The organism is Hominisplanchenecus murintestinalis (assembly GCF_943193015.1).
GTDB lineage: Bacteria > Bacillota > Clostridia > Lachnospirales > Lachnospiraceae > Hominisplanchenecus_A > Hominisplanchenecus_A murintestinalis.
Window position 1 is genome coordinate 57,672 of the sequence record NZ_CALPCM010000004.1, and the last position, 57,671, is coordinate 115,342.

The following is a 57,671-nucleotide window of genomic DNA, read 5'->3' on the forward strand; positions in this document are numbered from 1 at the left end:
CCGCCAAGTGATGACAGTTCATCGCTCTGTAATCCCTCTGGCAGAAACGTCAAAGCTTTGGCCTTTTGATATACCGTGGCATCTTGTATCCCCGTAATATCCCGCAATTCATCTGTTAAGCCAAAATCTGTTAATTCCGTGTCCTTTAAAGTTATCATGATATCCCACACATCCTGATATCGTTCAAAATAAGTATATCTGGTACTGATATCTGCAAGGGTAGTAAAGCAGAGCATGATAGAAAAACCCAGAAAAGACAGCAATAATGACAATGTGGATATCCGTAAATGTTTCTTCTGAGCTTTTAATGCGTTTCCTGCAAGTTCCCCTTTCATGCCAAAAATGCAAGATAAAAACCGAGAATGTTTCTTTTTCTTTAACAATAAACCGCTTGTATTTCTGATTGCTTCCAGAGGCGTCATCCTGCTCAGTTTTCTTGCAGGAATCCACGCAGAAAAAATTACGGTTAAGAACGAAATGAGAACCGTAAGCGCAAATATGGACGGATGATACTGAAAAACAGCTTCGTGGCGTCCAGATACATCCGAAGCAAAAAAATTGACTGCTTTTATAATCCCATAGCTTATTAAAATCCCAGACATACTTCCAATTAGCATTGGCAGTATGCTTAAAACCATCGCTTCCTGCAACAGACAGGTTCTAATTTGCCTTGGTGTAGCCCCAATACTCGAAAATATACCAAATTGATGGATTCTGGCATTCATGGATAATTCAAAAGAGCCTCGGATAATTAAGATTAACGACACTGCCATAATAATCAGTATCACCACATACAGTGTCAAAAGCATTGGCGGCGCCTCATCCTCTGGGTCGTGTATAAAATAGCGGGACAGGAGCAATGAGTTATATTGGATGGAATCTTCATTTAGCCCAAGCTGTGCTGAAATTAACGGCATATCACGATAAATCGTTCTGGCATTCTTAAAATAAACATCCGCCACTATTTTTCCTTTTTGGGATAATTCCTCGTTGACGACTGCTTTTTCTACATTCGCAAATTGACATACCATAGATAAATCATCGGAACCTAATGCTTCACAAACAATGCGCCCCTGCCAGTCGCCCTCCTCCAATATGATTTGTTCCACATCATATGCCCAAAAATTGTAAGCTATGCTGCATAACAGCGACAAAAACATGGTGGCAACAAGAGCAGCCGCCATAATTGATATACTGGATGCACGGTTATTTTTAATATAGCTTTTCGAGTAGTCTTTCCACATGCTGCTCACCTCCGTTTCTCCACAGGGATACCTCTATGCCTCTCGGCAGTATCAATGAAATGGTCGCTGACAATTTGCCCGTCTTCGATGGTCACAATTCGGTCGGTTTCCAATGCAATTTTTTCATCATGGGTAATAAGGAGTATTGTCTGTTTTAAATTTCGGTTTGACAGCTTTAAGAGGTCAATTATTTCCTTTGAATTTTTTTGGTCAAGGTTTCCTGTCGGTTCATCAGCAAAAAGGATGGCAGGGCGGTAAATCAAAGACCTTGCGATTGCAACCCGTTGCTGCTGTCCTCCAGATAGCTGGCTTGGCAGGCTTTCCAGTTTGTCCTCTATCCCCAATATCTTTACAATCATTTTAAAGTAATCCAAATCTGGCTTTCTTTTGTCAAGCAGCATAGGCATAAGGATATTTTTTTCTGCTGTAAGAGTGGGAATCAGATTGTAAAACTGGTAAACCAATCCAACCTTTCTCCTTCTGAAGATAGCGGCATCTGTAGCATTTAGTCCGCTAAGGTCAACACCGTCTATTGTTACAGTGCCTTTTGTCGGCTTGTCCACGCTGCCCAAAATATGCAGGAGCGTTGATTTTCCAGAGCCAGATGCCCCAATAATTGCGACAAATTCGCCTTTTTCAATAGATAGGCTGATTCCATTTAAAGCAGTAACTTGATTATCGCCTTTCCCAAATACTTTTTCGATACCATTACATCTTAGTATTTCCATGTTGTCAAATCCTCCTGTTTGTTATTTCCTTATTACTGGCGTGTTCCTCACGCCATAAAGGTATACCCTTGCGGTATTTCCTCATTGTTGGCGCAGCCCTTACGCCATAGAGGTATACCCTTGCGGTATTTCCTCATTGTTGGCGTGTTCCTCACGCCATAAAGGTATACCCTTGCGGTATTTTTTATACCTTGATATAAATCTTTCTATTATTCCCGTGAGCAATGAGGAAAATAGCCATGTTTACATGGTTATTTGACGAATGCCGCGAGGGTCAAAAACCCTGTTGCTTGCAACATGGTTTTTGATTTGAGATTTCTCAAAGTATTTTTATTATAACAAATGAAAGTGACATCTCAGTGACTAGGCCCCAAACATACCATATTTTATGTGCTTCGCATTATTTTCACGAAATATAAAAACGAACTTCATAACAAGCCCCGCCATTCGGAAGATTGAATGCACGGATAATTCCGTTCTGCATTTCTATAATTGCTTTTGAAAGGGAAAGACCTATCCCGATTCCAGTATTTTTTGTGTTTTCACCACGATAGAACCGCTCAAACAGATGGGGTAAATCCTCTCTTGCAAATCCCTCCCCCTCGTCCCATATCCGTATCTGCACATAAAGCGGATTCTTTTCATAGGAACAATGGACAGCAGTGCCTGTTCCTGTTGCTTCCATACAGTTTTTCATCAAATTCATGACCGCTTCCATCGTCCAGTTTAAATCCACATTGATATTCATCTCATCCATTTCTGGAATATCAATCAGAACGCCCTTCTGCATGAACAATTCATATAAATTGTCCGATGCCAGAGAAAGGATTGTAAAAACATCTGTCGGTTTCCTGTCAAATGCAAGCGTTCCCGCATCAATGCGGGACAATAGCAATAACGCCTCTTCTAAATGCATGAGCCTGTTTATCTGCCGTTCTATATCCTTGATATTGGCGTGCATTTTACACGCCATAGAGGTATGCCCTTGTGGCGTTTCTGCGGTACGAATATCGCCCAAATGTTCTTTCGCCATCTGGACAGTTAAGGAAATAGACGTAATCGGCGTTTTAAGCTGATGGGCAATATTAGAAAGATTTTCTGCAAAATTGTTTCGTGCTGTTAAGGCTTCTTCCTTTGTCTGGTAAAGTTCCGTTACCGTTTTATATATTTCATCTTGCAGTTTTGAAAACTCATCATCTGAAGATTCAAAAACCAATCCTTGAACGCCTGTATTTATTTTTTCCAAATATTCCGTCAATGCTTGGATGCGGGCGTCCGATTTCCTATGCCAATACCAGAAAGAGAAAAGGAACAGTATGCCGCCTGCCAAAAAACCGAAAACGGCAATCCAAAGGACTGTCGTGCCCGTAATCCCTAAATTCGCTGGATAATAACCAAAGTTTGATATTACATGATTATCAAACTTGTTTGATAATATATTTTCGCCTGTCATATGAAAATCCTGTGTTTTCAATAATTCCAAAACAGCCTGTCGGGAATCTGGATTATTTTCAATCATGCTGTCACAAAATCCTCCCAATATATGAAAACACACATGGCGATAGTAAAGAGTAAGAAGGTATGTAGTCATTGCCGCTACAATCAGACTGATTGACAACACGAACAGAACCGTTATTTTTATATTTGATTTTTTGCTCATACCTCATCCTCCATACGGTAGCCAAAGCTCCGTATTGTTTTTAAACAGGGCGGATGATGGAGTTTTTCCCTAAGCCGTTTCATTGTTACGGTCAACGTATTGTCATTGACATAATTCCCATTATTGTCCCAGATTTGAGTCAGCAGCCGTTCTCTTGTGACGGTTTTCCCCTTATTTTCCATTAAAAGCTGCAAAAGCTGGTATTCTGCTTGGCTGACGGTAATTTCTTTTTCGCCACAAAATACTGCCGTTTTGTTTTTGTCAATCGAAATAGAACCGCAGGAAAGATACTGGCTCTGCACATTTCCTGCCCTGCGCAGCAATGCGTGGATGCGGGAATACAGAATTTCCAGTTCAAAAGGTTTTGTTACATAATCATCTGCCCCATATTCAAAACCAGAAATAATATCACAAGTGTCATCTCGGACAGTCAGAAAAATGACTGGGAGTTCTTTCCATCTTGAGCGTATCCATCTGCAAAAGCTGTTTCCCTCGCCGTCTGGCATATTCCAGTCAATCAGCGCAATGCTTGGAATATGGTGTTCCAATGCTTTCTTTCCACTTTCCAATGTTCCAAATATAGAAACGGCATACCCTTTCTGGCTCAAATATTCTTTTACAGCCATCGCAATACATTCATCATCTTCAATATAATAGATTTCTATCATTTTCCCATCTCCTAGTAATTTTTCCGGCGCATATCCGCTGGTTTTTCTGTGTACCGTGGGATAAGCCATACGCGGGTTAGGTGGATAACACCCTCAATACGGTTTGCCTTGCACAATTTCTGAACTTGCCGTTCGGATATCCCCCATAATTTTGCGGTTTCCTGCACTGTCATGTAATCGAACATAAGATACCTCCCAAAATCAACTAAAAGTATTCTTTATTATAGTCGGTTAAACGAACTAAAGCAAGCTCTCGCTGTTCCGTTATGCCCTGAACCTGTTCATGACCTCTATAAGTCGTTCAAAGCATTCCTATGCCTGTCTGTCAATATCGGCAAGGTAAGTGTTTAACTTGTTGCTTGTGAGAAGATTTATATATGTAACCCTGCGGTACTGCTTCAGATAATCCAGATGCCGCTGTCCCCATATACCTATTGGCTGTCCCTCTTCAATGGATACAGTTAAGCATGGAATTAGACAGTTACTTTGTCTTACATATTTGCCGCCTAACTTCTCAAAAATTGTCTTTGACATTTTATAGTTCCGCCGTATGATTTGAATTTGCCTACAATATGAGCTGAAACTCTATCTGGGGGATGAACTGACAGAATGCATACGGAACATCTGTTGGGGAAAACTCTGTTTCTGCATATAAAACAGTGCTGCATTCGGATCAGGGATCAGTATATGCATCAAAAAATTACAATGACCTGCTTGGAACATGCGGGATCATACACTCTATGTCACGCGCCGGAACGCCGACAGACAATGCAGCAATGGAATCCATCAACGGATGGATAAAATCAGAACTGTTTACGGATTTTCATCTACAGGGAGAAAATGTCAAAGAAGAAATGGCAGCGTATATAAAATTTTTCAACGAGGAACGGCCCGCATACTCGCTGGGGTATCTAACGCCCAAACAGTACAGAGAAGCATATGCAGCTGTAAAATACTTATAGATTGTATGTCAAAAAATACAATTTAAGTGTCCGATTTTTGTTGAGCAGTGCACGGGGATGCCAGGTATGCCCGAAGCCGCCTCAGTGATTTTAAGAGCGGCGGCACGCAGGCGCAGGGGCTGCTTTTTGTACATGTGCGTATATATCCAGAGCCACCATAAGGTGAATTCCAATCAGTAAAGCTGCAGGAGGCCACTCTGTATGGAGCGGCCTTCTTTGCCGTATACTTAAAATATGTACTTCACATGTGGGACGTGGTATAATCAGACAAATGATTTGGCAAATAGATGGATAAAAATGCAGCTTGTACTGAATAGTAGATAAAATGTTGAAAATTGTGGCGTAATTTGAAGACCAGAAATGGGAGGTGGGCAGAATACGAGATACTATTTTAGTTGTAGATGATGAGGAGGATATCGTTTCCACTCTTGCGGACTACTTTATGTACAACAACTATGACGTAATGACGGCAACAAATGGGATGGAAGCGATTGAAAAGGCAGGAAAACAGCCGGATCTCATTTTGTTGGATATTAATATGCCCGATGTGGACGGTCTGGAGGTTTGTGCCCGGATACGGGATTTTGTCAGCTGCCCGATTCTGTTCCTGACTGCCAGAGTGGAGGACAGTGATAAGGTCAAAGGCTTCGGTATGGGCGGGGATGATTACATTGTAAAGCCCTTTTCATTGGACGAGCTTGGTGCAAGGGTTGCCGCACACATCAGACGGGAACGCCGCAGAGGGGGGACTCCCAAGGTGCAGCTTGCCGATAAGCTGGCGATTGATTACACAGAAAGACGATTGTTCTATGACGGCGAGGAAATTCCTTTTGCAAAGAAGGAGTTTGATATTATAGAGCTTCTGTCCGGTCATCCGGGGCAGATTTTTAGCAAAGAGCGGATCTATGAACTTGTCTGGGGTTATGACAGCGAAGGAGAATCTTCCGTGGTAGCCGAACATATCCGCAGAATTCGTGCGAAACTTGCGGCCGTGGGTATAAAACCGTATGTGGAAACGGTTTGGGGAGTGGGGTACAAATGGGCAAGATAAAGGAATTTTTCAAAAGAAAGTCGATCAAAACGGCTCTTACTACATCCATGCTCGTCTGTATCATCTCTGCCCTGCTGCTGTCTCTGTCCCTATCAAGCATTTGTCAGTGGGGGCAGTCCAGATACTATAAGAAATATCAGATTCAATTTGGCGTATCCGATCCTGAAATAGTGATTGGATTTGATAAGAAAGATGATGAGCAGAAAGGAAGCATATCCTATCAGACGCTGCTGAATTTAATGGACCATTTTACGCCAACAGACTGGACCGTATATAATATTCTTGGCTTTTCGAGTATCGGCGTATATCCCATTTGCTTCATTTTCTGTATTGTCGCCACCAGTATTTTATTCTACAAACGACATATGCAGAAACCTCTAGCCATACTGGATCATGCCGCCAGCCAGATTGCCGATAACAACTTAGATTTCAAAATTGCTTACGATAAAGAGGATGAGCTGGGAAAGCTGTGCGTTTCCTTTGAGAAGATGCGGCAGGCATTACAGGAAAGCAATGAGGAGATGTGGCGGCAGATGGAGGAACGCAAACGACTGAATGCAGCGTTCTCTCATGATTTGCGGACACCGCTGACGGTTCTGAAGGGACAAAGTGAACTTTTGAGGCAATATGCGCCCAAAATGACCGCTGAAAAAGTGAGTGATGCCTCAGAGATGATGCATCGGCATATCGTAAGGCTGGAAGAGTATGTGCAGACGATGGGAGAACTGCAGCGGCTGGAGGATATTGAAATTGTCCGGCAGCCTGTAACTATGGATGCACTTTGCAGGCAATTAGAGGAAACGGGAGAGGCTGTATGGGATGAGAAAAGATTTTCCTATGAAGTTATAGGTAATAGGAATTCTGATTTGGATATAGACATGGCTATTGTAATGCGGGTATATGAAAATCTCCTTGCCAATGCAGTACGGTTTGCAAAGGAAAAGATTAAGGTATCGGCAGAGTCACAGGATGGGTATTTGTACCTGACTGTTTCCGATGATGGAACCGGGTTTGCGGAAAAAGATTTGGAGAATGCCACAAAGCCGTTTTATAAAACGGTGCGGGAAACAGATAACGAGCATTTCGGTATGGGGCTGAATATCTGCAAGATCCTTTGTGAGAAACATGGAGGATATATCCGGCTGAGCAACCGGAACGGGGCGGTTGTTACTGTGGCGTTCAGGCAGTGATAGGATATGTTTAAATAATTTATCAGTATTTTAGCAGGCAGTCATCCGCTATTGGGGCTGCCTGTTTTGCATATAATACGGCAATTTATTCCACAAAATATTTTTGGCGAGTAGACAAAAAGTTGAAAGTTTCCTTTTACCCTATACCTGTCAGATGGGAAACCCATCGGAAGAAAGGAGCTTTTTCAGATGAATAATTCTATAGAAATCAAAGGGCTGAATAAATTTTATGGAAAGAAGCAGGCGCTTTTTGATGTGAATCTTTCTATCCAACAGGGCATGTTCGGTCTGCTAGGACGCAACGGGGCGGGCAAGACCACCCTGATGAAGACACTGGCAACACTGCTGCAAAAGAAAAATGGAGTAATTACCGTGTGCGGCGTTCCCATAGAAAACGCCAAAGAGATCCGCAGGATTATCGGGTATCTGCCACAGGAGTTTTCCATGTACCCATCCATGAAGGTGGGGGAAGCCATGAAATACCTGGCAATCCTGTCAGGACTCAGTGGCTCTCAACGAAAAGAACGGATTGACGCACTCCTTAAAAAAGTGAATCTGACAGAGCACCGGGATAAAAAGGTGAAGGCGCTTTCCGGAGGCATGAAGCGGCGTCTTGGGATTGCCCAGGCGCTGCTCAACAACCCCAAGGTACTGATTGTTGACGAACCCACCGCCGGGCTGGATCCGGAGGAGCGTGTCCGATTTAGAAACCTGCTGTCTGAGATTGCAGAGGATAAAATTGTGATTTTGTCCACCCACATTGTAGGGGATATTGAGGCCACCTGCGAGGATATCGCCATCATCAATGAGGGCCGGGTCATCTACAATGGCACGGTGGATGCGCTTTTGCAGGAAGCAGAAGGCAGAGTGTTTACCATGACCGCTTCTAAGCGGGAGCTTCCAGAGCTTAAAAGGCAGCTTTCCATCACCAGTATGCACACCCAGGGAAACAAGGTTCATATCCGCTTTATTGCAGACAACTTGATGCAGGGCGCCAAGACGTGCGAGCCGAATATTGAGGACGCGTATATGCTGTATCTGCATACCAGCGGCGTTCGTGAGATTTTGGGTGAAATTGGGGGTGAGTGGTAATGCTGTTGTTGCAGGAAATCAAAAAGATTGTAAAATCCATTCCCTACATGATTTTTGTTGCAGCTGTTGTGATTGGTCTGTTCTCTCAGGGGGTATTCCGCTTTCAAGACGATCTCCTTGAGGAGCCACAGCCGGGCGGCAGCTACGGATATAAACATGAGGAAATAGCGGAACAGATTATGCCGGCCGCACTGAGAGATTTGTTGACGGAGTTTAGCAATAATAACTATACCACCTATCCCATCGGATTTATCAAGCATGTAAAGCTTAGCGAAAGCAAGCAGGAAAAAATGGCCGAAATCCTTTCTGGGATTACAGGGAACGATAAGGATAGAATCTTACAGGAAGCAGCTGGGATTACACCCGGTGCTTCCGGCAATTATACCTTCCAGATCGGCGGGGATGGGATGCAGCAGGACGGGAATGGTGGCTTTACCATCGGATCAGATGAGAAACAGCAGAACAGCCCGGAAAAAATGGCATTCGCAGTCCGTGATGACATGGACTATGCCCGATTCAAGGAACTGATGGGACAGGCGGATGATCTTCTGGGCGGAGGTTCCAATTACGCGGTGGATTCTCTGATTGGGTACGGAACGGTTCCGCTGACCTATGAAGAGGCAAAAGAACGGTACGACCTTGCGATCAGTTCTGATAAAGTGACCGGCGGTTATGCCCGCCTGTTCTCGGACTATGCAGGTGTTATGGTGCTGTCAATCCTGCCGGTATTTCTGGCAGTCATTCTGAGCATGAAGGACCGGCGGGTCAAAATGGAGGCGCTGATTTATACCAAGAAAACCTCCGCTGCAAAACTGACCTTTATCCGGTATCTGGCGCTTGTGATAGCAGCCATGCTCCCGGTCATACTCATCTCCTATATATCAAACATGATGGTCTGGAGCAGTTATCCCGGGATACAGCTGGATTACCTGGCTCCCCTCAAGTATGATTTCGGCTGGCTGCTGCCAAGCGTGATGATTTCCATAGCTATCGGAATGTTCTTGACGGAGCTGACCGGCACGCCCATTGCCGTTGCGGTACAGGGACTTTGGTGGATGTTCGATGTGAATCTGGGAATCAAAAGTGTTTCTTCGGGATATGCCCTGCTTCGTCTGGCGCCCCGCCACAACGCAGGCGCAGATTCCCTGTTCCGTACCCAGGATTATCTGGATCATTTCGGGGACCTTGTGCAGAACAGGCTGCTGATGGCGGGAATCGCCCTGGCGCTCATCCTGCTCACAATTTTAATCTATGAATCAAAAAGAAAGGGGAAATTCGGTGGAAATGCAATTTTCAAAAAAGCGGTTTCCAGTATTAGAGATCGCAAAAATAAATCTCAGGCATAATGCGCTTTTGTCCATTGCGGTGGCTGTTCTTTTATGCCTTGTCACTCCGCTGCTTATCGGTACAGCCAATCTGGATCGTAATTCCGCAGCCATGCCGCTGGAAATGTTTGTTTCCCTGGTTGGCGTCGTGCTGCTGACGCCGATATTCCAGCCGGAGCAGAACGAGGAAATTGACGACCTGGTATCTTCCAAGTATTGCAGCACAGCAAAGGTCCACCTGATACGAACGGTGTATTCTGCGGGGATTGCCGCCCTGCTGATCTGCGTATTTACCGTATCTATGAAACTGCAAAGCTGCGATGTCACTCCGGTGCTGGCGCTTGGAGCGATAGCAGACGCCCTGTTCTTAGGTTCCATGGGTATGCTGACCTCGGCGCTGACAGGAAACACAGTCATCGGATACATGCCGCCGCTGCTGTACTATGCGCTCAACATCGGTATGGGACCAAAGCTGGGAAGCTTATATCTGTTCTCTATGGTCACAGGCAGCTATACAGCAAAGCTGTGGCTGTTCCTTGCAGGACTACTGATGATGGCAGCAGCTTTATTCTATCAAAGGCTCCGCAAGCGGATGGCGTAAATTATTCGCAGTGAGAATTAAATTACCACTGTCCGTTCAGAAAGCATGAATAATCAAAAGCCCTGATACTCCACAATTTGATGTGGATATCAGGGCTTTACATATTTTCCATTCCGTAATTTTTCCAACTAATACAAACCTGGTATTCAAACTCATAGTGGCAGGCAGAAAGCGTTACGAGTCGATTTGTGGCTGCTGGAGTAATTTCATTTCCAAAACCAGAGCGTTCTTTTGTTTCCTTTTTCCTTACATAGTCATCGGCAAGCTTAGCTCGACCTCAAATCCGCCATAGTCGCTATGCTTTATCAGCATTTTTCCGCTGTGTGCAAATATGATTTGCTTAACAATAAGTAACCCTAAACCGTGGCGCTGTTCGGTTGTTTTTTCATCGCACACCATATAATGCGGCGTGTTGTTCAATTTTCCAATCTGTTCATCTGTCGCACCCACACCATCATCGGAAACAATCACAGTATAAACATTATTTTCAGCTATAACACGAACGAAGATTTGACATCCCTGCTCGTTATGATTCATGCTATTTTGAATCAGATTACTTACTGCCCGCCTTATTAAGTCTTTGTCAACATTTGCGGTACAAGAAGTTAATGTTTCGTCTGTTTGCCATTCAATCGTGTACTTTTCATCAATATTCATATTGATGAAATCAACTACGACCTGACGGACAACGGCAATCAGATTTTGCCTTTCAGGGTTGATCGGCTGCATATTATATTCCAGCTTAGACGCAAGATTCAAGTCGTTAATTAGGTTTCGCATTCGTTTGCTTTGCCGTACGATAACCGCCGCTTTTTGACGGTTATTTTCTGATAACTGCACATCGTTTTCTAACTGTCCGGCATAGCCCATTACCATTGACAGAGGGGTTCGTATGTCGTGGGACACTCCTGCGATCCAATTTGCTCTTGCAGTTTCTCTTTTGCGAAGCTGCCTGCTTTGCGTTTGTAAAATATTTGAGGTCTTGTTAATGTTTACTGCAAGCTCGGATAAAAGCCCCTTTTCCCTGATATAGACTTCTTCGTTCGTTGATAAAGCCTGTATTCCGCTGACAATCGGTTTCACGGATTTTAACAGCTTGGAATTAGCAATCACATAGATAATAAAAATTAAGGCTATATTGATTACTAAAACTGAAAGAACCGTTTTGGGCAAGTTGGCGATTAAATTATAGTCCCAACTCGGCCACATATGTTTCCAAAAGCTTTCTTTCGGATAGCCGAGTACCACAAGTCCGTTTTCAGCTTCTCCTGTAAATGTAGGATACCCGTCAATATAGCCACGGGTTAGGCTCGCTATATCCGAAATAGTGTATGACATAGGTACGGTTTCGGGAAGATTATCCGTCTGCCATACTACTTTCATTGCCATGTTGTCAATAAATATCGCCCATACATTTGCATTTTGAAGTTCAAGCGCCGTATCTTCGCTTAAAACATACTCGTTTTCATTTTTGGATAAATGATCGGCAACTTCCTGCGCCGTAATCCAAGGAGAACTATTTGGCGCCTGATTCAGCGTATATATCCCCAATAAAGCAAAATTCAGAATAATGAGCAGCATCGAGGACAAGAGCATAATACCGACAAAACGCCGTATTAGTTTCGGTACGCTCTTCATGTTACTTGCCCTCCACAACGAGTTTATATCCAAGCCCTTTCATCGTTATCAGTGAAACAGGCTGGGACGGATTCTCTTCAATTTTTTCTCTGATACGGCGGATGTGCGCCATCAGCGAATTTTCATAGCCGAAAGGATTATCACCCCAAGCCGCTTCACACAGAGCGTCAATCGTAACAATTCTTCCTGCGTTCCGATATAAAGCAGCGAGGATGTCGTGTTCTTTTGCCGTAAGAGAAATGTGCTCGCCGTTCTTTAAGACTTCTGCACGCTCAAAGTCAATTTTGCTGCCATGCAGCTTCACAAGGGGATTTTCGGCTTTGTAACTTCTGCGGAGAATGGCATTTACACGGAATAAAAGCTCCTTTGGCAAAAACGGCTTTACCATGTAATCGTCCGCACCAAGTCCGAAACCACGGAACTTATCATCATCCTCGCCACGGGCAGTTAAGAACAGCACAGGATAGTCAGCCGTTTTTTTAAGCCGTTCCATTAAATCAAACCCATTCCCGTCAGGAAGCATTACATCAAGAATCGCAAACTCAGGCTGGTAGGTGTCAGAAACCGTAACCGCTTCACTTACTGTTTTTGCCGTTTTGATATCTTGAAATCCGTCCTCGTTTAAGATGGATACGACCATATCTAAAAGCTCCTGCTCATCATCAACAAGCAAAATGCGTTTTTGTTTCAAGTAATCAAAGTCCATACGGATACCTCCTTTGTGTTTCTTATTATACCATAGAAATGTGTCATTTTCTAATGTGCGATGAAATGTAAGGTAAATGTAAGGACACGAGAAGGTTAGCACAAGGTTCGCAAGTTACAATGTATTTGCAATGATAAGAAAGGAGCAAAACGCAATGAACATCATTGAAACTAAAAATTTGACGAAATCATATGCTGATTTTACTGCGGTTTCGGGTATCAATCTGCATATCCCGAAAGGCGCTGTCTATGGTTTTCTCGGCCCGAACGGGGCTGGAAAATCCACTACCATGAAAATGTTTTTGGGGCTTACCAAACCCACCGGCGGTTCATTTACGATTGATGGGAAGATGTACTCCGAAAACAGAGTGCAAATTCTAAAAGAAATCGGCTCGTTTATTGAAGCCCCCGCTTTTTATGGAAATTTAAGCGGTGAAGAAAATCTCGAAATTATCCGCAAAATATTGGGACTGCCCAAATCCTCCGTAGCGGAAGCTCTTGAAATCGTGGGACTGACACAGTTTAAGAAGCGGCTTGCAAAAAAATATTCTCTTGGAATGAAACAGAGGTTAGGTCTTGCAAGCGCCTTAATCGGAAAGCCGCCAATCCTGATTTTAGACGAGCCGACAAACGGACTTGATCCTGTCGGTATCCACGAAATCCGAACGTTGATCCGTTCTTTACCGGAAAAGTTTGATTGTACCGTTTTGGTATCGTCACACTTGCTGTCAGAAATAGAACTAATGGCTGATACCATCGGTATCTTGAATCACGGTCACTTGCTGTTTGAGGGAACGCTCGACCAGTTTAAATTCGGCGCAGCATCAAAAGGCTACCCTGCGGACAATCTGGAGGATACATTCCTTGCTTTGATTGATGCTGACAACAGGCAAAGAGGGACGGTGCGATGAGTATTTCTTTGGAATGTAAAAAGGTAAAGCGAACAGGTTTTTTACCGGCATTTTTCGTTGGCAGTATTTTAGCTGCGGCAGTTCCTGTTATCAATATGGCAGTCCGTTCAGAAATATATCTTAACCAGTCGGGCAGTCCGATACAAATTTTGCTTGGTGCAAATTGGCAGATGATGACAATGCTGAATGTGCTGCTTGTAGTAGCCGGAAGCTGCCTTTTATATCATACAGAATATGCAGACAACGCTATGCAGAAAATGAAATCTTTACCCATTCGGGAAAGTTCTATTTTCTTTAGCAAAGCGGTTTTGACAAGTTTTATGAGCCTTTTTGTGCTTGTCATTGAGGCGGGAGCAATTACATTTTGTTCCTATCGCTGGTTTGAACTAGGAAGCGGCTTTTTCAGTGAACTGTGCAAATGCTCCGGGTATTCGTTTTTGTTGATGTTACCCTGCATTATCCTGTCGCTTCTTATTTCGGAAGCCTGTAAGAATATGTGGGTATCACTTGGAATCGGCGTAGTATGCGTGTTTACCGCAACGATGCTGCCGACAACGAATTTTGCCCTTTCACTTTTCCCATTTGCAATGCCTTTTCAGATATTTGCGGGTACAGATATAACGCAGTCAACGCACTATATTTGCGGAGCAATCACAGAGCTTGCTGTTTGTGGTTTGGCGCAGCTCATACTCGTAAAGGTAAGGAGGTCGTTTGAATGAGCTTTTTAACACTTGTCGGCGTAGAATTCAAAAAGATACGCCGATCTAAAATTCTTTTCATTTTGGCTGTGGCTGCCGTCATTCTTTGGATACCGTCTATCCTGAATGCTAAAATGAATTTTGGTATGCAGGCAGAGGGAATTTCGCCAGAAAACAATTTCTTTATTCAAGGCTTTATGGGAATGGCATGGTTTATGTTTCCTGCAAGTATGGTAGTTGGGACAGTTCTTTTAAGTCAGACTGAAAGAGCAAACAAGGGCATTTTGAAAATGCTTGCCCTGCCGATCAGTACAGCAAAACTCTGTATAGCCAAGTTTGCTGTATTGCTAACACTGGCGGCAATACAAATCTTAATGATGACAGGTGTGTACTATATCAGCGCCGTCATCAGTTCGGGGACACAGGATTATAATTTTATCCTGCCACCGCTATTTGTTCTAAAAGAGATTAGCTTGATATTTCTATCCGCAATACCGATGATTGCATTTTTTTGGATGTTATCGGTTTGCATTCAGACACCGATTTTTTCAATCGGTATTGGCCTGGCGTCAATAGTACCATCGGTGCTAATAATCAATACAAAAGCGTGGTTTGCTTATCCAATGTCGTATCCGTTTTTTGTCATCACATCGGAATACGGAAAACTTGCAGCAAATCTTGATATGGCGCAGGTCGAACTCATACCGTGGATACCCGTTGCCGCCCTTATTACACTCTTATGTTTAGGCATTTCCTGCCTTTGTTTCGGGCAGGCTGAAAGGAGATAATTATGAAAAACAAAATTTTAACCACTGTCAGCGCTATTATGCTTTTTATCCCGTGGACGATACTCCCGCTTAGAACTTATGACTGGGCATTGGAATCTCCTGTCGCTGAAATTATGATTTCCTGCTATGCGGCGTTTATGATTTTCAGCGGAGTATTCACCATTATTTCGTATGTCAAAGAAAAAGCTCAAAACAATTTGATGAAAGTTTGTTTGATTGTAAATGGTATTTATGCAGTTGGTGGGGGTGCTGTTTTTTGTATGATGGTTTTACCCAAAGTTATATAACGAGGCGAACTGTTATGAAAAGAATCAAAATAACTGTTCTGTACGCGATATGCTGGGGTAGCGTGGCATCAAGCCAGAAAACCTGCCTCATCAAATTACATATATTTTAATTCGGTAATGTTGTATAATTTTAAACGCCACCTAATAAGAGGGGGATGTAACTTTACTCGACCAGGGCCTTTCAATGTGATTTTGAGGAATACCAGGATGATTGTATGGAAAATGGTTAAAGATGATTTTAAAGAAAGTATCCGGTTTATTTGGACATAAAGTTTCCTTTGCTTATTTTGAGCCAAGGGGGGAGATATGCGGGTGGTTTTAGCTTTTAAGTCTCTCAGGTGACCTCGTCACTGAATAAAAGAATCTCTTCCTGTATAGTAATGTAAAACAGGAGGGGATTTTTTATGGCAAAACGAAGAGCAGTTATCAGTAAGAAAGAGTGCGTTGCGTGCGGGTGTTGTATAAAAGTTTGTCCGAGAGCGGCGATTACCGTGCCTTTTGGCATTTGCGCAGAGGTTGATTATGGATTGTGTATCGGATGCGGGAAGTGTGCGAAGGAATGTCCTGCAAGTGTTATTACGTTGGAGGTGAATGATGAAGCAAAGTAAGAAATGGTATGATTATCTTTGGATTTTTTCTCTTACATATCTAATTTTGGGATTTTTTAATATCCTGTTTGCCTGGCTGGGGCTTCTCTGCTTTTTTATACCGCTGCTTATAGCAATTGTAAAAGGCAATAAAGCGTATTGTAATAAGTATTGCGGCAGAGGGCAGTTGTTTTCCCTTGCGGGAGGCAGATTTGGGTTTTCTCGGAACAGGGATATTCCGAAGTGGATGAAATCAAAATATTTCAGGTACGGGTTTTTGATTTTCTTTTTTGTGATGTTTTTCTTTATGCTGTGGAACACTTGGTTAGTGTTTGCGGGAAGCAGGGAGTTGAGCAAGGCAGTAACGCTATTGTGGACCTTTAAAGTTCCGTGGCATTGGGCATATCATGGCACGTTGTTTTCCGCGGGGACAGCACAGTTTGCATTTGGTTTTTACAGCGTAATGCTGACCTCTACGATTCTTGGCTTTCTTACAATGCTGTTGTTTAAACCCCGCTCCTGGTGTGTGTACTGCCCGATGGGGACAATGACGCAGTTGATATGTAAAGCAAGAAATGTGACGTCATCACAGAAATCATAAAAAATCTGGGTTATACTAAACATACAAACCAAAGAAAGGAAGTAAATGATTATGTCAGTACTTAGTGTAAATAAAAACAATTTCGATTCCGTAAAAAATAGTGAGAAGCCGGTTCTTTTAGATTTTTATGCTGACTGGTGCGGCCCATGCCGTATGGTGTCTCCGGTAGTAGATGAAATCGCAGAGGAAAATCCGCAGTACCTTGTAGGAAAAGTCAATGTGGACAATGAAATGGAGCTGGCACAGGCATTTGGCGTTGCAAGTATTCCGACCCTGGTTGTGATAAAGGGCGGGAAAATTGTGAATCAGTCGGCAGGCGCAAAACGGAAAGCGCAGATTCTTGCCATGTTAGAGGGCTAATTTGCGCAGGCGTTTCTTGTCAAGGATTTTAATGCCTCCGCGGGAAACTTCTACAATTTTTTCATTTGTAAAATATTTCAGCATACGGGATACAGCTTCACGGGCAGAGCCGATATATTTGGCAATCTGCCCGTGAGTTAATGTAATAGTATTGGAACCTGTTCGTGCAGATTCATCCGAAAGAAAAATAGCGAGGCGTTTATCCAGGCTCATAAATAAAATCTGCTGCATCACCCACATGACGTCGGAGAAACGGCTGACGGCGGTTTCAAGGGCAAATATTTTAATAGATGGATTACGCTCGGAGACCGCTGCAAAAGCGGGACCGCTGATTACGTAGCATTCGCTGTCCTCTTCGGCATTGATGAACACGTCAAATGTGATTGTTTGAAGTACGCAGGAAGCAGACAGCATACACATGTCTCTCTGGTGCAGGCGGTATAGAGTGATGTCCTTGCCTTCATCAGACATGATTGAGAGCCGGAGGCTGCCTGAGCGGACAAATATTACGCCGGAGCATTCATTGCCGTCATGAATATTTGTATCTTTGGGATAAGTAATGGTATAAGAATTCTGACAGATATAGTCCTTATCAGTTTCAGATATTTTATCCCAAAAAGGGAATATTTCTTTGTATATAGGGTCAAACATTGTGCGTGACATAGTTTTGCGGCTCCTTTCAGAAAAGGTAAAGATATTTTTTGGAATGTTTCGTTTACTATATTATAATGGCGGTACTGTCAAAAAGCAAGGTTTGCGGACAGCGTGGTTTCGCCTGGAGGAGCTGCGGAAGAGCATTTAGAAAAGATGGAAAGTTTCATAGTGGTATCTTGATATAAGGCAGCCGTTAAGAAAGTGGTTGCCTTATTTTGGGTTAATATTTATAATGGGACATACACTATATAAGAGAAAACAGAAAGGGAATGGCTGCCATGCCCATATCGCGGGACGCAGCCAGGAAACAGAAATGGATCAAAGTACAGAACACTTAGAGTATGTCCTTGGATGCCTGCGGGAGCGGCTTGCGAAAATAGAAGAAAACATTGCCCAGGGTGAAAAAGAGATAGAGGGGATGCATGAGTATTACTGGGAAAACTATACAGAGATGGATCAGTATGGGTATGAAGATTTTGATAACCAGCAGGCGCTGCTTGGGCAGATAAATGCAAACCAGGAGCAGCTTCTTCTGCGGCAGAGGTTTCTCAGGATGATGGATTCTCCATATTTTGGAAGGGTTGATTTTGTATATGAGGGAGAGGAAGAGCCTGAGACGTTTTATATAGGGATTGGGAATTTTTCCCGGGAGGCAGGGAAAGTCCCTATGGTTTACGACTGGAGAGCGCCGGTGTCAGGGCTTTTCTATGATTATGATAAAGGGCAGGCTTATTATGACGCGCCGGGGGGCAGGATGGCAGGAGAAATTCTGTCCAAATGGCAGTACAAGATACGGGGCGGAAAACTGGTATATGCATTTGAGAACGATGTAAAAATAGATGATGACGTGCTCGGAAGGGAGCTGGGAAATTGCAGTGATGTAAAGCTTAAAAATATCATAAGCACCATCCAGAAGGAGCAGAATGCAATTATCCGTAACACGAAGGATCGGATACTGGTGATTCAGGGGGCGGCGGGCAGCGGAAAGACGTCTATTGCCCTGCACAGGATTGCCTATCTGCTGTATCATGACAGGAAATATCTGAAATCTTCGAATGTGCTGGTACTTTCTCCCAATAGTGTATTTTCAGACTATATTTCCCATATACTGCCGGAGCTGGGAGAGGAAAATATCAGGGAAATGAGCTTTGATATATTTGCTTATCATCAGCTAAAGGATGTGGTGCACGATTGTGAGGAGCGGTGTGACCAGATTGAGAAGGAGCTGAAATTCCCGGAAGATGTGGGGCTTTTTGCAGAGAAGCAGTCGAAAGAATTTGCAGTAAAGCTCAATAAATATGCTCTGGAGCTTGAATATGGGCTGATGGAGTTTTCAGATTTCAAATTTAAGAAAATGGAAAAGACGGAAGAAGAGATTGCGGGATTGTTTTACAGCCGCTTTCCAGATATTCCTCTGCTGTCCCGGATGGATGCGGTGATGGAATATGTGACGGATGAATATGAAACGCTTGCCGGACGTGATTTTGAAGAGGATGAGAAACTATGTGTCCGGGAAAAATTTATGGAGATGTATGAAAACAGGGATTTGTATGTCTTGTACAGCCGTTTCCTGGAAGAGAGCGGATATCCGTCTCTGCCGCGGGTGCCGAGAGAGGAGAGGAGGCTGGCGTATGAAGATGTATATCCGATGCTTTATCTGAAATACATGCTGTGTACCTGTGCGGAAAACAGGAATATTAAGCATCTGGTCATTGACGAAATGCAGGACTATTCTTATATTCAGTATGAAATCCTGGCCAAATTGTTTTCCTGCCGTATGACGGTGCTGGGGGATCGGGCGCAGACCATGGAAGGGGCGCAGCGGGATGTGATGGACTTTTTGCCGCAGGTTTTGGGAAAGGATATCAGAAGCCTGAGTTTAAGAAAGAGCTACCGCAATACGATAGAGATTGCAGAGTATGCGGAGCGGATAGTTGGGGGTACGGATGCAGAATTGTTTGAACGGCATGGCGCCCCGGTGAGGGAAGTTATATTTTCTACTGTAGAGGAGGCGCTGCAAGAGGTACTTGTGCAGCTGGATCTTGAAAAGTTTGAGACGGCGGCGGTATTGGTGATGACGCAGGACGCGGCGGATTTTGCGGCAGGTTATCTGAAATGCCGGCTGGAAGAGAATGGTTTCGATACGGAAAAGCGGTTTGCCTGCATGGATAGGAATAGTACCATATTTTGCAAAGGATTGACAGTCACCACTTTTTATCATGCAAAAGGGCTGGAATTCGACCAGGTATTTACTGTTTATAATAATACCGACAGGACGCCGCTCCACAGGCAGGCGAAATATATTTGTGCGACACGGGCGCTCCACGAGCTTTGTATGTTTGAGGTGGATTTTGGAGGATAGGAAAGAAGATTGTCGAAAAATGTAGAAAATGGCGGCAGGATTGCGCAGGAAGGCCGGAAATAGAGAAAATTTTGTCGAATTACAGCAATAACTTTCCCTTGCCAATAAATGGAAGCATTTATATAATACAAGAGGGTTTTGCCGACGGCATGTTTATGTGGCGAAAAATATTGTAAAAAGGGGAGGATTCTTTGATGGACAAAATAAGTATTGCGATTGCCGACGACAATGTGAGGGTGGCGCAGCTGCTGGAGAATATCGTGAACAGTGATGAGGAGCTGGAGGTAGTAGGCAAGGCGGAAAATGGAGAAGTGCTGATGGACGTTATCCATGAAAAACAGCCGGATGTGGTGCTGATGGATATTATCATGCCAAAACTGGACGGGCTGACCGTGATGGAGCGGGTGAAAGAGGACAGAGAGCTGAAAAAGCATCCGGCGTTTATTGTGATTACTGCAGTAAGCCAGGAAAAAATCATGGAAGATGCCTTTGCGCTGGGAGCGGACTACCTGATTTTGAAGCCCTTTGATAATGATATGGTGATTAGCCGGATTAAGCATATCCGGTCGGGACGGGAAAAGAATTTTGCAGAGGTGCGAAAAGTAAATGCATACGAAAGCAAAAACGAATATATGGAGCGCAACCTGGAAACGGATGTTACAAATATTATTCATGAGATTGGCGTTCCGGCACATATCAAAGGCTATCAGTACCTGAGAGATTCCATCATCATGTCTGTAAGTGATATGGATATGCTGAATTCCATTACAAAAATTTTGTATCCAACAATTGCCAAGAAGCACCAGACCACGCCTAGCCGTGTAGAACGTGCCATAAGGCATGCGATTGAAGTAGCATGGAGCCGCGGAAAGATGGATACGATTGACGAACTGTTTGGATATACGGTTCATAATGGAAAGGGTAAGCCCACGAATTCCGAATTTATAGCGCTGATTGCAGATAAAATTCGTTTAGAATATAAAAATATATAAGGATTGCTTTTCATTGGAGGCAAAATGCGGTATAATAGAAAAAATGGCTTTTAATGCTAATTAGGAGGGTTTTTCTATGAAGAAGATACTATTTGTTGCTTCTGAATGCGTTCCGTTTATCAAGACAGGAGGACTTGCGGATGTTGTAGGTTCGCTTCCGAAATGTTTCGATAAGGAATATTTCGACGTACGTGTAATTGTTCCAAAATACATGTGCATGAAAGAGGAATTTAAGAACCAGATGCAGTACCGGGCTCACTTTTATATGGAAATGAATTGGCGCAGCCAGTATGTGGGAATCCTGGAGATGCAGTATGACGGAATTACCTATTATTTTATTGACAATGAGTATTACTTTGCGGGGCCAAAGCCTTACGGAAATATCTATGAGGATATTGAGAAATTTGCATTTTTCTCAAGAGCGGCGCTTTCCGCCCTTCCGGTGCTGGATTTCCGGCCGGATATCATCCATTGCCATGATTGGCAGACCGGCCTGATTCCGGTGTATCTGAAAGATACATTCCAGCAGGGCGAGTTTTTCCGCGGAATCAAGACGGTTATGACTATACATAACCTGAAGTTCCAGGGCGTATGGGATATGAAAACAGTCAAAGATATTACAGGTCTGCCGAGCTATTTCTTCACGCCGGATAAGCTGGAGGCATATGGGGATGCGAATTATCTGAAAGGCGGACTGGTATACGCAGACGCGATTACTACGGTGAGCAATACGTATGCAGAAGAAATTAAGACGGCGTTCTACGGTGAAAATCTGGATGGGCTTTTAAATGCCCGCGCCAACAGTCTCCGTGGAATTTTGAATGGTATTGATTACGATGAGTACAATCCTGAGACGGATAAGTATATTGCAAAGAATTACAATGCGAAGAATTTCCGTAAAGAAAAAGCGAAAAATAAACGTGCGCTCCAGGAAGAGCTAGGACTGGAAGTAAATGACAAGAAGTTTCTGATAGGTATTGTATCACGTTTGACAGACCAGAAAGGCTTCGACCTGATTAATTACATGATGGACGAAATCTGCCAGCAGGATCTGCAGATTGCAGTTCTGGGAACGGGTGAAGAGAAGTATGAGAATGCGTTCCGTTACTTTGCATGGAAATATCCAGGAAAGGTATCGGCGAATATTTACTATTCCGAGGCGCTTTCCCACAAAATCTATGCGGGCTGCGACGCGTTCCTGATGCCATCTTTGTTTGAACCGTGCGGGCTGAGCCAGCTCATGAGTCTCCGTTACGGAACCGTGCCGATTGTCCGGGAGACAGGCGGTCTGAAAGATACGGTATGGCCGTACAATGAGTTCGAGGGAACCGGAACGGGATTCAGCTTTGCGAACTATAATGCCCACGAAATGTTCAATACCATCAGATATGCCCATTCTGTTTATATTGAGAAAAAGCGCGAGTGGAATAAGATTATTGACAGAGCTATGGCGGCAGATTTCTCCTGGAAAGCATCTGCGATGAAATATCAGGAGCTTTATGACTGGCTGGCAGGTTTCTAGGAATATGTAAGAATAAAAAACGGCTCCCATATCCAGTATCTGGTATGGGAGCATTTGTTATATTCTGATTACCGTGTGTTGTATACCTGCCTGGAAGCAATATCGTCAATGATGCGGAGTTCTTCATCAGTAAAATAGTAGATGTCTTCGACAGCTTTCAGATTCTCAAGAATTTGTGAAGGTTTGGAAGCGCCAATCAGGACGCTGGTAATTTCGCTGCTGTTAAGAACCCAGGACAGCGCCATCTGCGACAGGGTCTGTCCGCGTTCGGCGGCCAGCGCATTCAGTTCCCGGATAAGGGCAAGGCGCTCCGGGGTAAGGGCAGATTCTTTTAAATAGCGTGCGTCAGCTTTGGCGCGGCTGTCTTCCGGGATGCCGTCCAGATAGCGGTCTGTCAGCATTCCCTGAGCGAGAGGGCTGAAAGCGATGATGCCCTTTCCAAGCTCATCGGCGGCTTGCTTTAAGCCGTTGTTTTCAATGGTGCGGTCGAAAATAGAATAGCGGTTTTGGCAGATGACGAAAGGGCAGCGCAGTTCTTGCAGAATCGCGGAGGCTTTCTTTAAGCGTTTGCCATCATAATTGGACAGACCCACATAAAGTGCTTTTCCGCTTTGTACCGCCTGGGCGAGCGCCCCCATAGTTTCCTCAAGCGGAGTTGAAAAGTCCATTCGGTGGTGGTAAAAAATATCTACATATTCCAGCCCCATACGCTTCAGGCTCTGATCCAGGCTGGCTAGGAGAGATTTGCGGCTGCCCCAGTTTCCATAAGGACCTGCCCACATTTCATATCCGGCCTTCGTGCTGATGACGAGTTCATCCCGGTAAGCCTGGAAGTTTTCTTTCAGGATAAGCCCCAGGTTCTTTTCAGCGCTGCCTGGTTCCGGGCCGTAATTGTTTGCTAAATCAAAGTGGATGATGCCGTGGTCAAAAGCAGTAAAACAAAGCTGCTTCATGTTTTCATAAGATGAGTTGTCGCCAAAATTATGCCAGAGTCCTAAAGACATGTGAGGCAGGCGCAGGCCGCTTTCGCCTGACTGGCAGTATATCATGTTTTCATAGCGTGTTTCAGATGCCTGATACATTTGGAATCCTCCTGGTTTTGCTGTCATTTTGTGATAGTTTATTGATTATGATAACATGGAAGATATTCAAAGTCCAGGTGATTTTGTGAGGTGTTTTAGATATGGTGATTGCAATGCCATTGACAAGAAGAATAGAAGCAGAGAATTTTATAGTATTTGGCTTGGATTATATGAATTATAATGGTTTAAACACTGGAAAATACCTGCTTTTTTTAGTATAATTAATGAAAAACAATCTCAAGGAGGATAAGCATGGAACAAGCAAAGGTTTATTTTACGACATTTAAAGCTACGGCGCATGAGAATTTGCTGCAGAAGCTTCACCGTTTGATGAAAACGGCAGGATTTGAGAATATTGATTTTACGGATAAATATGCTGCAATTAAGATTCATTTTGGAGAGTATGGAAATCTGGCGTTCCTGCGCCCGAATTATGCAAAGGTTGTGGCGGATTATGTGAAGGAGCTTGGGGGAAAACCATATCTTACAGACTGTAACACACTATATGTAGGCAGCCGTAAGAATGCGCTGGATCATCTGGATACGGCTTATGTGAATGGATTTTCACCGCTGCAGACAGGATGCCATGTGCTGATTGGGGATGGTCTGAAGGGAACGGATGAAACTCTTGTGCCGATTGATGGGGAATACGTTAAAGAAGCGAAGATTGGACATGCCATTATGGATGCGGATGTTTTCATTTCCCTAACTCATTTTAAGGGACATGAGATGGCTGGGTTTGGCGGTGCGTTGAAGAATATTGGTATGGGATGCGGCTCGCGGGCAGGAAAGATGGAGCAGCACTGTGACGGAAAGCCCAGCGTAGACCGGGATTTATGTGTGGGATGTGGGGCGTGCAGCAGAATCTGCGCCCACGATGCACCGCAGATATCTGATAGGAAGGCAGAGATTGACCATGAGAAATGCGTGGGATGCGGACGCTGTCTGGCAGTCTGCCCGAAAGATGCCATTGCGGCAGATTTTAGTGATTCTATCGCTGTGCTGAATTACAAGATGGCAGAGTATAGCCTGGCTGTGTGCCGGAACCGCCCATGTTTCCATGTATCTCTGATATGCGATGTGTCTCCGAATTGTGACTGCCATGCAGAGAACGATATTCCGATTATTCCGAATGTGGGTATGCTGGCGTCTTTTGACCCGGTGGCGCTGGATCAGGCATGTGCGGATCTGTGCAATCAGATGACTCCGGTAAAAGAGAGTATCCTGGGAGAGAATTTAGAAAAACATGGCGTTGATGAGGGGCATGATCATTTCCATATGACGCATCCGGATACGGAGTGGAAATCCTGCATTGCCCACGCAGTTAAGATTGGTCTGGGAACGGATCAGTACGAGCTGGTGAAGATATGATGGGATTTAAGTCTGCAGAAAAATGAAAAATATTTCAAGACAGATGTGAGAGAATGTTAAGAAGGATGGTTGAGTTTTGCCGGGACAGCCGTGAGTGGAAATGTCCCGGCTATATTGCAGTAACAGAGAGCAGGCATAAGAGGTGACTAAGTGATTGATATTCCAATGAAGATAAAATCTCCGGAAAGTCTGGGGAATATGGCGGCAGATGTGGAAAGAAGAATTCGTCAGCCACAGCCGCTTTGCCAACTGATGGGAAGTATTATGCAGCCATTGCCGCAGGCTTCGCCGGGGCAGTTCAGGCAGGCCGCTCAGTCCAATCGGACAGTCCGACCCCAGCCAGGGCAGACAGTCCCCGGACGTGTATCGCAGTCCCAGCCGTGGCAGACTGTATCGAGGCGCGAGGTATCCGCGGGAGATTCCGTGAGCCCGGGCGAGATACTGAAAAAGGGACAGAAACTGTCACTGATGCGGGAAAATCCGAATCTTACGGCAGTAGAGGTGAGCCTGGGCTGGAGAGTTCAAAATCCGGCATGTGATATGGATGCTTCGGCATTTCTTTTGGGGAGTAATGGAAAAGTGGTGGGGGATGAGTGGTTTGTATTTTACGGACAGACTTCAAGCCCGGACGGAAGCGTCGTACATCACGGAGAACGCGGAGGCACGGGAGAGGAGACTCTCAGCATAGATTTGAAAAAATTGCACCCCAGTGTGAAAAGAATTGTTTTTATCCTTACAATTCATGAGGCATTGCGGCAGAGGCTGAATTTCGGGATGGTATCTGATGCGTATATTCAGGTGAGAGACGGGAGCATGGGAAAAGGAATCCTGCGTTTCCGGCTGGATGAGTATTACAGCAACGTGATATCTATGGTTGTAGGAGAACTTTACGAGAAAAACGGCGAGTGGAGATTTAATGCGGTGGGAAACGGTGTAGACAGGGATTTGGAAGGTTTGTGTGGGTTATACGGAGTTCAGGTAGAGTAAAAGGCGGAGGTACAAATGTTAAGATTAGAGGTAGTGAATGAACTGACATTAAAGGTGGAGTCGGACGGATATGGGCAGGATGTCCTGTTTACAAAAACAGGCGCTTTTATCGGAGGTGAGTGTCCGGGGAACAAAAACTTTAAGTTTGAAAAATGCCTGCTTGGACCGGAGGGAAACCCAATGCAGGCGCTGATGGGACAGATTGGACGGCGGTTTACCGGAGAAAACCTTCCGCTTACAAAGGTTACGATGAGCGGGCAGAGTATTACCTATTATGCGAATGAGGAACAGCATGTGATAGTGGTTCCTCTGCGCCAGGGGGAGACGCTTTCCGTGGAATCTGAGAACCTGCTGGCGTTTACGGAGGATTGTAAGTACGGCATTCGTTTTCTTGCGCAGGGCGTTATTTCTCAGAAAGGATGGGCCACATCTACCCTTACAGGGAGAGGGCCGAATGCGTACGCCGTAGTGCTTTCCGAGGGAAATCCCATTATTCTCAGCAACGAGCAGAGCGGTACGACTCTGGAAGCAGACCCGGATGCGGTGGTATGCTGGACAGGGGCAGATCCGAGTTTTGAACTGGCTATGTCCTGGAAAAATCTTCTCGGTTCCAGGGGAGCGTCCGGTGAGAGTTATATGTTCCAGTGGACGGGGAATCAGAGGGCGTCTGTCCTGATTCAGCCGAAAGAGAGAAATTCAGGGATTAACCTTGGAATGGATGGGGGAGATTCCGGGCGGCGTCCGTCAAGGCAGACTTGGGGGAGATAGTTTGTGAGCAAAGGCTGTTAGACTTTTAGTGCGCAGTTATCGGATGAAATAGCGGGATATAAGACGAAAATGCAGAAAGGAAATGAGACGGGCATATCCGGTCTCATTTCCTTCCGTGTGGGGCGGCTCTGAGAAGGAGCCGCTATTTTAAAAGTTTCATCATCGTGCGGATTTTTTCCATTTTTGCAATTTCTTCAGGGGATTTTCCCATTTTCAGTACTTCTATAATAGTATCTGTCTCATCCGGAGAGAAAGTCATTCCGTTTGAGCGTGACTGTGAAGCGGCTGCCATCAGGAATGGAAGCAGTTCGTTCTGTTTTTTATCTGCTGTCTGCTCAGACATGGACATGAGCATCTGCAGCTTTGCGGGGTCGATATTTTTCAGGTTCGGATTGTTCATCCAACTGGTATCACTCATAAAAGTCTCCTTTCAGGCATTGGGGATATCGTTTTCGAACATGGACTGGCACGTCTCAAACATAACCTGCTGTTCCGGCGTCAGGAGGTTTTTCAGCATGTCGGGATTTTCATTGGCATTCTGCATGACGCCAAACAGTTCCATCATCTGCATCAGGCCGGAAAGCTGGTCGAGGGTATTTAGCGCTTCCTGGCTGCAGAAACAGCGAATGTCCTGAAGCATGTCGGAAAGCGGGACATGTCCGGTATCTGTGGAACAGACGCTCATATCAGGTGAGGATTGGTAAAACCCAAGGATGTTCGTAAGCTCTGACGCTTTGGCGTAGAGAGCCATAATCTGCTGCGCAGGCTGGGGCAGATAGGGGATTACCGCTTTCATCATCAGCAAATGGTTTCCGTTTGCTATCTGGTCTATGGCCGGAAGTACCTTTAATGTATCTTCAAGCATGGAAACACTCCTTTGGCCGTCATTGGTTTTTCCTTAATCTATATGTATACGCTGGTGAAATCATACCATCTTTTCGGTGATATACATATATTAATAAAGGAAATACCATGAAAGGAGAATGTTGATGAAACTTAAATTGATTAAAGAAGGGAATGCTTTTTATGAGGTAGATGAGGAGTGTATAGAGAGGAAACGGCAGGAAAAGAAGCCGGAAGAAGAATACGTCTATGGAGAACAGAAAGAAGATACAGATTAGAGCGGAGTCTCCCGCACATAAGGAAAGCCCCTTTCGGGGCTTTCTTTTCAAAATTAGCATCCGCAGAAGCCGTTGCCGCATCCGCCGCAAAGCAGCAGGAGTACGATGATGATGCAGCAGTTGTCGCCGCCGAATCCGCATCCGCTGTTTCCGCAGCCATTGCCGCATCCGCAGCAGGAGAGCAGGATAATCAGCCAGATGATGGAGTTGTTGTTTCCAAGGCCGAAACCACATCCATTACCACAGCCATTGCTACATCCGCTGTTGCATCCGCTCTGTGCTCCTTCACATCCACATCCACAGTTTGTTGCTGCTAAATCACTCATGTTTTGTTCCTCCATGTTTGTTGAGTACACTTTATATTATGTGAAGGGGCTTGTTTGGGTTACCGATTCATGAGATTCAAAAAAATTTGATAAACATTCAGTGTGCCATAACCCCATTCACGGTTTGGAAAGAGGTATTGAGGATTACGGTCAGCGCCCCGTATCAAGAGGCTTTGTATCTCCTGGTTTGTGAAAATACGGTCGGGCTGATGCTCAGCGCCCCAGTTTACAAGCAAGGCCACGGCGCCTGCCGTAATGGCGGCAGCAGCGCTGGAACCCGTATAGGCGCCATAGCTGCCGCCGATTTCAGGAGAAAATACATTAACTCCCGGGGCAGCAATATTAGGCTTTATTTTTCCGTCCCGCGTATATCCACGGCTGGAATTAATATATAGGCTGCCGTTATAAGCGTTGTAGGTGCTTACGGTAATAACGTCTATATTGTCAGAAGGAGTAGTCAGCGTTGTGTCCGGATTGGGAGACAGAAATGTAGTGTTATCAGAAATCAAACCCTTGACGGGGAGCCACATATGGAAGGCTCCGTTGATAGCCACGTCACTGTATGTCTGGACAGTCCAGATTCCGGGTGTGGGATCCTTGAAACGGAGAAGGATTAATTCATTTCCTGTAGCCGCCTCTACAATCTCGTAATACAATTCAATAACAGTTTTCTCGAGAGTAAAGCGGATCGTGGTGCTCTGGCTTAGCCGGGCAGGAATCCGCGCGATGGTTTCACCGAGGGGAGATATGATTCCGACAGAATAGAGATCCGGGGGATTTCCCCAAAGTTCTATAGAAAATCCCTTGTCGGAAGCGTCTACCAGGATTTCTACATTCTGCGGCGTTTGGGAGGGTTGGGAGGGTTCGAATTTTCCATAGTAATGGTGTCCGGTTCCGGCCTCATTCCCGCCAGCGGCGACGATATAACATCCGGTAAAGCCGGAGTAGTATGTCAGAACCTGAGCCAGCGGGGAGCTTCCGGTGTGGCTTCCCTGGGTAGAACCCAGCCCCAGACAGATGACGACAGGCTTTTTTAATTCATTGCCCACAGCGAGCAGGTAGCGTATGGCCATCATGATATCTGTCTCCTGAAAAGCAGGGGCTTCTTCTTTTATTAAGTAAAAATCCCGCAGGTTCTGCTTGGCAGGTTTTAATTTTACGACAGCTATATCAGCTTCAGGGGCGGCGCCTGTAAAATCACGGGTGGCATCCGGGCTTCCGGCAGCAATGCCTGCGCTTACCGTACCATGACCATTCTCGTCGCGGCTGGGAACTACGGAGAAAGGGTCGTTTAAGGAGAGCGCTTCGTTGAGCTGCAGTTCCGTATATTCAGAACCATAAAATATATTTTTTGGTGCAGTACCGGTCTGAATAGTCTGATCCCAGATACGTACGATACGGGTGCGCCCGTCGGAATGGCGGAAAGCGGGCAGAGTGTAATCTATTCCCGTATCAATAATGCCGATGATAACGTCCCTGCCTTTATAGTTCAGGAGGGGCTGCGTCTGCATCTGAAGAATGCCGGATACCTCCAGGCTGGTGGTGTCTAGCGTTGTGAAAAGCTTGGGGATAGAATAGTATCCGGTAACTTCCATAGGGTTCTGGGGAAAAAGATTTCTGCGCACATGTACCATGCCGAATCCGCCGCCGAAAGCCTGCGCCCCGAACTGCTGAAATTGGACAGTCCATTGTTCCGGGCTTGAGCGGAAGGTCTGGATAATATCCAGATATTCATTTGATAAAATTAGTTCTCTTAATTCATTCTCGTCCATAAAATCTCCTCGTCTGCAATATACAGTACATCATATGCCGGAACGGCTTTGGCATTTCAGCATATACTATTAAAAAAACCGGAAATGAGTATATGAATCGAGTGCGTACCGCAGTAGGTGCGGATATGGCGTACCGGAGGGGAATCCGCGGACGGGGAATCGGAGTGGCTGTGCTGGATACAGGCATCAGTTTTCATCCGGACTTTAACCGCCGGATTGTGGGCTTCCGGGACTTTTTGGCGGGACGGAGAGAATGCTATGATGACTGTTCTCACGGCACACATGTGTGCGGGATTTTAGGCGGGAACGGCGCTGCTTCGTTAGGAAAATACCGGGGAATCGCCCCTGAGTGCCATTTTGTAGGGGTTAAAGTGCTGGACAGAAGGGGAAATGGCAATAAAGAAGAGGTGCTGCGGGGCATTGACTGGGTCATACAGAACAGGCACGCGTATGGCATCCGTATCCTCAATATTTCGGTAGGAACAGTGCGGGAGAGTGCGTCCATGGATATGCAGCTGATTAATATGGTAGAGCGCGCCTGGGACGCAGGACTGGTAGTGGTAGTGGCGGCAGGGAATATGGGGCCGGAGCCTATGAGCATCACTGTGCCGGGAAACAGCCGGAAAGTGATTACCGTAGGCGCGTCAGATGACTGTGCCCATGTGAGGGGGAGCGGGATAAAGCCTTGCTATTCCGGACGGGGGCCGACCGGGGAGTGTATTTGTAAGCCGGATATTACCGCGCCGGGCTCCATGATTACTTCGTGCAATGCCGTGATGCGTGGGAATCCGGGATATTATGCGGTAAAGAGCGGTACATCGATGGCTACGCCTATTGTGTCAGGCTGTATTGCATTGCTGCTGTCCAGAGAGCCTCAGCTTACGAATGTACAGGTGAAAATGCGCCTGAGGGAGACGGCGGTTGATTTGGGGCTTCCCAGATATCAGCAGGGCTGGGGGCAGATTCATGCGGGAAAACTTCTTAGGATTTAGTGTTGCGAAAAATACAAAATTGATTTACTATAGTACGAGAGCAAAAGGAAGTCAGAATACGAGGAGGATACAATGGAAAAAATAAGAATGACAACACCATTAGTGGAGATGGACGGCGACGAGATGACAAGGATTCTCTGGCAGATGATAAAGGATGAGCTTCTGCTCCCCTTTATTGACTTGAAAACAGAGTATTATGATTTGGGGCTGGAGCATCGGAATGCGACGGATGACCAGGTGACATTTGACAGTGCGTATGCTACAAAGAAATACGGCGTTGCAGTGAAATGTGCGACGATTACACCGAATGCTGCCCGTATGACAGAGTATGATTTGAAGGAAATGTGGAAGAGCCCTAATGGAACCATCCGTGCAATCCTGGACGGTACGGTGTTCCGTACCCCGATTGTTGTCAAAGGGATTGAGCCGTGTGTGAAAAACTGGAAGAAACCGATTACGCTGGCAAGGCATGCGTATGGGGACGTGTATAAGTCTGTAGAGCTGAAAGCAGGCGGTCCAGGGAAAGCAGAGCTGGTATTTACTGCCGAGGACGGTACAGAGACAAGAGAGTTGATTCATGAGTTTAAAGGAGCCGGCGTGCTCCAGGGAATGCACAACACAGAGGCTTCCATCACAAGCTTTGCAAAAAGCTGTTTTAACTATGCGTTGGATACGAAGCAGGATTTGTGGTTTGCGACGAAAGACACGATTTCTAAAAAGTATGATCACACCTTTAAAGATATTTTTCAGGAGATTTTTGATAAAGAGTATAAGGAAAAATTTGAACAGGCGGGAATCACATATTTCTATACGCTGATTGATGATGCAGTAGCCCGTGTGATGAAAGCAGAAGGCGGATTTATCTGGGCATGTAAGAACTATGACGGCGATGTGATGAGCGATATGGTATCGTCTGCATTCGGTTCTCTGGCAATGATGACCTCCGTGCTGGTTTCCCCGGATGGGAATTTTGAGTATGAAGCGGCTCACGGCACGGTACAGCGCCATTATTATAAGCATCTGAAAGGGGAGGAGACGTCGACGAACTCCGTGGCAACGATTTTTGCCTGGACAGGCGCACTTCGTAAGAGGGGCGAGCTGGATGGGATTCCGGAGCTGGCAGTGTTTGCGGACAAGCTGGAAGCTGCTACCGTAAAGACTATTGAGTCTGGAAAGATGACAAAAGATTTGGCGCTGATTACTTCAATTGAGAATCCGACGGTGCTGAACAGTGAAGAATTTATCCAGACAGTGCGGGAAGAGCTGGAGAAGAGCTTGTAGGAAACGGAAGTGAAACATGGGGAGGGGGGAACAGAATGGATTACAGGCCGTTGCCAGTGGGAGTGGATAATTTTGAAAAACTGATGACAAACGGTTATTATTTTGTGGACAAATCTTTGTTGATTAAAGATTTGCTGGACAAAAAAGGTGATGTCAGTCTGTTTACCCGTCCCAGGCGTTTTGGAAAGACATTAAATCTGAGTATGCTTCAGTATTTTTTTGAAGATGCAGGGAGCCAGAGTGAAGCAAGGCGGGAACAGGAAGAACTGTTTCAGAATCTGAAGATTATGCAGGCAGGCGAAAAGTATCTTTCACATATGGGAAAATATCCGGTCATTCACTTAACGCTGAAATCGGCGAAACAACCAGAGTGGAGGCTGGCATTCCATATGCTGAGGAGAGAACTGGCCAGGGAATTCCGGCGCCATGATTTTGTGCTGGGCAGAGATGGGCTGACGGAACGGGAGAAAGAACGTTTTCTGCGGCTTCGGGATGAAAGCGCTTCTTATGAAGAGTATCTGGATGCTCTGCGTTTTCTGTCGGACTGCCTGTTCCGGGTATGCTGTAGAAAAACAGTGATATTGCTTGACGAATATGACGTACCTCTGGAGAATGCCTTTTTTGAAGGATTCTATGAAGAAATGCTTACCTTTATCCGGTCTCTTTTTGAATCAGCTTTAAAGACAAGCGGCAGTCTGGAATTTGCAGTGATTACCGGGTGTTTGAGAATTTCTCGGGAGAGTATTTTTACAGGCATGAATAATCTGGATATTATTTCTGTCCTCAGCAGGAGCTACGGCGAGTATTTTGGATTCACAGAGGAAGAGATTGTACGGATTTGCCAGGATTATCGGCTGGAGGGAAAATACGGCACAATAAAAGAATGGTATGATGGGTATGTGTTTGGAAATACCAATGTCTATAATCCCTGGAGCGTGATACAATGTATCCGGGAGATGTCTGAGGATAAGAACGCCGTTCCTTCTTCGTATTGGGCAAATACCAGCTCAAACAGGATTGTAAGGACATTGATTGAGACGGCAGATGAGACTGCAAAAAAAGAAATTGAAGCCTTGATTGATGGTGAATCCATAGTGAAGCCGGTTCATGAAGATATTACTTATGAAGAAATTTATAAATCAACGGAGTATCTTTGGAATTTCATGTTTTTCACTGGATATTTTCGGAAATCCAGGGAGTGGCTGGACAGTCAGGATAGTCTATTTGTGGAGATGTCTATTCCGAATCGTGAAGTGAAATCCATTTTCCGCATGAAAGTCATGGGATGGTTTGATGAGAAAATTAAAGCGAAAGACCGTTCACGGCTTTTTAAGGCTTTGGAAGGTGCGGATGCAGAAACTGTGGAGGAAGAGATTTCCGGGCTGCTGATGGAAACGATCAGTTTCTATGATGCGTATGAGAGTTTTTATCATGGTTTTCTGGCAGGAATCCTTTCTGGAATGAAAGGCTATGTGGTGAAGTCTAACCGGGAAGGGGGAACAGGCAGGAGTGATTTATTTATCCGCCCGGTGACGAGAAGAAAACCAGCTTGTGTCCTGGAGTTTAAAATAGCAGAGAGATTTCAGGATATGGAGAGACGCGCCGGGGAAGCCTTGCGTCAGATTGAGGAGAGGCAGTATGCAAGGGAGTTGGAGAATGACGGTTACCAGCAGGTAATCCGCTACGGGATTTCATTTTTTGGAAAAGACTGTGCGGTGTGTGTGGAGAAATCGAATTGTTCGCAGTAAGCGGAAGATGTGTAAAAAGTCTTAAAAAAGAACGCTTTCAGGGATAAAACCTGGAGGCGTTCTTTGGCAGACGGAGTATTGCATGTTTGATTTCCAAATCTTCCGTGAGAATTTCAAGCGATTGCACTTTTGCATGATATAAATGCGACTTTGCCGCCGGCTCGTTACTCTGCCAGTGTCTCCCACATTTCATAGAGCACTTCTAGTTCTTCGGCAATTACTGCCTTTTCAGTGCTGAGTTCTATGCATTTTGCGACGTCGGTAAAGACTTCTTCATCCTCCATCAGCGCATCAATTTCGGAATCGCGGGTTTCCAGCTCATGGATGCGTGCTTCGGTCTTTTTGAGCTCATTCTGCTTTTTGCGCAGGAGCGCCTGTTCTTCTTTTTTTTGCTGCCAGGAGAGTTTTGCAACGCTGGCTTTTTCCGTGCCTGCCGCTTCTGCTGCCTGGGGAGCATAAATCTGTGTCAGTTCTTCTTTCTTTTCCAGATAATAGTCGTAGTTTCCGATATAGTTTACCAGAGTGTTTCCGGTCAGTTCCAGGATGCGGGTTGCAGTCTGGTTGATGAAGTAGCGGTCGTGGGACACGTAAAGCACGGTTCCGGTATAATTGTTCAGGGCATTTTCCAGAATCTCCTTGGAAGTGATGTCCAGGTGGTTCGTTGGCTCGTCCAAAATGATAAAGTTTGCTTCGGAGAGCATCAGCTTTGCCAGAGAGACGCGCCCACGCTCGCCGCCGCTCAAATCAGAAATCCGTTTGAATACATCGTCGCCTGTGAAAAGGAAAGCAGCCAGCACATTCCGAATCTGTGTGTTGGTCAGAGTAGGATAAGCGTCGGACAGCTCTTCAAACATAGTTTTTTCCATATGGAGCACATGGTGTTCCTGGTCGTAGTATCCGATTTTTACTTTGCTTCCCAAGGTGAAACGTCCAGTGTCAGCGGGGAGGACCTGGTTGATGATTTTCAGCAGAGTGGTTTTGCCTGTCCCGTTATTTCCGATAACCGCCACCCGCTCGCCGCGCTTGATTTCAAAATTCAGGCTGGTAAACAGATGGTTTTCGCCAAAACTTTTGGAAAGTCCTTCTACCGTGAGTACGTCGTTTCCGCTGACGGTGCGCGGCTCCAGTTTGATACGGATTTCATCGTTGATTTCAACGGGCTTTTCCAGGACTTCAATCTTTTCCAGCATTTTTTCCCGGCTTTCTGCCCGTTTAATGGACTTTTCCCGGTTGAAGGATTTGAGCTTTGTGATGACTTCCTGTTGATGTTTGATTTCCTGCTGCTGGTTCATCCAGGCTTTCAGCGCATTATCCCGGAGCTGTTTTTTCTTTTCAGCATAAGCAGAGTAGTTGCCTGAGAAGGTAGTGACATATCCATTATCAATCTCTACGACCTTCGTAACAACACGGTTCAGGAAGTAGCGGTCATGCGCTACAATAATCACAGCGCCGGGATAACTTAGGAGATATGTTTCCAGCCAGGCGATGGAGTTCATGTCCAGATGGTTGGTAGGCTCGTCCAGAAGGATAATGTCAGGTTTCGAGAGCAGCAGTTTTCCCAGCGCTGCCCGGGTTTTCTGGCCGCCAGAGAGAGTCTCTACTTTTTTTGAAAACTCCTCTTCTTTGAAGCCAAGCCCTTTGAGTACGCCTGCCAGTTCGCTTTGGTAAGCATATCCGTCTCTGCGCTCAAATTCCGTGCTTAACCGGTTGTAGGATTCCAGAAGCTGCGTGAGGGCATCGCCTTGAAGGGTTTTCATCTCAAGCTCCATGCTGCGGATGGTTTCTTCCATAGTAATGAGGTCACGTTTCACCTCAAGCAGTTCTTCGTAAATCGTGTTGCCGGAAGAGACTGCTTCATGCTGCGCCAGATAACCGATAGTTGTTCCTTTGGCGAGGATAATCTCGCCGGAATCGGCGGGCAGCTCGCGCATAATAATTTTTAAAAGCGTAGATTTTCCTGCGCCGTTAATGCCTACGATAGCAGTTTTTTCACGCTCCTCCACATGAAAGGATGCGTTTTTCAGGATTTCGTTTGTCCCGAAGGCTTTGTTTATATTTTGACATGCTAAAATCATGGCTGTTCCGTCCTTTGTGTAGTATTTTGCAACAGTTCAGGTAAGTCTTTGCACTTGCTGCAAAGACCGTAAGAACGTAAATCATCAGTATTTTATCATAAACCTCGAAAATACACTAGTGCCGGAAACAAAAAGTTTAAAAGTGTGTTGAAAACAAAAGTGGCGTGTGTTTTAATTAGCATAATGAATAAAAAGAAGGTGTCGGTATGTTGATTGAAGAGAGATTAAATAAAATAGTAGAAATTATTCGGATAAATGACAGCGCCAGGATTGAAGAGCTGGCAGAAACTTTAGGGGTATCCAGGGATACGGTGCGTAGAGACCTTATCCGCCTGGAAAATGAAGGAGTCATTAAAAGAACTCATGGGGGAGCTGTGTTAAATGACAACAGGGCGTCTATTGTGTTTTATGATGAGAGGAAGAATCAGAAGCTGGAATGTAAAAAGGCAATGGGCAGATGTGCGGCAAAGCTGATAAAGAAAGACGCGTCTGTGATTTTTGACGCTTCGACGACTGTGGAAGAGGTGATTTCTTTTTTGGATAAGAAACACATTTTTGCAGTGACGAACTCGTTGACAGCGGCTACAGAATTGACGCAGCTAAATGATTGTACGATTGCGGTACTGCCAGGGCGGCTGGATCACAACCACCTGTATGTTACCGGTTCAGATACTGTGCAGAAGCTGAATCAGTATAATGTGGATTATCTGCTGCTGGGTGTATATGCTATGGACAGCGGCGGGATTTATACCTGTTCGGAAAGTGAAGGGGCAGTGAAGGCAAAGATGCTGGCCAGCGCCCAGAAGAAAATTGCAATGGCGGACAGCAGTAAGTTTGATACGACAGGTTTAATCCGGATCTGTACGCTGCAGGATGTGGATATTCTTGTTACAGACAAATTTCCGGAAGGAAGGCTTTTGGAAGCGATGCAGAAGGCGGGCGTTGAGATTATCGTGGCAGGATAATCCCAGCGCCCTGCTGATTAAATCTTATCTTTTAAAAGAGGGAGACCAGCCAGAAGGTTCGCCAGGTTCATAGCGTCCCAGGGCAGGTATTCCGCAAGGCTCAGCCCTACGATATCAAACTGTTTATCCAGGTCGTTCAGCAGACGGCTAAGAGATTGGAAAGAAGCGCCCGGCCTGATGAGTTTCAGCCGTTCGAAATACACCGACGGATTTGCAGAGGATTGTGAGCGGAAGGAAGATAAATCCAATACATCCAAATCAAAATGGATAATCAGTTTTCTTATATGCATGTCTTTTATTGCGGCGATGACAGAGCTGCTGTTTTCTGCAAATTCTTCAGGAAGAATATTTTTGAAGTCATAGTTATTTCCGATTTTGCGGCCGAATTCTTTTGCCGGGTCATTTACGCCGATATGGAGCAGATGTTCTGTATCGAGTTTTACTTTTACAAAATCCGAAAAATCTGTATCCCCTTCACCCAGAAAAGAAGCCAGTACCATAGCATGATAATCTGTTGTTTCTCCGGGGACGGAAATATCTCCATGCCTGTCCAGCCAGAGGACTGCAGCATCGCCTTCGTATTTTTCCAGAAGGTAAGTGAAGGGAGCCAGGCTGATGCTGCAGTCCCCGCCGAACACGATGATTTTATCCGGCGACTTGCTTTGCAGAAAGCGGTAAATTTCTCCAGAGTGCCGAAGAAGCTCTTCTTTAAAAGCAATTCCGTCTTTGATAACCTCGGGTGTTTTTGGGATTAAGGGTATTTCAAAGGTTTCGCAGTTTGCGGCTGGCGCCAGCCATTCTAATAATTTTGCACCGAAAGCGTAAACGTATCGGTTTCCTCCCTGCCATTGGGGAAGAATAAGTCTGATGGTTTTATTATCCATAGTGTAGTCCTCCGTAGTTGATAAAAGGTTTTATGTTCTATATAAATGATAAAATAAAATGCAGAAAAATGCAATAATAAATTATTTTTCAAAAAAATAGCGCAGACTATTGCAAAAGTACTTAAAATATGGCATAATGTAGACACCAACAATCGCATCAGAACCCGGGTGAGAGGTGTGTGAAAAATTAAAAAGGAGAGTGTGATTTTTATGAAAGACAAACTATTTGGCGTTTTACAGAAAATGGGCAGATCGTTTTTGCTGCCAATCGCGGTGCTTCCTGTTGCGGGGCTCCTGCTGGGAATCGGAAGTACGCTAACATCATCGGGGTATATTCCTGAGGATACCTTTATTTACAAACTTTTATGCGTGCTTGGTGACTGTGGCGATATGGTATTCGGCATTTTGCCGTTGCTGCTGTGCGTTGCAGTGGCGCTGGGACTGGCCAGGCAGTATAAAGAAGTAGCGGCAATCTCTGCTGTGTTCGGGTATTTTGTAATGAATATGGCAAATTCAAGTATTGTAAATCATTTTATGGATGTGGAAGAGCTGAGTAAGACTCCAGGTCTGCTGAGTGATTTCCTGGGATTCACGAACTGTATGAATACGAGTGTTCTGGGAGGTGTTATCCTGGGTGTTATTGTAGCGAAACTTACAAATAAATTCCATAGCATTAAGCTCCCGGAGTTGCTGGCGTTTTTCGGAGGACTGAATTTTGTCCCGATTATCTCCACAGTGGCAGGTATCGTATTGGGCATTTCCATGACTTTAATCTGGCCGTATGCGGCAGCATTGATTGCAATGCTGGGTGTTGCGGTCAGTAAGATGGGATATGTGGGCACATTCCTGTATGGATTCATTTACCGGTTGCTGATTCCTACGGGACTGCATCATGTATTTTATCTGCCTTTCTGGCAGACGGCTATCGGGGGAACAGAGGTTATTAACGGGGCGGTATTTTACGGAAGCCAGAATATCATGATTGAACAAATACGCCTTGGTTTGCCGATTACGGCGGAGGTAGGCAGATTCTATTCCGGCGAGTTTGCGATGATGATGTTTGGTCTGCCGGGCGCAGCGCTGGCCATGTACCATACAGCCCATAAGGAAAATAAGAAAAAGGCGAAGGGTCTGCTTTTATCTGCGGCTCTGGCTTCCTTCCTGACAGGTATTACAGAACCGATAGAGTTTTCTTTCTTGTTTGTTGCGCCGTTTTTGTATTTTGGCGTGCACTCTGTGCTGGCTGGCGCATGCTTTATGATAGGCCATATTATTGGGGCAGGCGTGTGCAACAATTTTTCGGCGGGAGCTCTTGATTTTATGATTTATGGAGTCATGCTGGGCAACGAGAGAACGAAATGGATTTACATTTTAATTCTTGGTATTGTTATGTTTGTGGTTTATTATATAGTATTCCGATTTTTGATTGTCAAATTCAACCTGAAAACTCCGGGCAGGGAGGATAGTGTGGAAGAGGTCCGGCTGCATAGTAAAAAAGAATATCTGGAGAGCAGTCAGAATAAATATCAGAAACTTCTTAAAGGGTTAGGCGGACTTGAAAATATTCTTGATATTGATGCTTGTGCATCCCGTTTGCGCCTGAGGCTGGCGAATGGAAACAAAATTGATGAGTCATTACTGAAGCAGACGGGCTCCCTGGGGGTTGTAAAAAAAGAAAATAATGTCCAGGTAGTATATGGGCCGAAGGTTTCCACAGTCAGGATAGAACTGGAGAATTATATTTCGGCAATAAAAGGAAAGGAGGGCTGATGATTTGAGAATCAGAAATAAAATTGTTCAGCTTGCGGGTGCGGAGTATGGAACATTGGGAAGTGTGTTTGCTGTTGAGTATGCGCAAGGTTATGTGCTGATTGATTCAGGAATGCCGGACGCCATTGATGTAATTCGGATGACTATGGATTATTGGGGAATTGATGAGAGAAAGATTACCCATGTATTTTTGACACATGGACATGATGACCATTGTGGAAACGCAGCCTATTTTCAGAGCCTGGGCGCAAAAATTTATATTGGGAAGGAAGACGCCCCGATGCTGGAAGCGGGAAACCTGGGGATGGACAGTCCCTGCACGAATCATGTAATGCCCTGCTGCCGTCCGGATTACCTAATTGGAAGAGATGAGCGCTATAGTATCGGTGACTGTGTGATAGAGGCGTATAAAATGCCGGGGCATACAGACGGGACAGTTTTGTATGTGGGTAAAATCGAAGGAGAAACTGTGATTTTTTCAGGCGATTTCTTTTTCCCGGAGGGAGAGAGAGGCGATATGGCTAGAACAGGATGGAAGGGAGATTTGAGCTACAATTCCAGTAAATTAACAGAGAGCTTCCGGCGGCTGTACATAATGGATTTGAAGCCGGATATTATATTGAGCAGTCATGGAAGGGCTCTGTTCGGGGAGAAGGCAAAGGATTGTGTGCGTACAGCATTTAAATACCACATCTTGAATAACCGATAATTATGGGGGGAAATGCATGAAGATAATATGGAAAGAAGTGGAAGAGCCAGAGTGCGATTGTCCGAAGCAGGTGGTATTAAGTGAAGATACGATGCGGGAACGCAAAGAAAAGGTTATCTCCCAGATGGATGAGGCAGGATATGATTACCTGGTTGTCTATTGCGACCTTGAGCATGGGGCGAATTTTGAATATTTAACAGGCTTTGTAACACGTTTTGAGGAAGCGCTGCTGATAATTGGAAAAGACAAGACGTACCTGATTGCCGGAAATGAAAATGTAAATAAGGCGGAAATCAGCCGTATGCCAGTGGAGCCAATTCTGTATCCGGAATTTTCCCTGCCAAACCAGCCATTGAAAGGAAAAGAAAAACTGGAGGATATTTTCGGAAAAATAGGGATTCAGGATAAACGAGTAGGGGTAGCCGGATGGAAATTGTTCGAGGATGTTTCTTTGTTTGACGTGCCCTGTTGGATTGTGGAAAGCCTGAGGCAAACAGCGGGCCGCCTGGAAAATGCGACGGAGATTTTTATATCTCCGGAAACAGGGGCAAGAATAACCAACAATGCGAACGAGATTGCACATTATGAATATGGAGCCGCACTGGCTTCGTCTGGTATTCTGAAAGCGATGAAAAGCGTAAGAGAGGGAATTTCTGAGACAGAACTTGGAACGCTGCTGAATGGGCATGGGCAGCGGGGGAGTGTCGTTACTATTGCGGCGGCAGGAAAACGTTTTGAGCATGCGGTGATTTATCCTACAGAAAAAATCGTAAAAAAAGGAGATGCCCTCTCCTTAACGGTGGGATATAAAGGCGGTTTGCAGAGCCGGGCTGGGTTTGCAGCGGAAAGTGGGCTGGATTTGCCGGAGAGACAGAAGGGGTATCTTGAGGAACTGGCAATTCCGTATTTTAAGGCTGTAGTTACTTGGCTTGAAAATATCAGGACAGGGATGAGCGGCGGCATGTTGTACAGCATGATTGAGGAAGTTTTGCCGGCAGGAAAATTTTGCTGGAGTTTGAATCCGGGGCACCTGTGTGCAGATGAAGAATGGCTGGCGTCTCCTGTCTATAAAGAGTCAGAAGCAGTGCTGAAAAGCGGAATGATTTTGCAATTTGATATTATTCCCTCAGTGGAGGGATATGCGGGCGTAAGCTGTGAGGGCGGAATAGCTCTGGCAGATGCAGGACTGCAGGAGAAAATAAAACACAGTTATCCGGAAAAGTATGAAGCTTTCATGAAGCGCAGGGAATATATGCGCAAAATTCTGGGAATCCGTGTTTCGGATGAAATACTTCCTATGGGAAATGCGGATGCTTACTATAAGCCATTTATGCTGTCGACGAAAGCGCTGGCGGTAGAAAGGGCAGACATATGATTTAACAAATAAATACGCAGCTGTTTGGCTGGAAGCGGCCGCTGACGCGTTTCCGTAAAAGATAGGGATGCGTCAGCGGTCATATTTTTGTTTAAAAGCGGAGCAGAGAAAAGTTACTTGCCACCAATGGACAGATAGTGCTATACTAATGAAAGAAATTCGCCATGATAAGACATAAACGATAGGTACAGGTGGAAGAGTTGAAAAGAAGGATTGAACAGCTGCTGAATGGAATATTTGAGTATGAGGCTCCCAGGCTTGTGGTTTCCCAGGAGGAAATCCGTGCGGTGCTCCGAAAGGGCAGGACGTTCCGGGGAGAATTCCGGGTGGAGAGTGCGGATAAACGGAAAGTCAAAGGCTTTATCTATGCGGACAGCCCCCGCATGGCATATGAGCCTTCAGATTTTAATGGAATTTCTGAGAAAATCGTGTATGAACCTGATATTACGGGTATGGAGGAAGGAGATGTGCTGGAAGGCGCGTTTACTGTTTGCTCGGATTTAGGGGAATACAGGATTCCTTACCATATTGAGATTGCCCGGAGCATGGTGAAGACTTCTGCTGAAGTGATTGACAGCCTGGAAGATTTCCAGAAACTTGCCCGGGAGGATTTTCAGAAAGCATATCCCGTTTTTGTATCGGAGGGATTTCGGAACATGTTGGAGAGACAGAAGCCGGAATGGATCCCTTTGTATGAAGGATTGCGTACACAGGCGTCAGGTTATGCGGATATGGAGGAGTTTCTGGTGGGAATCCATGCGAAAGACGTGGTAAATCTTACGCTGGAAAAGCCAGACACGTATTTTGAAGGGCTTGGGCAGACCCAGAAGGAATCAGCAGTGCTTTCGAAGGACGGCTGGGGTTTTCAGAAACTGGATATCTGTACAGATGCGGAGTTCCTGGAAGTAGAGCGTCCGGTGGTTACGACGGATGAATTTATTGGGAGCACTTACCGCCTGGATTATCTGATTTACCCGGACAGGCTTCACGAAGGGAAGAATTACGGAAAGATTTTTGTAAAAAGCCCTTACCAGACACTGTGCTTTGAGGTAACTGTGGCAAAGAATGCCGAAAACGGCCCGTCAGGACAGCGGCATGAGCAGAAGGTAAGGATAAAGCGTCTGATGGAGCGGTATGTGGAGTTCCGGCTCCGCAGGCTCAGTCTGAAAAAGTGGGTGGACAGTTCGCTGGCGGACTTAAAAGCATACAGGAATGCGGGCGGCGCGCATCCTATGCTGGAGTTGTACCAGGCGCATCTTCTCTTTGCGGCAGGACGGGAAGATGAGGCGTGCATTCTCCTCACAGAGTTTGAGGGAGAGCGCGGGAGGATGGAGAAACCGGAAGTCAGAGGCTACTACCTGTATTTGACAACATTTTATAATAAAGACAGGGTTTATGTAGACTATGTAGAAGAGACTCTTTTGGAGCTGCTTCATCAGGATAGGGAAAACTGGAGGCTGCAATGGCTGCTTTTGTATCTTCAGGAAAGCATGATTTCACGTCCGGCAGATAAGCTTGAAGCCATCCGAAGTCAGTTCCTTTATGGGTGCCGGAGCCGTATTATGTACTTGGAGGCTTACGGGATTATTGAGAAAAAACCGGGAATGCTTAAGAAGCTGGGAGAATTTGAGGTGAGCCTGCTTCATTTTATATGCCGGGAAGGGCTTTTGGATGAAGAAATTATCCGGCATATCACAGATTTGGCGGGACGGGAGAAAAAATATTCGAAACATCTGTATGATATCTTGAAACAATGTTATGAGGAGCAGCCTTCGGGGAACCTGTTAAAAGTTATCTGCAGCCTGTTGATTAAAGGGGATAAGGACGGAGAAGCATACTTTGCATGGTATGAGGCTGCGGTAGAGTCGGATATCCGGCTTACCGGTCTGTATGAGCATTATGTGAATTCTATGGGAACAGGTTTTCAAAAGCCTCTGCCACGGATGATTAAGATGTATTTCTCATATAATAATACGCTGAACTATCAGAAAAAGGCGGCAGTGTATGCGAATGTAATAGAACATCGGGAAGAAGATATGCGAACGTTTGAGAACTATCAGCCGACGATCGAAAAGTTTATGGTGGAGCAGCTGGAGGCGGGGCATATTAATCGAAGCCTGGCGTTGATTTACCGGACGTTTCTGAATGCGTCTGTCCTGAACCGCTGGATAGCTGAGCATTTGGCGAAGGTGATTTTTACATGTGAAGTTCGCTGTGACAGCCCAAATGCCCGCTATGTGGTAGTGGTTCACCGTGAGCTTGAGCATGAGCAGCGGGCGGCGCTGCTGGGCGGAAAAGCTGAGGTGAAACTATTTACCGAAAATTATCAGATTTTTATCGAGGATGACAGAGGAAACCGCTGTACAGCTTCACTGCCGTATGAGACGGAACGGCTTTTGGAGAGCGGCGAGCTTTTGGCTCTCTGCCGGAATATGTCATCGGAGTGTCCGGAAATTCTTCTGAACATCTGTGGGGCGGCAGTGGGAGAGCATGTTGTCGGGGAAAAGAATGTAAAGAGCTTCTGGAAGCTTTTGGACGTCAGCGGTATCCGGGAGGGATATAAAGAAGCAGTGAGGAAGGAGCTTTTAGACTATTATTACGCAAATCCAAAATCGGCGTCCCTGGATGAATTTTTGCATGGAATCAGCCTGGAAAAATTTTTCCGGACGGATAAGCGCAAGCTTTTGGGGATGCTGGCAGCGGAAGGAATGTGCAGTGAGGCGTTTGCCCTGGTGGGAACTTACGGGGCAGAAAGGGCGGAACTTGGCTCTCTGGTGCGGATATGCAGCCGGAATGTGCTGAGCAGGGAGTATGAGCCGGATGATATGCTGCTCTCTGTCTGCTGGTACTGCTTCAGGCATGAGAAATATGATGAAACTCTGCTTTCTTATCTTCTGAAACATTATGACGGCCCGATACAGGACATGAAGCGTCTCTGGAAAGCGGGAAAACAATTTGAGCTGGATACTTACAGGCTGGAAGAGAAGATTCTTCTTGTGTTGGTTTTTATGCGCTCCGGCACAGAAGAGACAGAGGAAATTTTTGATTCTTACCGGAAAAATATGGGGAAAAAACCGTTAATATCGGCGTATGTCATCTATCGGGCATATGAGTATTTTGTGCGGGGGATTTCTGTCAGCGCTCCGGTGTTTGCCTACATTGAGAGGGAATATGAGATGGGACAGGAGATGCAGGATGTATGCCTGCTGGCGCTGCTGCGGTTTTATGCGGCTCAGCCTTCCCTGACGGACAAGCAGGAAGGGAATGTGCAGAAGCTTTTGGAGGAATTTTATTACAGGGGGATGCCTTTCGCATTTTATAGGGATTTCCCGACAGAGTTAATACGCCCATTTCAGCTGCAGGATAAGAGCTATGTAGAGTATCGGGCGAATCCTGGAGCGTCCGTGACGCTGAGCTGGTCTGTGGAGAGACAGGGCGGAGGGAAAACCAGAAAGAGTTCAGAGCTAATGAAGGATGTTTACCAAGGTGTGTTTGTAAAAGAATTCACGCTGTTTTATGGGGAAACTGTTCACTATAAGATACGTGAAGATTTTGACGGGACAAAGCGGGAGACAGAGCCTATGACGCTTTCCTGGGACGCCAGGGGAAATATGGAAGGCGATACGCGCTATGATTTGATTAACCGTCTGGCAAAGGCGGTATCTGATAAGGACAAACGGGCAGCCAGGGACGTGATGCAGCTCTATTTTGAACAGGAATGCCTGGCAAAACATATTTTCCCGAATAATGAATAGTTCGGAGGTAAATCGGAGGCGGATATGGCAATGGATTTTAACGAGGTAATCATAGGCTTTGATTTGGGGCGGAACTCCTCTGTGCTCACTTTTTACCATCAGAATAATACGGAGCCTAAGACGGTCAGCGCGGTGGCGGGAGAGGAGAAGTATCAGATTCCTACTCCGAGGGACTTATTTCCGCTGATTGAACAAAAAGTGGAGCTGGGAGTTGCGCTGTTGTCGAATTTCTTTAAAGTGTGTTTTGAAAAACTTTCGGCAGTGGGGCCTATGAGCGGGGCAGTGGTGATGGTGACAATGGCGGAGATGCGCCGGGACTGGGTGCAGGCAATCCGGCAGGCTCTGGAGATGCTGGGCATTCCAAAAGATAAGGTTTATCTCCAGGATTATCTGGAGAGTTTCTACTATTATGCGTTGAGCCAGAAGAAGGATTTATGGCGCTATAAGGTGGGACTGTTTTCTTATGAGGAAGATTTTATCACAGGATATGAGCTGCATATCAATGGAAAGACAAAGCCGGCTATGGTCTCCGTGAAGAACAGGGGACGCATCTGCCTGGATGAAAAGACGAGGGGAAGCCGGAAACCGGAACACTGGAAGCGAATGAAAGACGTGCGTTTTCTGGAACATGCGAAGAAGGTGATGGGCACAGATGCATATTCCACGGTTTACCTGGTGGGAGATGGTTTTGACCAGAGCTGGGAGCAGGAATCCCTCAAATATCTGTGTAGCAGGCGGAAAGTGTTTTTGGGCCGGAATCTGTATTCTAAGGGAGCGTGCTATGGGGCGATGAGCCTGGCGGGGATAAAGCCTCTGGGAAATTATATTTATGCAGGACCGGATATGATTGAGCATAATGTGGGCATGAAGATGTTCAAGCGGGGGATAGAGAGCCGCATGGATATGATAAACGCCGGAATCAATTACTACATGGCATATTTTGAATGTGAATTTATTTTGGACGGCACGGATGAGCTGGTATTTTTCACCCGGAGTATACATGGCGAGAGCATGGCTCATAAAGTGCGGCTGACAGATCTTCCCAAACGGCCGAACCGGGCGACCAGGATACACATGGAGATAACTTTTACGGCAAAAGATAAGTGCCGGATAAGGCTTGAGGACATGGGGCTTGGCGAGCTGTATAAAAGCTCGGGAAAAAAATGGGAAGCAGTGATTGAGCTGTAGAAGGAGGCATGGGGAATGAGCGGCTATCATTTGTGTCAGGTGAGGAAAGCGGAGCATCCTTATTATATTGAAAGTATCAGCACGAATATATACACAATAGAAGAATTGTGCTTTTATCTGCAGCAGAATATCTATCTGGTGGACAGTTCTATTATGAATGAAGAGCTGTGCAGCTGGGTAGGAGAAGAACTGGGGCTGAAAAAGCTGTGCCGGAAGCTTACGGAACGTTTGGAGGAGGCGCGGCATGGCAGCATGGCGGGATTTCTTCTGCCCATTTTCAAAGAAATCGGATATCTGTCGCCGGAAGAGCACCGCCAGGTGCAGGAACAAATTTCCGGCATTGAAATCCAGCCGGCGGATTTGCGGAGAAAGATAAAGGCGGATTATCTGATGAAGTACGGGATGTACGGGAATGCCATCCGGGAGTACTGCCGAATTTTAAAGGACAGGAATCCGGGGAATCTGGGAATTCAGTTTTATGCCTCGGTACTGGACAGCATGGCCGCAGGGTATGGGCATCTCTTTCTTTTTGAAGAAGCAGCGGACTGTCTGTGGCAGTCTTATGGGATTGTGAAATCGGCGCAGACGTTAAACCGTTATCTTTCGGTACTGCCTTTGTTTTTAGATAAGGAAGCGTACCGTGCAAGGCTGCAGGAGATTTCCGTGACGCGGGCGCAGATTGACAGGATTGAGACGAAAAATGCGAAATATATACGGGAAGAAGTGCCGAAGCTTTTAAAAGCGTGGGACGCGGAAAAGTTTCTGGAACAGCAGAAGAAAGAGTATTGTAAAAGCGCATGCAGTTAAAACGGCGGTTGACAGTTCTTCTAATATATGCTAGTATGATTTTGCTGATTTAGCATGGTAGAGTGCTCAATCGATAAAGACACATGCTTATACATAATTATGGAGGAGAATTTATTATGAAAAAAAGAATCATTAGCGCGATGCTGATTACAGCGATGGCGGCAGCTATGACAGCAGGATGCGGAACGAAAGAGGAAGCTCCGGCAACGGAAACAGCTGCAGAGTCCGGGACAGAAGAGGCAGTGAAATTAGAGGATGATACAGATGCTCCGGAATCAGAGGCAGCAGGAGCGGAAAAGTCAGGCGATACGTTTACGGTAGGCTTTGACCAGGATTTCCCGCCTATGGGATTTGTAGGCGAGGACGGCGAGTTTACAGGCTTTGACCTGGAACTGGCAGCAGAGGTGGCAAAGCGTCTTGATAAAGAAATCGTGTACCAGCCAATCGCATGGGACGCGAAGGACATGGAGCTTGAGTCGGGTACGATTGACTGTATCTGGAATGGATTTACCATGAATGGACGAGAGGATTCCTATACCTGGAGCGAGCCGTACATGAAGAATAACCAGGTATTTGTAGTGAAAGCGGACGCTGGCATCAGCACAAAGGAAGACTTGGCCGGAAAGGTCGTAGATGTACAGACAGATTCCAGTGCAGAGGCAGCTTTGAAAGAAGATGAAGAGCTGATGAATTCGTTCGGACAGCTTGTGACAGTGGCAGATTACAATACGGCATTTATGGATCTGGAGTCTGGTGCGGTAGATGCGATTGCTATGGATGATGTGGTAGCAAGCTATCAGATTGAGCAGAGGCAGGTAGATTTCGTAGTGCTGGATGAGACACTGGCAGCAGAAGAGTACGGCGTCGGCTTTAAGCTGGGCAATGAAGAGCTGCGAGACCAGGTACAGGATGCGTTGAAAGAGATGGCGGCAGACGGCACGCTGGCAGAGATTTCAGACAAATGGTTTGGCAAGGATATTACGACAATCGGTAAATAAATACAGCTATATCAGGGCTGCTGTAAAAGCGTTTTTGCAGCAGCCCTTTTTACGGTAAGTGCGGAGGAAGAGAAGATGGATTATGGGATGATGCTTTCGAAACTGGCAGGCGGGATGCTGACAACTGTTTCGATATTTGGGCTGACGCTGCTGTTTTCCATGCCTCTTGGCATGGTGGTTGCTTTCGGCAGGATGTCAAAGAATAACATAGTACGTAACATTACAAAGATATACATATCAATTATGCGCGGCACTCCCCTGATGCTTCAGGTAATGGTGGTTTATTTCGGACCATACTATCTGTTTGGGATTCCGATTGCATCGTCCTACCGTTTTATTGCGGTTATTATCGGATTTGTGCTGAATTATGCGGCATATTTTGCAGAAATTTACAGGGGCGGTATTGAGTCCATGCCGGTCGGGCAGTATGAGGCTGCCGCCTTGCTGGGATATACGAAGGGGCAGACATTTCTGCGCATCATACTTCCACAGGTGATTAAGCGGATTATTCCGTCAGTGACGAATGAAGTGATTACACTGGTGAAGGATACTTCCCTGGCTATGGTAATCGCGGTGAGCGAGATGTTTACTATCGCGAAGGCGCTGGCTTCCTCCAGCACCAGCATGATGCCGTATGTAGCAGCAGGGATTTTCTACTATGTATTTAATTTCCTTGTGGCCTGGGCGATGGAGAAAATCGAGCATAAGCTGAACTATTACAGATAGGGGGGGGAAGAGATATGAAGCTGTTGGAAATGAGCCATGTAAAGAAGAAATTCGGCGATTTGGAGGTGCTGAAAGATATTTCTGTTACGGTGGAGGAGGGACAGGTGCTGGCAATCATCGGGCCGTCCGGTTCCGGGAAGTCTACGCTGCTGCGGTGTGCCACGATGCTGGAAACGATGGATGACGGCGAGATGTACTATCTGGGCGAGCAGGCAGCGAAGAGCGAAGGCGGAAAAGCTGTGTACGCGAAACAGGCGGAGCTTCGGAGGATGCAGGGATATTATGGGCTGGTATTTCAGAACTTCAATCTGTTCCCACATTTTTCCGTGCTGAAAAATGTGATGGACGCGCCGGTTCATGTGCAGAAGCGAGATAAAGCAGAGGTGGAAAAGCAGGCGCGGGGGCTGCTGGATAAGATGGGACTTGGTGATAAAGCCGACGCTTATCCGTACCAGCTTTCCGGCGGGCAGCAGCAGCGTGTGTCCATCGCCAGGGCGTTAGCGATGAATCCAAAGATTCTCTTTTTTGATGAACCGACTTCCGCGCTGGACCCGGAACTGACCGGAGAAATTCTGAAGGTCATCCGGGATTTGGCGGCAGAGCATATGACGATGGTAATCGTTACCCATGAGATGAACTTTGCCCGGAATGTGGCGGATCATATTATTTTTATGGAGCACGGGGTTATCGCAGAGCAGGGGACGCCGGAGGAACTGTTCAACTCCGGAAATCAGAGGATGCGGGAATTTCTGGGAAAATTTGAATAAGAGAAAGGTTTTCTGCAACTTGGAACTTGCTTTATGCGGTACATTGTTATATACTTGTAAATGTTTGAAACAGATACATAGAAGATGACTCAAGAAAGACAGGTGGATTTCAATATGGAAAAAAAAGAGCTGCTTTATGAGGGGAAAGCAAAGAAGGTTTATTTGACAGACGACCCGGATGTGTTGATTGTAGATTATAAGGATGATGCGACAGCATTCAACGGATTGAAAAAGGGTACGATTGTCGGAAAAGGTGTTGTAAATAACCGAATGACAAACCTTGTTTTCCGGAAGCTGGAGAATGAGGGAGTCCCAACCCATTTTGTAGAAGAGTTGAGCGACAGAGAGACAGCCGTAAAGAAGGTGGAGATTGTTCCGCTGGAGGTTATCATCCGGAACGTGGCGGCAGGAAGCTTTTCAAAGAGGCTTGGCGTGCCGGAGGGGACGAAGTTCAAAGCTCCCACCATTGAGTTTAGTTATAAAAATGACGACCTGGGCGACCCGCTGATTAACGATTACTTCGCAATCGCGATGGAACTGGCGACCAGGGAAGAGATTGATACGATTACAAAGTATGCGTTTAAAGTGAATGAAGTTCTGAAAGCATACTTTATGGAAGCAAATATTGAACTGGTTGACTTTAAAATTGAATTCGGACGTTACCACGGGCAGATTATCCTGGCGGATGAGACTTCGCCGGATACCTGCAGGCTGTGGGACGCAGATACCCATGAGAAACTGGACAAGGACCGTTTCAGAAGGGATCTTGGAAATGTAGAGGAAGCATATAACGAAGTGTTTAAGCGTCTGGGGTTATAAATAGCAGAGAGGCACAGAAATAGCAGCAGCTACGTCTGTGCCTTGCTCTTGTGAATGCGGCAGGTTTCAGGACTGCCGTGCAGCAGAAGGTTTCAGGTGCGGACGGAGTGAGGGATATGCAGGAAATATATGAGCAGAATATAGAAATAGACAAATTAAGAGAAGAGTGCGGCGTATTTGGCATCTATGATTTTGACGGCAATGATGTGGCATCTACGATTTATTATGGGCTGTTTGCCCTGCAGCATCGGGGACAGGAGAGCTGCGGCATAGCCGTAAGCGATACTCGCGGCCCCAAAGGCCAGGTGCAGTCTTATAAGGGGATGGGTCTGGTTCAGGAGGTGTTTACAGAAGGCGGTCTTTCCGGTATGAAAGGCGATATCGGGGTCGGGCACGTCCGGTATTCTACTGCGGGGGCAAGTACCCGGGAGAATGCACAGCCGCTGGTGCTGAATTATATCAAGGGCACGCTGGCGCTGGCGCATAACGGAAACCTGATTAATGCGCCGGAGTTGAGGGAAGAACTGTCTTATGGGGGCGCGATTTTTCAGACAACGATTGACTCGGAAGTTATTGCGTACCATATCGCAAGGGAGCGCGTCACAGCCGCTACGGCGGAGGAGGCGGTTGCCGGAGCCATGAAGAAGCTGAAAGGCGCTTATTCTTTGGTGGTGATGTCTCCTAGGAAGTTAATGGGGGCACGGGATCCTTATGGATTTAAGCCGCTGTGCATCGGAAAGAGGGACAACGCCTATATTTTGGTATCAGAGAGCTGCGCGCTGGATACAATAGGGGCAGAGTTTGTCCGGGATGTGCTTCCGGGAGAAATCGTGACGATTACCGGGGATGGCATTCACTCCGATACGAGGATGTGCATTCCAAAGGAAAAGCAGGCGAGATGCATTTTCGAATATATTTATTTTGCCAGGCCGGATAGCTGTATTGACGGTGTGAACGTTTATCAATCCCGCATCATGGCGGGAAGGTTTCTGGCGATGGATTCCCCGGTGGAGGCTGATTTGGTGGTCGGTGTTCCGGAATCGGGAAATGCGGCGGCTCTTGGGTATTCGCTGCAGTCGGGAGTCCCTTATGGAACGGCTTTTGTGAAAAACGGCTATGTGGGCAGGACTTTTATCAAGCCGAAACAGAGCAGCAGGGAATCCAGTGTGCGTGTGAAGCTGAATGTTCTGAAAGATGCGGTAAAGGACAAGAGAATCATCATGATAGACGATTCCATTGTCCGGGGAACCACAAGTGACAGGATTGTGAGTATGCTGAAAGAAGCCGGAGCCGCTGAGGTGCATGTGCGGGTCAGTTCGCCGCCGTTCTTGTGGCCCTGCTATTTCGGGACAGATGTGCCTGCGCGGGAACAGCTTATCGCATACGAGCGGACAGTAGAGGAAGTCCGTGAGATGATTGGCGCGGATTCCCTGGGATATCTGAAACTGGAACGCCTGGAGGAGATGGCAGACGGACTGCCTATCTGTAAAGGGTGCTTTACGGGGAAATATCCGATGGAGCCGCCAAAAGAGGACATCCGCGGAAGCTATGAGAAATAGAGAGTGACAGAAAAGGAGAAGAAAATGAGTACAGACAGGTATCAAAGCCCATTATCTGAGCGTTATGCCAGCAAAGAAATGCAGTATATATTTTCACCGGATATGAAATTCCGCACCTGGAGGAAGCTCTGGATAGCGCTGGCTGAGACAGAAAAGGAACTGGGGCTGAATATCACGGAAGAGCAGATTGCGGAGCTGAAAGCCCATGCTGAGGACATCAATTATGAGGTGGCGAAAGAGAGGGAAAAGCTGGTGCGCCACGATGTCATGTCCCATGTATATGCTTATGGCGTACAGTGTCCGAAGGCGAAAGGCATCATCCACCTGGGGGCGACTTCCTGCTATGTAGGCGACAATACCGACATTATCGTGATGACAGAGGCGCTTCGCCTGGTTAGGAAAAAGCTGGTGAATGTAATTGCAGAGCTGGCAAAGTTTGCAGATGAATATAAAGCGCAGCCGACATTGGCATTTACCCATTTCCAGCCGGCGCAGCCGACAACAGTAGGTAAGAGGGCAACCCTGTGGATGCAGGAGTTTCTGATGGATTTGGAAGATTTGGAACATGTGCTTAAAACAATGAAACTGCTAGGTTCTAAGGGAACAACCGGGACACAGGCAAGCTTTCAGGAACTGTTTGATGGAGACCAGGAAACGATTGACAAGATTGATCCGATGATTGCGAAGAAGATGGGCTTTCAAGAGTGTTATCCGGTATCCGGTCAGACATATTCCAGGAAAGTGGATACGAGGGTGCTGAATATCCTGGCGGGGATTGCTGCCAGTGCGCATAAGTTTTCAAATGATATCCGTCTGCTGCAGCATCTGAAGGAAGTGGAAGAACCATTTGAGAAAACGCAGATTGGTTCTTCTGCCATGGCGTACAAGCGGAATCCTATGCGGAGCGAGCGTATTGCTTCCCTGGCGCGTTATGTAATGGCAGATGCTTTAAATCCGGCGATTACATCTGCGTCGCAATGGTTTGAGAGGACGCTGGATGATTCTGCGAATAAGCGGCTCTCGATTCCGGAAGGTTTCCTGGCGGTTGACGGTATCCTGGATCTTTGCCTGAATGTGGTGGATGGCCTGGTAGTTTATCCGAAGGTAATTGAAAAGCGCCTGATGGCAGAGCTGCCGTTTATGGCTACGGAGAATATTATGATGGATGCAGTGAAAGCGGGCGGCGACAGGCAGGAACTGCATGAGCGTATCCGGGAGTTATCTATGGAGGCGGGAAGAAATGTAAAGGCTCTGGGACTTGAAAATAACCTGCTGGAGCTGATTGCAGCGGATCCGGCGTTTAACCTGACGCTGGAGGAGCTTCAGAAAACGATGGAGCCGTCCCGGTATATAGGGCGGGCGCCGCTTCAGGTAGAGAGCTTCCTAAAATATGTGGTGGCTCCGGTTCTGGAGACAAACAAAGAGCTGTTGGGGGTAAAAGCAGAGATTCATGTATAAAAGGCAACACTTTACATGTCAACTCACGGAAGGCTGCCGTTTGTGGGACAGGAGGGAGTTTTCCGGGAAATTTATGAAAACGCGGCAGGCGTAAGATTGGAACACAGGAGGAAATGATATGGTACAAGCAGTTGTAGGAGCAAACTGGGGAGATGAAGGCAAGGGTAAGATTACAGATATGCTTGCCGAGAAGGCTGATATCATCGTCAGATTTCAGGGCGGCGCAAATGCCGGACATACCATTGTAAACAATTACGGGAAGTTTGCGCTTCATACATTGCCGTCGGGTGTATTTTACGGGCACACGACCAGCATTATCGGGAACGGCGTAGCGCTGAATATTCCGGTTTTATTTAATGAAGTGAAGAGCATTGTGGACAGGGGAGTGCCTATGCCGAAAATCCTTGTGTCCAACCGTGCGCAGATTGTGATGTCCTACCACATCCTGTTCGACCAGTGCGAAGAGGAACGGCTGGGGGGCAAATCCTTTGGTTCGACTAAGTCAGGGATTGCACCGTTTTATTCAGATAAGTATGCAAAAATCGGTTTTCAGGTAAGCGAGTTGTTTGATGAGGAGAGACTGAAAGAAAAAGTGCTCCGTATCTGCGAACAGAAAAACGTCATTCTGGAGCATCTGTACCACAAGCCGCCAATGAATCCGGAGGATCTTCTGGAAGAATTGCACGGCTACCGGGAGATGGTAGAGCCGTTTGTATGCGATACATCCGCATATCTCTGGAATGCAATCAAAGAGGGAAAAAATATTTTGCTGGAAGGTCAGTTAGGTTCTTTGAAAGACCCTGATCACGGGATTTATCCGATGGTAACTTCTTCCTCTACTTTGGCGGCGTTTGGCGCTATCGGGGCAGGTATCCCGCCTTATGAAATCAAGAAAATCGTGACCGTAGTAAAGGCATACTCAAGCGCGGTAGGCGCAGGCGCGTTTGTCAGCGAGCTGTTCGGCGAGGAGGCTGACGAGCTGAGACGCCGGGGAGGCGACGGCGGAGAATTCGGTGCAACCACGGGGCGTCCGAGACGTGTGGGATGGTTTGACTGTGTGGCAACCAAGTATGGCTGCAGGCTCCAGGGAACTACGGAAGTGGCGTTTACCGTACTGGATGTGCTGGGATATTTAGAGGAGCTTCCAGTGTGCGTAGGCTACGAGATTGACGGTCAGGTAACGACAGACTTCCCGACTACAGCGCAGCTTGAGAAAGCAAAACCGGTCTTTGAAAGCCTTCCGGGATGGAAAGAGGATATCCGTGGAATCAGGAAATATGAAAAACTTCCTGAGAACTGCAGAAAATATATTGAATTCGTAGAGGAAAAAATCGGCTTCCCGATTACTATGGTTTCTAATGGACCGGGGAGAGAGGATATTATTTACAGGTAAGATAGGGATAGAGAAGCGGCAGCTTGTAAGAGATTACGGGCTGCTGTTTTTTATATGGGGATAACATATATAGTAGATAACGAGAAATATTTTGCTGGAACAGGCAAAATATGTAATAGATTAATAAATGTAAAAAAATAAGATTGAATTTGAGATGAATATCAGATGAGTGAAGTGGAGAAGATATAGTTACAGATAAGAATAAAGCATATTCATAGAAGCAATTTAATCAGGCAGGTTTTCTGACAGGAAAGACACCGTAATAGCCAGCCTGTGAGCTTTGTAATCCGCCCGGATGCTCCCACCCATGGACTCGGTGAGATTCCGGGCGATGGACAGGCCGAGTCCTGTAGCTTCCCGTCCTGTCTCTATGGTGTAAAATTTGTCGAATAATTTTTCTGCGGTGACCCGCGTCATTTTCTTAGAGGTATTTGAAAAAGTTATCGTACCGTGGATATCCATGCGCACCACAAAGTCCCCGTCGCTGTATTTCAGGGCGTTACTGATAATGTTGCTGAAAATCCGGCTGACAGCAGCAGGGTCAAGAAACCGCCTGATTCGCTGTTCAGGGAGGGAGATATCCGGTGTAACGCCCTGCTGCTGAAAGCTTCCATAGAAGGAAAGCAGGCTTTCTTCTAACACACGACGCAAATCTATCCATTCGCAGTCAAATTCTTTTACAGAGACGGCTACCGAATAACGGAACAGTTCTTCGGTAAGCCGTTTTAACATGTGGGTGCGGTTTTCAATCATAGAAAGGTAACGCTGTACGGCTTCAGATTTTTCTTCCTGTTCCAGAAGCGCCAGATAGCCATAAATGGCAGTCAGCGGGGTGCGGAGGTCATGCGAAATGTTTGTAATGGCGCTTTTTAATTCCAAATCACCCTGCTGGAAACGGTGGCGTTCATTGCGGAGCTTTCTGAGCTGTATGTTGATATCGGCGGCCAGCTTACACATATGGGCGTCGCGGCTGGAAATAGAAATCAGCGTATTCGTGTCGATGGTAAGCCGTTCGGCAAGTCCTTCATTAATTTCCAGTGCGGATTTGCGCAAAAGGTGCAGGCGGACGGTAAGCCCGGTGATGATGCAGAGTAAAATACCGATGATAATCCACAGCCAGAATTCCATGATATACCTCCTCGCTATTTAATATCTTTCCGCCGAAAAATGCAGAGTCCGGCTCCAGACGACGCAATCAGGATAATCCCTGAGTATAAAAGCAGGATTCCGGGATGTTCGGAACTCATTTCCTGGCATTGTACCGACTGCCCGCTGGGGAGGAAGTCATACAGAAATTCATATACTTTCCGCTTATTTCCCCTGAGATAAAGGGGATTTGGATGTTCTCCCTCACTGACAAGCTCTCCGTTTACGCTATAGGAATAATCGGAATATGTTTCCGGCTGGCTGAGCCGGGACCGAATATACGTACCTGTAAACAGAAGGATGATCATGCCTAGGATACAGAGCACGGTGGTGATTGCTTTGCTGTGGCACAGCATGGCAATCAGTGTTAATAGAGATGAAACTGTCAGGCATATCCCGGCGGCGCACAGTGTAAACAGCAGTACCGTCCGTATGTCTGACTGGAAGAATCCAAACAGAGGGATTCCAACGCAGAGATATGCGGCTTCATATGCAGCGAATATGATTAGATTTGCCGCTGTGCAGACGATGAGGTTTGCGAGATAAATCGCCCTGCGTGTATGTCCTACGACAATTTTGTTTCGAATGGTTCCATCGCTGTATTCTGTCCCGATAAACAAACTGCAGAATACGGAAAAAACAATGGGGACAAGGAGTATATGGCTAAAAATATTTGAGTCTAAAACTACGGTCTGGCCATAGGTTTGACTGAAGGAATAGTTGCTGATGGATATATAAATCCCCAGTCCCGCCATTAAAAGGACACTCATCCAAAATACTTTATCTTTTTTTAAACGTGTAAAACCTGCAGATAACAATTTATTCATGAGAGGCACCTCCCAAAAGATTCATATAGTAGCTTTCCAGACTTTCGTCATGCTCATGCAGAGAAAGGATTTCACAATTTTCCTGCACCAGAGCCAAAGACAGGCGGGTAACGTTTATTTCAGAATAAATATCTGCCTGGCTTTCGGAGAGGATGCGGTATTCCAGCCCCATGTTGTCCAGTACGCGGGAAAGCGCCTGTATGTCGGACACTTTAATCTGTACACATTTCCTGCAGGCGGCTTCGAGATCCCGGGCGCTGATTTCTTTTACCATATGCCCTCTGTCGATAAAACCGTAATGAGTGGCAAGCCGGGAAAGCTCATCTAAAATATGGCTGGAAATCAATACAGTAATCTGCCGCTCATGATTCAGCTT

At 46.0% G+C, this 57,671-nt stretch carries 55 protein-coding genes and 1 pseudogene (2 of these 56 cut by a window edge); 37 read left to right on the top strand and 19 right to left on the bottom strand.

All coding sequences use genetic code 11. The features are described from left to right. From NFR99_RS02830 to NFR99_RS02855, 6 genes and pseudogenes are all read right to left on the bottom strand, one after another. Positions 1 to 1,244 carry the 5' portion of an ABC transporter permease gene (locus NFR99_RS02830; RefSeq protein WP_251352644.1) on the bottom strand. It extends 946 nt beyond the left edge of the window, so 1,244 of the gene's 2,190 nt are visible here — the first part of the coding sequence; the start codon lies at positions 1,242 to 1,244; its stop codon lies beyond the left edge, outside the window. Positions 1,245 to 1,249: 5 nt separating this feature from the next. Further along, positions 1,250 to 1,972, bottom strand: coding sequence for an ABC transporter ATP-binding protein (locus NFR99_RS02835; RefSeq protein ID WP_120486131.1), 723 nt, complete (start codon positions 1,970 to 1,972; stop codon positions 1,250 to 1,252). Between the two features lie 406 nt (positions 1,973 to 2,378). Further along, a complete protein-coding gene (locus NFR99_RS02840) occupies positions 2,379 to 3,632 on the bottom strand; it encodes a sensor histidine kinase (protein WP_251352646.1) in 1,254 nt (417 codons plus the stop codon). Then, complete coding sequence (locus NFR99_RS02845) at positions 3,629 to 4,300, bottom strand: response regulator transcription factor (RefSeq protein WP_120486133.1); 672 nt, start codon at positions 4,298 to 4,300, stop codon at positions 3,629 to 3,631. Before NFR99_RS02845 ends, NFR99_RS02840 begins: the two co-directional genes overlap by 4 nt. Before the next feature lie 11 nt (positions 4,301 to 4,311). Next, entirely contained in the window at positions 4,312 to 4,485 is a 174-nt protein-coding gene (locus NFR99_RS02850) for a helix-turn-helix domain-containing protein (RefSeq protein WP_120486134.1), read from the bottom strand. A 130-nt stretch (positions 4,486 to 4,615) separates the two neighbouring features. Further along, a pseudogene (locus NFR99_RS02855) lies at positions 4,616 to 4,834 on the bottom strand (TnpV protein); the annotation flags it as partial. Between the two features lie 125 nt (positions 4,835 to 4,959). Here NFR99_RS02855 and NFR99_RS02860 point away from each other — a divergent pair. The 6 genes from NFR99_RS02860 (at position 4,960) to NFR99_RS02885 (ending at position 10,521) form a co-directional block, all read left to right on the top strand. Then, positions 4,960 to 5,262: an integrase core domain-containing protein gene (locus tag NFR99_RS02860; RefSeq protein WP_256374375.1), complete on the top strand. Its 303-nt coding sequence runs from the start codon at positions 4,960 to 4,962 to the stop codon at positions 5,260 to 5,262. 376 nt (positions 5,263 to 5,638) lie between these two features. After that, the gene (locus NFR99_RS02865) at positions 5,639 to 6,313 is read left to right on the top strand and encodes a response regulator transcription factor (protein WP_120486153.1); all 675 of its coding nucleotides are present in this window, start codon (positions 5,639 to 5,641) and stop codon (positions 6,311 to 6,313) included. Beyond that, complete coding sequence (locus NFR99_RS02870) at positions 6,301 to 7,503, top strand: HAMP domain-containing sensor histidine kinase (protein ID WP_251352648.1); 1,203 nt, start codon at positions 6,301 to 6,303, stop codon at positions 7,501 to 7,503. Before NFR99_RS02865 ends, NFR99_RS02870 begins: the two co-directional genes overlap by 13 nt. Positions 7,504 to 7,692: 189 nt before the next feature. After that, positions 7,693 to 8,595, top strand: coding sequence for an ABC transporter ATP-binding protein (locus NFR99_RS02875; RefSeq protein ID WP_120486136.1), 903 nt, complete (start codon positions 7,693 to 7,695; stop codon positions 8,593 to 8,595). Beyond that, the gene (locus NFR99_RS02880) at positions 8,595 to 9,941 is read left to right on the top strand and encodes a hypothetical protein (RefSeq protein WP_251352651.1); all 1,347 of its coding nucleotides are present in this window, start codon (positions 8,595 to 8,597) and stop codon (positions 9,939 to 9,941) included. Before NFR99_RS02875 ends, NFR99_RS02880 begins: the two co-directional genes overlap by 1 nt. Further along, the gene (locus NFR99_RS02885) at positions 9,880 to 10,521 is read left to right on the top strand and encodes a hypothetical protein (RefSeq protein WP_251352653.1); all 642 of its coding nucleotides are present in this window, start codon (positions 9,880 to 9,882) and stop codon (positions 10,519 to 10,521) included. The genes NFR99_RS02880 and NFR99_RS02885 overlap by 62 nt, the downstream gene beginning before the upstream one ends. Before the next feature lie 246 nt (positions 10,522 to 10,767). On the opposite strand, the gene NFR99_RS02890 is transcribed toward NFR99_RS02885, so the two are convergent. Both NFR99_RS02890 and NFR99_RS02895 read right to left on the bottom strand, forming a co-directional pair. Further along, positions 10,768 to 12,159 carry a sensor histidine kinase gene (locus NFR99_RS02890; RefSeq protein ID WP_251352655.1) on the bottom strand — a complete coding sequence of 464 codons (1,392 nt, stop codon included), beginning with the start codon at positions 12,157 to 12,159 and terminating at the stop codon, positions 10,768 to 10,770. A gap of 1 nt (position 12,160) precedes the next feature. Beyond that, a complete protein-coding gene (locus tag NFR99_RS02895) occupies positions 12,161 to 12,865 on the bottom strand; it encodes a response regulator transcription factor (protein ID WP_120486140.1) in 705 nt (234 codons plus the stop codon). Positions 12,866 to 13,019: 154 nt separating this feature from the next. Between NFR99_RS02895 and NFR99_RS02900 the strand changes: the two genes are divergently transcribed. The 7 genes from NFR99_RS02900 (at position 13,020) to trxA (ending at position 17,096) form a co-directional block, all read left to right on the top strand. Continuing rightward, positions 13,020 to 13,775, top strand: coding sequence for an ABC transporter ATP-binding protein (locus tag NFR99_RS02900; protein ID WP_120486141.1), 756 nt, complete (start codon positions 13,020 to 13,022; stop codon positions 13,773 to 13,775). Further along, a complete protein-coding gene (locus NFR99_RS02905; RefSeq protein ID WP_120486142.1) occupies positions 13,772 to 14,494 on the top strand; it encodes an ABC transporter permease in 723 nt (240 codons plus the stop codon). The genes NFR99_RS02900 and NFR99_RS02905 overlap by 4 nt, the downstream gene beginning before the upstream one ends. Beyond that, positions 14,491 to 15,261: an ABC transporter permease gene (locus NFR99_RS02910; RefSeq protein ID WP_120486143.1), complete on the top strand. Its 771-nt coding sequence runs from the start codon at positions 14,491 to 14,493 to the stop codon at positions 15,259 to 15,261. Before NFR99_RS02905 ends, NFR99_RS02910 begins: the two co-directional genes overlap by 4 nt. Before the next feature lie 2 nt (positions 15,262 to 15,263). Beyond that, a complete protein-coding gene (locus tag NFR99_RS02915; protein WP_120486144.1) occupies positions 15,264 to 15,548 on the top strand; it encodes a hypothetical protein in 285 nt (94 codons plus the stop codon). A gap of 404 nt (positions 15,549 to 15,952) precedes the next feature. Next, positions 15,953 to 16,156, top strand: a complete 204-nt coding sequence (locus NFR99_RS02920; protein ID WP_251352657.1) for a 4Fe-4S binding protein — start codon at positions 15,953 to 15,955, stop codon at positions 16,154 to 16,156. After that, positions 16,143 to 16,736: a 4Fe-4S binding protein gene (locus NFR99_RS02925; RefSeq protein WP_251352659.1), complete on the top strand. Its 594-nt coding sequence runs from the start codon at positions 16,143 to 16,145 to the stop codon at positions 16,734 to 16,736. The genes NFR99_RS02920 and NFR99_RS02925 overlap by 14 nt, the downstream gene beginning before the upstream one ends. Before the next feature lie 51 nt (positions 16,737 to 16,787). After that, a complete protein-coding gene (gene trxA / locus NFR99_RS02930) occupies positions 16,788 to 17,096 on the top strand; it encodes a thioredoxin (protein WP_120486147.1) in 309 nt (102 codons plus the stop codon). Here trxA and NFR99_RS02935 read toward each other — a convergent pair. Beyond that, positions 17,085 to 17,759, bottom strand: coding sequence for a Crp/Fnr family transcriptional regulator (locus NFR99_RS02935; RefSeq protein ID WP_120486148.1), 675 nt, complete (start codon positions 17,757 to 17,759; stop codon positions 17,085 to 17,087). The genes trxA and NFR99_RS02935 overlap by 12 nt on opposite strands. 304 nt (positions 17,760 to 18,063) lie before the next feature. Here NFR99_RS02935 and NFR99_RS02940 point away from each other — a divergent pair, with 304 nt between their 5' ends. The 3 genes from NFR99_RS02940 (at position 18,064) to glgA (ending at position 22,626) form a co-directional block, all read left to right on the top strand. Further along, complete coding sequence (locus NFR99_RS02940; protein WP_251352706.1) at positions 18,064 to 20,112, top strand: HelD family protein; 2,049 nt, start codon at positions 18,064 to 18,066, stop codon at positions 20,110 to 20,112. A gap of 194 nt (positions 20,113 to 20,306) precedes the next feature. After that, positions 20,307 to 21,104, top strand: coding sequence for a sporulation transcription factor Spo0A (spo0A, locus tag NFR99_RS02945; RefSeq protein ID WP_120486149.1), 798 nt, complete (start codon positions 20,307 to 20,309; stop codon positions 21,102 to 21,104). A 76-nt stretch (positions 21,105 to 21,180) separates the two neighbouring features. After that, positions 21,181 to 22,626: a glycogen synthase GlgA gene (gene glgA / locus NFR99_RS02950; protein ID WP_120486150.1), complete on the top strand. Its 1,446-nt coding sequence runs from the start codon at positions 21,181 to 21,183 to the stop codon at positions 22,624 to 22,626. A gap of 68 nt (positions 22,627 to 22,694) precedes the next feature. On the opposite strand, the gene NFR99_RS02955 is transcribed toward glgA, so the two are convergent. Then, entirely contained in the window at positions 22,695 to 23,708 is a 1,014-nt protein-coding gene (locus tag NFR99_RS02955; protein ID WP_120486151.1) for an aldo/keto reductase, read from the bottom strand. 252 nt (positions 23,709 to 23,960) lie between these two features. On the opposite strand from NFR99_RS02955, the gene NFR99_RS02960 reads away from it, so the two are divergent. The 3 genes from NFR99_RS02960 (at position 23,961) to NFR99_RS02970 (ending at position 26,834) form a co-directional block, all read left to right on the top strand. Beyond that, positions 23,961 to 25,079 (top strand): DUF362 domain-containing protein, encoded by a 1,119-nt coding sequence (locus tag NFR99_RS02960; protein ID WP_135974583.1) that lies wholly within the window; start codon positions 23,961 to 23,963, stop codon positions 25,077 to 25,079. A gap of 150 nt (positions 25,080 to 25,229) precedes the next feature. Then, on the top strand, positions 25,230 to 26,066 hold the full coding sequence (locus NFR99_RS02965) for a TerD family protein (protein ID WP_251352661.1): 837 nt from the start codon (positions 25,230 to 25,232) through the stop codon (positions 26,064 to 26,066). Positions 26,067 to 26,081: 15 nt separating this feature from the next. Beyond that, positions 26,082 to 26,834, top strand: coding sequence for an AIM24 family protein (locus NFR99_RS02970; RefSeq protein WP_251352663.1), 753 nt, complete (start codon positions 26,082 to 26,084; stop codon positions 26,832 to 26,834). A gap of 142 nt (positions 26,835 to 26,976) precedes the next feature. Here NFR99_RS02970 and NFR99_RS02975 read toward each other — a convergent pair whose 3' ends face one another. Together NFR99_RS02975 and NFR99_RS02980 are read right to left on the bottom strand one after the other, a co-directional pair. After that, positions 26,977 to 27,252 carry a hypothetical protein gene (locus NFR99_RS02975; protein ID WP_120485718.1) on the bottom strand — a complete coding sequence of 92 codons (276 nt, stop codon included), beginning with the start codon at positions 27,250 to 27,252 and terminating at the stop codon, positions 26,977 to 26,979. 12 nt (positions 27,253 to 27,264) lie between these two features. Then, positions 27,265 to 27,699, bottom strand: a complete 435-nt coding sequence (locus tag NFR99_RS02980) for a hypothetical protein (RefSeq protein WP_120485717.1) — start codon at positions 27,697 to 27,699, stop codon at positions 27,265 to 27,267. Between the two features lie 124 nt (positions 27,700 to 27,823). Between NFR99_RS02980 and NFR99_RS15305 the strand changes: the two genes are divergently transcribed. Beyond that, positions 27,824 to 27,955: a hypothetical protein gene (locus tag NFR99_RS15305; RefSeq protein WP_256374371.1), complete on the top strand. Its 132-nt coding sequence runs from the start codon at positions 27,824 to 27,826 to the stop codon at positions 27,953 to 27,955. Positions 27,956 to 28,008: 53 nt separating this feature from the next. On the opposite strand, the gene NFR99_RS02985 is transcribed toward NFR99_RS15305, so the two are convergent. Together NFR99_RS02985 and NFR99_RS02990 are read right to left on the bottom strand one after the other, a co-directional pair. Further along, the gene (locus tag NFR99_RS02985; protein ID WP_120485716.1) at positions 28,009 to 28,281 is read right to left on the bottom strand and encodes a hypothetical protein; all 273 of its coding nucleotides are present in this window, start codon (positions 28,279 to 28,281) and stop codon (positions 28,009 to 28,011) included. Between the two features lie 59 nt (positions 28,282 to 28,340). Next, a complete protein-coding gene (locus tag NFR99_RS02990; RefSeq protein ID WP_251352665.1) occupies positions 28,341 to 30,053 on the bottom strand; it encodes a S8 family peptidase in 1,713 nt (570 codons plus the stop codon). Positions 30,054 to 30,145: 92 nt separating this feature from the next. Here NFR99_RS02990 and NFR99_RS02995 point away from each other — a divergent pair, with 92 nt between their 5' ends. The 3 genes from NFR99_RS02995 (at position 30,146) to NFR99_RS03005 (ending at position 34,074) form a co-directional block, all read left to right on the top strand. Next, a complete protein-coding gene (locus NFR99_RS02995) occupies positions 30,146 to 31,045 on the top strand; it encodes a S8 family peptidase (protein ID WP_135974576.1) in 900 nt (299 codons plus the stop codon). 72 nt (positions 31,046 to 31,117) lie between these two features. Continuing rightward, entirely contained in the window at positions 31,118 to 32,326 is a 1,209-nt protein-coding gene (locus NFR99_RS03000; RefSeq protein ID WP_120485713.1) for an NADP-dependent isocitrate dehydrogenase, read from the top strand. Between the two features lie 35 nt (positions 32,327 to 32,361). Beyond that, entirely contained in the window at positions 32,362 to 34,074 is a 1,713-nt protein-coding gene (locus NFR99_RS03005) for an AAA family ATPase (protein ID WP_120485712.1), read from the top strand. A 164-nt stretch (positions 34,075 to 34,238) separates the two neighbouring features. Here NFR99_RS03005 and abc-f read toward each other — a convergent pair whose 3' ends face one another. After that, positions 34,239 to 36,149, bottom strand: a complete 1,911-nt coding sequence (gene abc-f / locus NFR99_RS03010) for a ribosomal protection-like ABC-F family protein (protein WP_135974574.1) — start codon at positions 36,147 to 36,149, stop codon at positions 34,239 to 34,241. A 206-nt stretch (positions 36,150 to 36,355) separates the two neighbouring features. Here abc-f and NFR99_RS03015 point away from each other — a divergent pair, with 206 nt between their 5' ends. Then, the gene (locus tag NFR99_RS03015) at positions 36,356 to 37,114 is read left to right on the top strand and encodes a DeoR/GlpR family DNA-binding transcription regulator (protein ID WP_251352667.1); all 759 of its coding nucleotides are present in this window, start codon (positions 36,356 to 36,358) and stop codon (positions 37,112 to 37,114) included. Positions 37,115 to 37,131: 17 nt separating this feature from the next. Here the strand turns inward: NFR99_RS03015 and NFR99_RS03020 are convergent, their stop codons facing one another. Next, complete coding sequence (locus tag NFR99_RS03020; protein ID WP_251352669.1) at positions 37,132 to 37,998, bottom strand: arginase family protein; 867 nt, start codon at positions 37,996 to 37,998, stop codon at positions 37,132 to 37,134. Between the two features lie 210 nt (positions 37,999 to 38,208). Between NFR99_RS03020 and NFR99_RS03025 the strand changes: the two genes are divergently transcribed. From NFR99_RS03025 to NFR99_RS03085, 13 genes are all read left to right on the top strand, one after another. After that, positions 38,209 to 39,768: a PTS transporter subunit EIIC gene (locus NFR99_RS03025; RefSeq protein WP_251352671.1), complete on the top strand. Its 1,560-nt coding sequence runs from the start codon at positions 38,209 to 38,211 to the stop codon at positions 39,766 to 39,768. Between the two features lie 4 nt (positions 39,769 to 39,772). Continuing rightward, positions 39,773 to 40,477, top strand: a complete 705-nt coding sequence (locus NFR99_RS03030; protein ID WP_251352673.1) for an MBL fold metallo-hydrolase — start codon at positions 39,773 to 39,775, stop codon at positions 40,475 to 40,477. Between the two features lie 16 nt (positions 40,478 to 40,493). Beyond that, the gene (locus tag NFR99_RS03035) at positions 40,494 to 41,852 is read left to right on the top strand and encodes a M24 family metallopeptidase (RefSeq protein WP_251352675.1); all 1,359 of its coding nucleotides are present in this window, start codon (positions 40,494 to 40,496) and stop codon (positions 41,850 to 41,852) included. 200 nt (positions 41,853 to 42,052) lie between these two features. Next, positions 42,053 to 45,607, top strand: a complete 3,555-nt coding sequence (locus tag NFR99_RS03040) for a DUF5717 family protein (RefSeq protein WP_251352676.1) — start codon at positions 42,053 to 42,055, stop codon at positions 45,605 to 45,607. A 24-nt stretch (positions 45,608 to 45,631) separates the two neighbouring features. Next, entirely contained in the window at positions 45,632 to 46,795 is a 1,164-nt protein-coding gene (locus tag NFR99_RS03045; RefSeq protein ID WP_251352679.1) for a DUF5716 family protein, read from the top strand. A 15-nt stretch (positions 46,796 to 46,810) separates the two neighbouring features. Next, the gene (locus tag NFR99_RS03050; RefSeq protein WP_120485703.1) at positions 46,811 to 47,602 is read left to right on the top strand and encodes a hypothetical protein; all 792 of its coding nucleotides are present in this window, start codon (positions 46,811 to 46,813) and stop codon (positions 47,600 to 47,602) included. A gap of 116 nt (positions 47,603 to 47,718) precedes the next feature. Next, positions 47,719 to 48,600: an amino acid ABC transporter substrate-binding protein gene (locus NFR99_RS03055; protein WP_251352681.1), complete on the top strand. Its 882-nt coding sequence runs from the start codon at positions 47,719 to 47,721 to the stop codon at positions 48,598 to 48,600. A gap of 75 nt (positions 48,601 to 48,675) precedes the next feature. Next, positions 48,676 to 49,326 carry an amino acid ABC transporter permease gene (locus NFR99_RS03060; protein WP_251352683.1) on the top strand — a complete coding sequence of 217 codons (651 nt, stop codon included), beginning with the start codon at positions 48,676 to 48,678 and terminating at the stop codon, positions 49,324 to 49,326. A 14-nt stretch (positions 49,327 to 49,340) separates the two neighbouring features. Then, complete coding sequence (locus NFR99_RS03065) at positions 49,341 to 50,093, top strand: amino acid ABC transporter ATP-binding protein (RefSeq protein WP_120485700.1); 753 nt, start codon at positions 49,341 to 49,343, stop codon at positions 50,091 to 50,093. Between the two features lie 114 nt (positions 50,094 to 50,207). After that, a complete protein-coding gene (gene purC / locus NFR99_RS03070) occupies positions 50,208 to 50,912 on the top strand; it encodes a phosphoribosylaminoimidazolesuccinocarboxamide synthase (RefSeq protein ID WP_120485699.1) in 705 nt (234 codons plus the stop codon). Between the two features lie 116 nt (positions 50,913 to 51,028). Continuing rightward, positions 51,029 to 52,471, top strand: a complete 1,443-nt coding sequence (gene purF, locus NFR99_RS03075) for an amidophosphoribosyltransferase (protein WP_120485698.1) — start codon at positions 51,029 to 51,031, stop codon at positions 52,469 to 52,471. A 24-nt stretch (positions 52,472 to 52,495) separates the two neighbouring features. Beyond that, entirely contained in the window at positions 52,496 to 53,929 is a 1,434-nt protein-coding gene (purB, locus tag NFR99_RS03080) for an adenylosuccinate lyase (RefSeq protein ID WP_120485697.1), read from the top strand. A 118-nt stretch (positions 53,930 to 54,047) separates the two neighbouring features. Then, positions 54,048 to 55,322, top strand: a complete 1,275-nt coding sequence (locus tag NFR99_RS03085) for an adenylosuccinate synthase (RefSeq protein WP_120485696.1) — start codon at positions 54,048 to 54,050, stop codon at positions 55,320 to 55,322. A 225-nt stretch (positions 55,323 to 55,547) separates the two neighbouring features. Here the strand turns inward: NFR99_RS03085 and NFR99_RS03090 are convergent, their stop codons facing one another. The 3 genes in view from NFR99_RS03090 to NFR99_RS03100 are tightly spaced (at most 14 nt apart) and all read right to left on the bottom strand, a layout consistent with a single transcriptional unit that may run on beyond the window. Then, on the bottom strand, positions 55,548 to 56,450 hold the full coding sequence (locus NFR99_RS03090) for a sensor histidine kinase (RefSeq protein WP_251352684.1): 903 nt from the start codon (positions 56,448 to 56,450) through the stop codon (positions 55,548 to 55,550). Between the two features lie 14 nt (positions 56,451 to 56,464). After that, complete coding sequence (locus NFR99_RS03095) at positions 56,465 to 57,295, bottom strand: ABC transporter permease (protein ID WP_120483902.1); 831 nt, start codon at positions 57,293 to 57,295, stop codon at positions 56,465 to 56,467. After that, a protein-coding gene (locus NFR99_RS03100) for an ABC transporter ATP-binding protein (RefSeq protein WP_120483903.1) crosses the window boundary here: on the bottom strand, positions 57,288 to 57,671 show its final stretch. It continues 531 nt past the right edge of the window; 384 of the gene's 915 nt are visible here — the last part of the coding sequence; the start codon falls outside the window, past its right edge — the gene reads right to left on this strand; its stop codon occupies positions 57,288 to 57,290. The genes NFR99_RS03095 and NFR99_RS03100 overlap by 8 nt, the downstream gene beginning before the upstream one ends.

Bases quoted from the DNA above. Each gene is read 5' to 3' on its own strand.
- NFR99_RS02835 (WP_120486131.1), bottom strand. From the start codon at position 1,972: ATGGAAATACTAAGATGTAATGGTATCGAAAAAGTATTTGGGAAAGGC.
- NFR99_RS02840 (WP_251352646.1), bottom strand. From the start codon at position 3,632: ATGAGCAAAAAATCAAATATAAAAATAACGGTTCTGTTCGTGTTGTCA.
- NFR99_RS02845 (WP_120486133.1), bottom strand. From the start codon at position 4,300: ATGATAGAAATCTATTATATTGAAGATGATGAATGTATTGCGATGGCT.
- NFR99_RS02850 (WP_120486134.1), bottom strand. From the start codon at position 4,485: ATGTTCGATTACATGACAGTGCAGGAAACCGCAAAATTATGGGGGATA.
- NFR99_RS02870 (WP_251352648.1), top strand. From the start codon at position 6,301: ATGGGCAAGATAAAGGAATTTTTCAAAAGAAAGTCGATCAAAACGGCT.
- NFR99_RS02875 (WP_120486136.1), top strand. From the start codon at position 7,693: ATGAATAATTCTATAGAAATCAAAGGGCTGAATAAATTTTATGGAAAG.
- NFR99_RS02880 (WP_251352651.1), top strand. From the start codon at position 8,595: ATGCTGTTGTTGCAGGAAATCAAAAAGATTGTAAAATCCATTCCCTAC.
- NFR99_RS02885 (WP_251352653.1), top strand. From the start codon at position 9,880: ATGCAATTTTCAAAAAAGCGGTTTCCAGTATTAGAGATCGCAAAAATA.
- NFR99_RS02890 (WP_251352655.1), bottom strand. From the start codon at position 12,159: ATGAAGAGCGTACCGAAACTAATACGGCGTTTTGTCGGTATTATGCTC.
- NFR99_RS02895 (WP_120486140.1), bottom strand. From the start codon at position 12,865: ATGGACTTTGATTACTTGAAACAAAAACGCATTTTGCTTGTTGATGAT.
- NFR99_RS02900 (WP_120486141.1), top strand. From the start codon at position 13,020: ATGAACATCATTGAAACTAAAAATTTGACGAAATCATATGCTGATTTT.
- NFR99_RS02905 (WP_120486142.1), top strand. From the start codon at position 13,772: ATGAGTATTTCTTTGGAATGTAAAAAGGTAAAGCGAACAGGTTTTTTA.
- NFR99_RS02910 (WP_120486143.1), top strand. From the start codon at position 14,491: ATGAGCTTTTTAACACTTGTCGGCGTAGAATTCAAAAAGATACGCCGA.
- NFR99_RS02915 (WP_120486144.1), top strand. From the start codon at position 15,264: ATGAAAAACAAAATTTTAACCACTGTCAGCGCTATTATGCTTTTTATC.
- NFR99_RS02920 (WP_251352657.1), top strand. From the start codon at position 15,953: ATGGCAAAACGAAGAGCAGTTATCAGTAAGAAAGAGTGCGTTGCGTGC.
- NFR99_RS02925 (WP_251352659.1), top strand. From the start codon at position 16,143: ATGAAGCAAAGTAAGAAATGGTATGATTATCTTTGGATTTTTTCTCTT.
- trxA (WP_120486147.1), top strand. From the start codon at position 16,788: ATGTCAGTACTTAGTGTAAATAAAAACAATTTCGATTCCGTAAAAAAT.
- NFR99_RS02935 (WP_120486148.1), bottom strand. From the start codon at position 17,759: ATGTCACGCACAATGTTTGACCCTATATACAAAGAAATATTCCCTTTT.
- NFR99_RS02940 (WP_251352706.1), top strand. From the start codon at position 18,064: ATGGATCAAAGTACAGAACACTTAGAGTATGTCCTTGGATGCCTGCGG.
- spo0A (WP_120486149.1), top strand. From the start codon at position 20,307: ATGGACAAAATAAGTATTGCGATTGCCGACGACAATGTGAGGGTGGCG.
- glgA (WP_120486150.1), top strand. From the start codon at position 21,181: ATGAAGAAGATACTATTTGTTGCTTCTGAATGCGTTCCGTTTATCAAG.
- NFR99_RS02955 (WP_120486151.1), bottom strand. From the start codon at position 23,708: ATGTATCAGGCATCTGAAACACGCTATGAAAACATGATATACTGCCAG.
- NFR99_RS02960 (WP_135974583.1), top strand. From the start codon at position 23,961: ATGGAACAAGCAAAGGTTTATTTTACGACATTTAAAGCTACGGCGCAT.
- NFR99_RS02970 (WP_251352663.1), top strand. From the start codon at position 26,082: ATGTTAAGATTAGAGGTAGTGAATGAACTGACATTAAAGGTGGAGTCG.
- NFR99_RS02975 (WP_120485718.1), bottom strand. From the start codon at position 27,252: ATGAGTGATACCAGTTGGATGAACAATCCGAACCTGAAAAATATCGAC.
- NFR99_RS02980 (WP_120485717.1), bottom strand. From the start codon at position 27,699: ATGCTTGAAGATACATTAAAGGTACTTCCGGCCATAGACCAGATAGCA.
- NFR99_RS15305 (WP_256374371.1), top strand. From the start codon at position 27,824: ATGAAACTTAAATTGATTAAAGAAGGGAATGCTTTTTATGAGGTAGAT.
- NFR99_RS02985 (WP_120485716.1), bottom strand. From the start codon at position 28,281: ATGAGTGATTTAGCAGCAACAAACTGTGGATGTGGATGTGAAGGAGCA.
- NFR99_RS02990 (WP_251352665.1), bottom strand. From the start codon at position 30,053: ATGGACGAGAATGAATTAAGAGAACTAATTTTATCAAATGAATATCTG.
- NFR99_RS02995 (WP_135974576.1), top strand. From the start codon at position 30,146: ATGAATCGAGTGCGTACCGCAGTAGGTGCGGATATGGCGTACCGGAGG.
- NFR99_RS03000 (WP_120485713.1), top strand. From the start codon at position 31,118: ATGGAAAAAATAAGAATGACAACACCATTAGTGGAGATGGACGGCGAC.
- NFR99_RS03005 (WP_120485712.1), top strand. From the start codon at position 32,362: ATGGATTACAGGCCGTTGCCAGTGGGAGTGGATAATTTTGAAAAACTG.
- abc-f (WP_135974574.1), bottom strand. From the start codon at position 36,149: ATGATTTTAGCATGTCAAAATATAAACAAAGCCTTCGGGACAAACGAA.
- NFR99_RS03015 (WP_251352667.1), top strand. From the start codon at position 36,356: ATGTTGATTGAAGAGAGATTAAATAAAATAGTAGAAATTATTCGGATA.
- NFR99_RS03020 (WP_251352669.1), bottom strand. From the start codon at position 37,998: ATGGATAATAAAACCATCAGACTTATTCTTCCCCAATGGCAGGGAGGA.
- NFR99_RS03025 (WP_251352671.1), top strand. From the start codon at position 38,209: ATGAAAGACAAACTATTTGGCGTTTTACAGAAAATGGGCAGATCGTTT.
- NFR99_RS03035 (WP_251352675.1), top strand. From the start codon at position 40,494: ATGAAGATAATATGGAAAGAAGTGGAAGAGCCAGAGTGCGATTGTCCG.
- NFR99_RS03045 (WP_251352679.1), top strand. From the start codon at position 45,632: ATGGCAATGGATTTTAACGAGGTAATCATAGGCTTTGATTTGGGGCGG.
- NFR99_RS03050 (WP_120485703.1), top strand. From the start codon at position 46,811: ATGAGCGGCTATCATTTGTGTCAGGTGAGGAAAGCGGAGCATCCTTAT.
- NFR99_RS03055 (WP_251352681.1), top strand. From the start codon at position 47,719: ATGAAAAAAAGAATCATTAGCGCGATGCTGATTACAGCGATGGCGGCA.
- NFR99_RS03060 (WP_251352683.1), top strand. From the start codon at position 48,676: ATGGATTATGGGATGATGCTTTCGAAACTGGCAGGCGGGATGCTGACA.
- NFR99_RS03065 (WP_120485700.1), top strand. From the start codon at position 49,341: ATGAAGCTGTTGGAAATGAGCCATGTAAAGAAGAAATTCGGCGATTTG.
- purC (WP_120485699.1), top strand. From the start codon at position 50,208: ATGGAAAAAAAAGAGCTGCTTTATGAGGGGAAAGCAAAGAAGGTTTAT.
- purF (WP_120485698.1), top strand. From the start codon at position 51,029: ATGCAGGAAATATATGAGCAGAATATAGAAATAGACAAATTAAGAGAA.
- purB (WP_120485697.1), top strand. From the start codon at position 52,496: ATGAGTACAGACAGGTATCAAAGCCCATTATCTGAGCGTTATGCCAGC.
- NFR99_RS03085 (WP_120485696.1), top strand. From the start codon at position 54,048: ATGGTACAAGCAGTTGTAGGAGCAAACTGGGGAGATGAAGGCAAGGGT.
- NFR99_RS03090 (WP_251352684.1), bottom strand. From the start codon at position 56,450: ATGGAATTCTGGCTGTGGATTATCATCGGTATTTTACTCTGCATCATC.
- NFR99_RS03095 (WP_120483902.1), bottom strand. From the start codon at position 57,295: ATGAATAAATTGTTATCTGCAGGTTTTACACGTTTAAAAAAAGATAAA.